This window comes from Pseudomonas sp. PS1(2021), assembly GCF_020405165.1.
GTDB lineage: Bacteria > Pseudomonadota > Gammaproteobacteria > Pseudomonadales > Pseudomonadaceae > Pseudomonas > Pseudomonas aeruginosa.
Genome location: NZ_CP084484.1, coordinates 6057006 through 6113397, shown reverse-complemented (window position 1 = coordinate 6113397; position 56392 = coordinate 6057006). Strand labels below are relative to the sequence as shown.

The following is a 56392-nucleotide window of genomic DNA, read 5'->3' as shown; positions in this document are numbered from 1 at the left end:
GCATCTGGTAGAGCTGGTACGCATCGTCGAAGGTCGGGCAGGCCACGGATGACGAGCGTTTGGGTGACACCTCCACCAGGCGATCCTGCGAAAGCCGGATCAGCGCCTGCCGGACCACCGTCCGGCTTACATCGAACAACTCCGCAATATCCCGCTCATTTAGCTTTGTGCCTGGCGGCAAGCGCCGGTGGTAGATCGCATCCGATATGGCAGAGACAATTTTCTGGGTGAGCATGGCACCAGCTATCAATAGACGTTCGCAGCCGCGAAGTCTACCACAGGCCTTTATCCGCCTTCACTGAGCACCATCTTGGGGATGGGTAGCGGTCTGGCGATCGTATGTGGGGCATATTCCCCGTGGTGGGTCACGCCTTTTCAGAAAATTCACCGCGAGTAACCTGACCAATAAGACAAATTGTCGATCTGGCATGGAGAATGCTTTTTGTCATCGCTCTGGTATACCAGTTGCTCAATATTGGTACTCCAGTAATGAAAACTGGTCATATTTCAGGATTCGACCAACGACCTTTGTGATGACGGATCAGGCCGCGAGGCGGGGGCACCCCGCCGACGTTCGCAGGAAGCGCGGACTGCTCCGTCCCAGCCACCAGTGCAGGGTTTTATGAAGACAATCTCGGCTCCAAACAAGGCGCAATACCTGCGCATGCTTCTGCTGGCGTGCCAGCATGTGATGGTGATGTATGCCGGGGCAGTGGCCATTCCCCTGGTGCTTGGCGCGGCGCTGGGTCTGTCCAAGACCGACATCGCCTTTCTGATCAATGCCGACCTTTTCGCCTGCGGGATCGTGACCATCATCCAGGCCATCGGTATCGGGCCGGTCGGTATCCGCATGCCGGTGATGATGGGCGTGACCTTCACGGCCATCGGCCCAATGATCGCCATCGGCTCCGATCCCAGCGCTGGTTTGTCGGCTATTTTTGGGGCCACCATCGCTGCCGGCTTGTTCGGCCTGGCCATGGCACCTCTAGTGGGCAAGCTGCTGCGATTCTTTCCGCCGGTGGTCACAGGTACCGAGATTGTCGCGGTGGGGCTGTCGCTGATGTCAGTTGCCGCGGCATGGTCCGCCGGTGGTTTTGGCAACGCCGAATTCGGCCGCCCGCTGTACCTGGCAATCGCCTGTGCGGTACTGCTGTGCATCTTGCTGATCGTTCGTTTCACCAAGGGTTTCCTCAACAACATCTCGGTGTTGCTGGGCCTGATATTCGGTTTTGCCCTGTCGGCTGGCGCAGGTTTGGTCAGCCTGGACGGCATCGAGGACGCCACGGTGTTCGGTGTGATCCTGCCGTTCCATTTCGGTATGCCGACGTTCCATTTGTGGCCCATGGCGGCCATGTGCATCGTGATGCTGGTGACCTTTATCGAGTCGACAGGCATGTTCATTGCCTTGGGCGAGATCGTCGACAAGCCCATGGATGAACGCACCCTGGTTCGTGGCTTTCGTGCCGATGCCCTCGGCACGGCGGTGGGTGGCATCTTCAATACCTTCCCGTACACCTCGTATGCGCAAAATATCGGTCTGGTCAGCATCACGGGCGTGCGCAGCCCCTGGGTGTGCGCGTTGGCCGGGGCGATTCTGATTGTGCTGGGTCTGTTTCCCAAGGTGGCCTACTTCGTGGCGTCGATTCCGCCCTATGTGCTGGGCGGTGCCGGCATCGTAATGTTCGGCATGGTTACGGCCAGTGGCATGAAGGTGCTCGGCCGGGTGGATTTCAAGAATGTCGGCAATCTTTATATCGTCGCCATAAGCCTGGCGGTGGGCATGTTGCCCGTGGTCTCGCCGCACTTTTTCAGCAAGTTGCCTTCCTCGTTGGGGCCGATCCTGGAAAGCCCGATTCTGCTCACGGCAATTGTCGCGATCACCTTGAATATCTTTTTCAACGGTATCGGTTTGAGAAAACCGCAGAACGACGCCGCGACTGGCGAGGGTATTGGTCAACACTCCAACTGATATCTCTGATTGTTTGGTGATAATTAAGTGAAACGCTACCTGTCTTGATAGCTACCAGGGGGCAGGTAATACACTAGAGCGACCTTATAGGTCGCTTTTTTTTGCGCTGATAGTTACCTTGGTAAGTGCATTTAATAATACAAAAAAACACGCACTAAATTACTTCACCACACCAAAAACCGCCCCCAATAGCAGCAAAAATGCATTTCAAGAGCTTGTAAACTCCTGCAAAGTCTGCGCAATTCGTGCATTTATTGGCCCATTACTTGCTATATGTAAATGCTGACTATTCGATCAGCTTTATATATGGGGGATAAGATGAAAGTTAACAATAAGTCCACTGTTTTTGCAGCAAGCTTTTTGGGGTTTTCGTGTTTGCCATCGGTATCGCATGCCGATATGAATTGGCACAGCGAAAGTCTCACTTATCAATACGGCAAAGAGTTCAAGGTGGATGCACGCACCGTACAAACCATTACCTTCGAACATGCCAGCGACTGGTCGTGGGGCGATGTGTATTTATTTATGGACAACAATTGGTACCCAGGCGGTGGTACTTACAATGATGGACACCATTCCATTTACAGTGAATTGGCGCCGCGACTTTCGTTGGGCAAAGTGTTTGATAGCAAACTGTCGTTCGGTCCCGTCAAGGACGTATTGATTGCGTCGAGTTTTGAATGGGATAAAAACGAAAAGCATGGAACGCACGATCAGGTTAACTATTTGCTCGGCCCGGGCTTTGATCTCGATCTACCGGGTTTCGATTATTTCCAGCTTAACTTCTACTACCGCAAACCAGACGGCGGTGTAGCACCTAGTGGGCAATGGCAAATCACGCCGGTCTGGTCGTATACCATTCCGATCGGCCGCTCCGACGTGGTGATCGATGGTTATATGGACTGGGTGGTCAATAATAAAGGCACGTATCACAGTAATCTGCTGTTCAACCCGCAGATCAAATATGACCTGGGCAAGCACTTTGGTTATGAGCCCAAGCGCTTCTACGCCGGGGTCGAGTACAACAACTGGACAAACAAATACGCGATCAAAGACACCCGCGCATTCGACACCGATCAGAATGTGACCAGTCTGATTGTGAAGGTGTATTTCTAAAACAACACCGGGCGGTTATCCGCCCGGTTCAGCCTTGCCAAAAGCGAGGCATGAAAAAGGCCACTCGCTAGTGGCCTTTTCCGCTGTCGGCGCGTTATGCCGTGGCTTTCTTGACCCCGAAGGTCTTGTCGAACATAGCCGCGATATGACCGCCGACAGTGATGGGCGCCGGATAGACCTCATCGGCCTTGCGCAGCGTGGGCACCACCGAGGCTTCGTAGTAGTAATCCAGGTCGAAAAAAGTTGGCACCGAGTAGCGCGGGGTGTCTTTTTTGGAGTTGAACACGCGGTGCATGGTCGAGTGATAGAGGCCATTGGTGAGCACCGGCACCATATCGCCGAGGTTCACCACAAAGGTGTTCTCGATAAACGGCGCTTTCAGCCACTCACCGTCGGCATTGCGCACCTCGAGACCGCCGACTTCATCCTGCAGCAGCAAGGTAATCAGGCCCCAGTCGGTATGGGCACCGGCGCCAATCTGGTTTTCACGGGCATCGGCCGGCTGGCTGGGGTAGTGCAGCATGCGGGTAATGATCATCGGCTCTTTGAGGCCCTGGTCGAAAAAGTCTTCGGGCAACTGCAGCGACAGGGCAAGCAAGCGGACGATCTTGCGACCGAGCAGTTCCATGTAGCGCATATAGTCTTCGGTCTGCTGGCGGAAACGGGGGTTGCCCGCTGGCCATTGGTTCGGGCCGTGATAGGGTGTTTTGCGAATAACGTGCGGATGTGCGTCGTCCAACTCGCGACCCAGCAGAAACCCTTCTTTCAGATCGGGCGGCGAACCTTCATCGAGAATTTGCGCCGCAATCGGTTCATACCCTCGCAGGCAACTGGAGTTTTTCGAGTTGACCAACATTTTTTCGTGCAGCGGCGTTTTGAAATATTCCTTGGCTACATCAAACTGCGCTTTCTGCAGTTCTACCGGTACGCCATGGTTTTTAATATAAAAGAAACCGGTCTGCCGTGCCGCCTTATGAATTTCCCAGGCTACTGCCTTGCGCTTCTCGATATCGTGGGAAAAGCTGTCCGCCAGATCGATAACCGGAATGTTTTTGGCCACTGAAGGCGGGGTATATATGACCATCTGCAAAACTCCTGTTGATTACTAAGTGGTGTAACAAGGCAGAGTGGTAGGGCAACGTGCTGTCAGAACCGCTGTTATGGTTATAGTGCGGGGCAAGTAGCCACGTCTTTTGATGTTCTGACGATAAGAGTAATCAGGGTTTGCCGGCCGGGAATATGCCGGCCATTACGGTAAAGCCTGGAATACGTCTGACTTCATCCAGCCAGAGACGCACCGAGGGATAATCCTGCAACGAAAGCCCGGCTTCATCGGCCATGGCCACATAGGGAAAGCAGGCAATATCGGCAATAGTCGCGTGCGCCAGTGGACAGAGAAACTTGAAATCCTGTTGGCGATTGATCCACAGATGTTTATCCATCACCTCCAATAATGTTTGAGCACGCGCGCGACAGGCGTCGGCGTCGAAGTCATACATGAACAACTCATGTAAACGTGCGGCAGAAAGTGATCCGGTCAGACTATCGGCAAATGCCAGCCACACCTGGATATCACCCAACACCTCCGGTTGATCCAGCGGATACCATTTGCGACTCGGATCAAATATTGATGCCAGATAAACCAGAATGGCCTGGGAGTCGCGAATGATCTTTTCGCCATTCTGCAAAACTGGTAATTGACCCATAGGATTGATGCGCAGAAATGCAGGGCGCTTATGTTCACGCCCCGGGTGGAACTCGACCACTTCGGTTTCGTATTGCACGCCCAGAATCGATAGCAGCAAACGCACCTTGAAGCAGTTTCCGGATAACTCGTAATCGTAAAGTTTCAACATCAGACACCCATTAGATATCCAGAATCAGCGTTTCAGAGCGGCAACCCGATACACACGGCATGATCAACGTGCCGCTGTCTTTTTCTTTGGCCGAAAGATAAACATCGCCGTGCTGCAGTTCGCCGCTGACCACCTTGGTCATGCAGGCGCCGCATACCCCTTGCTCGCAGGAGTAATCGATGGCTACCCCGTGATCGAGGCAGGCTTGCAGCAGGGTCTGCCCGGGGCTGACGGTGAAGGCTTTGCCGCTGGACTTGATGGTCACTTGGTAACTGCCCGACTCGGCAGCCGGCGGCTTGCTGCTGGGGGCCAGCGCAAAGTACTCGAAGTGAATCTGCTCGCTGGCAAAGCCAGCTTCGCGTGCCAGCTCGACGACCAGATCAATCATCGGCTGCGGCCCGCAGACATAGACGTCATGCCGTGCCGGTTCCCGGTCCTGGAGCAATTCACGCAATGTCTGCTGCGTGCCTTCGATATCGAGGCCCAGGTAGATCGTCGCTTGTTTACCGAGCGCGGCAAGCCGCTGGGTAAAGGCCACATGTTCCTCACTGCGCGCCAGGTAATGAAAACTGTACGGGCGCTTGGCGCGTTGCAGATGCAGGCCCATGGCCAGAATCGGGGTGACCCCGATGCCACCGGCGATCAGCAGGGCGTGACGGCCCGGCGGCTGCAGCTGGAACTGATTGCGTGGCAGCGTCAGCTGCACCTGGGTGCCTACCTGAACATCCACGTGCATGCTGCGCGAGCCACCGCGTGATTGCGGCTCGTGTTTGACGCCGATCACCAGTACATCCTGCTCGTCAGGCGTGTTGACGATCGAGTACTGGCGTAGGTGGCCAGAGGGCGTGGTCAGGCTCACGTGCATACCCGGTTCCAGCGCCAACAGCCGCCCGTCATCCGGTTTCAGCCAGAACGAAGCGATGTCCGGGGTTTCGTTTTGGCGCGCGATGACGGTGCACGAGAACGGCTCGCCCGGCTTATCGGCGGCGGGTGGGTTGGGAGTCTTCAGAGGCACCGCGTCCGAGGCGATAAGCCGCGCGGTCGGCGCTGGCGTGGGGCTTTGCAGTACGCGGGCAAACAGCTCGTCGAGCAGTTGGGTAAAGACGATTTTGCGTTGCAGGGGCAGGGCAGCAGCGGCGTAAAGGCGGGCATGCACCACGGCCTTGGAGTCCGATTCCGGCTGGACAAAAATCCGCACGCTGTCGAGCAGCCCGGCGCAGCTCAGGTCAATGCTCAGGCCGCTTACCAGCGTTTGCACGCGGTCGGCCTGTTCTCCCAGCAGCGGCGCGAACGAGGGGGCGGCCTGCTGGATGGCCTCGACGACGGCCTTGGCGTTCATTGCCACTGGATGGCTGCGCAAATTGGTGGACAGCGCGGCACCGAGCGGACGCTGTCTCCCGGGTTTGGCGTTGCCAACCGGGGCTTCGAGCTGGGCGAACACCAGGCCGTCCACCTCGGCGCAGGGGAAGGTGCGCACACAGGCGGCGCTGGGTTTTGCCGTGCGGTGAGCGGGCACAAAGGCACAATGGCCCGAGCCGCTTTCATATTTCCAGCCATGGTATTGGCACTTCAGCTGGTTGCCGATGTTCACCCCAAGGCTCAGGCGTACACCGCGGTGCGGGCAGCGGTTTTCCCACACATTTACAACACCGTTGTCGTCACGCCAGACCGCCAGCTCCTGACCGAGCAAGCGCGTTTGGTACACGTGGCGAAACGGAAGGTCTTCGGAGCTGGCGATCACATGCCATTCCTGATGTAACGAACCCATATCTGATTACCTGCTAATACGGCTCAGCGAGCGGTGCCGAACGTGACGTTGCGTGCTTTGATCCAGCGGCGGTAGGCACTGGACAGTGCATCCGCGCGCACGGGCGTTTCGTGCCGGGGATCCAGCGGCAGGCCCTTGGGCACCTGATTGAGCAAAATCATGATGTCCTGGCCAAAGATGCGTTGCTGGAAGTCGCGCAGCTGCTTGTCGGTGTTGATGTCGTCGAGGTAGCACATGATCGTGTGGGCGATGCAGCTCTCCTCATCCACGGGCTGCACGTACAGGCCGAGCACATCCAGGCGATTGGCGTCGATGACGCAAGTCTTGTAGAGGATGGCGATAAAGGGGCGGGCGATGCGGTACACGTACTGCATCTCCACCGGTTCGCTGGCCGCCGCCGAACCCTTGGGCTGCGGAAAGCGGCAATTGACTGCCAGCACCTCATCAGCCTGTTCGTCGATCTCGACGTCATAGGCGGCCACTTCGGTGAGCGGTTCGGCGCCGAGAATATCGGTGTGCACGAACGGGAAGTGAGCCATGTCGAGGAAGTTTTCCACCACCCGCAGCCCAGAGGTGGCAACGCGGATCGAGCCGGCGCTGACGACGCGGCGGTCCGTTTCTTCGAACTCGGGAATGGCCAGAATTCGGCGTGGTTGCGCGGACAACGACACCCAGAGCAAGCCGTAGACGATCAAGGTTTTCAGCGGCTGAGAACTGTCGGCAAGGTGCGCGATCAGCCCGTCGGGGGTGCGGGTGTAGCAGATGGCCTGACCCAGAATCCGGGTATGGCATGGCTTGCCAACGACGGCCTCGGCCAGCGCACCAACCGGATGCCAGTCGTCGTAGACAAAGCTGTTTTCTTTTAACATAACGGTGGCCCGTACAAGGCTTGGCGGCGCCGTGACGACGCCAAGCGCAGAGGAGGTATTACGCCCGGTACTGAGCAACGAATTCAGCCGCCGACTTGGCGCTGCGCGCCTCGTGCACAGCCGCGCGCTCGGCGTACAACTCGCGGACGAACTGCGCGTAGGCACAGCTGTCGGCAAACATGTTGTACATCCAGCCCAGGCCGTAGGCGTTTAGGGATGGTCTGAAGTAGCCACGTATTTCTGGCCGACTACAGACCTCGCTGTTTTTTGAAGCGATCCATCGATCAAAAAGCGCTCAGATCGTCGTCTTATGTAGGGTTTTTAGCCGCTACGCGTACCCCGTAGCGGCTATTCGCCGTGTTACAGGCGCACCTCTCCTGTGTTCGCGAGTAAATGCCGCCGCGCCATCCACAGATTCGACAGCGCAAACAGCGTAATCAGTTGTGCGGTGTTCTTGGCCAGGCCACGGAAGCGCACCTTGGTGTAACCAAACTGGCGCTTGATCACCCGGAATGGATGTTCGACCTTGGCACGTACCTGCGCCTTGGCCTTCTCGATTTTGCGCTTGGCCTTGTACAGCGGGCTGCGCTTGCTCAGTTGCTGGTAAGTGCTGCGCCGCGCCGCAATCTGCCAGATGACCGAGCGGCCTGCATGCTCGGCACGCTTCTCGACGCCGGTATAGCCGGCATCGCCGCTGACCAGGTTCTCTTCGCCGTGCAGCAGCTTGTCCACCTGGGTGACATCGGCCACGTTGGCCGCCGTGCCCACCACGCTGTGTACCAGGCCGGATTCGCTGTCGGCGCCGATGTGCGCCTTCATGCCGAAGTGGTGAGTCGGCCGCGGAACTGCCCCCGCAGCCGCTCGCAGAACCGTACGTGACACTCTCGCGTCATACGGCTCCCGTTATCCAACCTTGCTGCCCGGTCACTCGCCAGTGATGAAACAGCCGGGGTACCACAGTCCGCATCTTGTCCAGCCATTGGCTAACGCGCCGCTTGCGCCTATGAAGAGCCTTGTATTTTCGTCGGGCCCAGCGTTCAAGCGCGCGGTCAATGTGCTGGAAGATGCCAAGCATGGCTGTCCGATAGAACGAGCCATAGTATTGCCACCACCCCTGTATCACTGGATTGTAGAGCCGAGCCACGTCGACCAGCGTCACGTGGGTTTGGCGATTGAGTCGCCACCTGCGTACCGCTTGCCGCATCCGCTTTAAGGCATCCGCACTCGCTCCCGGAAGGAAGCTCGTGAAGAGCTGGTCTTGTTTGCTGAGCGCCTTCCTCGGCCTAAAGGTGAAGCCGAGGAAGGTAAAGCTCACATGCGGATAACCTGCGCGACGGTTACTGTCCTTGCAGTACACGACCTTCGATTTCTCGGGGTGCATCGTCAAGCCACAGGCAGCCAGCCGTGAAGCAATGGAGCGCATCACGTACTCCGCTTGCTTTCGACTGCGGCAGTGCACCACCGCATCATCGGCGTAGCGGGCAAACGGGCAGTTGGGGCTGGTACGTTGCATCCAGGTGTCGAAGGCATAGTGCATGAACAGATTCATCAGGAGGGGACTGATCACTCCACCTTGCGGGTGCCGCGTTCGCGTGGGACGCGCATGCCGTGATCCGTTTCGAACGGCGCAACCAGCCACCGCTCGATGTACAGAAGTATCCAGTCCTCCTTGATGTGCAGGCGCACCGCCTTCATCAGCAACCCATGATTGATCTGATCGAAGGCTGCCTTGATATCAAACTCCACCACCCAGTCGTATCGCCAGCAGCGCTCACGCGTGATCGCCACCGCCTGCTTCGCTGATCGTCCCGGCCGGTACCCATAGGAGTCCGAGTGGAAGATCGAGTCCAGCTCCGGCTCGATGAGAAGCTTGACCACGGTTTGCGCGACACGATCACCAACCGTGGGCACTCCCAGCTTGCGCGTGCCTCCCGATGCCTTGGGAATTTCTACTTGCTTGACCGGAGGCGGGAAGTACGACCCCGACGACATCCGATTCCACAGCTTGTAGAGATTCTTAGACAGATCCCGCTCGAAATCGGCGATGGTTTCATCGTCGATGCCGGCAGCACCGCGGTTGGCCCTGACCTGCTGGTAGGCGTCCCATACCGTGCGTTTCGCTATGTCATAAGGTTTCGCCGAGCTCACGCCACTCATCCCCGGAGGTTGGCAACGCTCGTCGGCCGGATAACGCCGCCCCTTCGCTCCACCTCCATTACAGAGACTTCATCGCTACTACGGGAGGCTCCGCCCCTCGTTCCAGCATCGGTATTCTTCCTCATGGTGTTGGCCATTTGTCATTTTCCTTCGCATCTGGAACAAGGTTCTCACGTTCCGTACCAAAGCCTGTATGAAGATCATGCCGCCTATACACCGGCTGCCATCGGGTCCGTAAGCAGGTAACGCCCCGACTTGTCCTGAAGCCAGTACTCCACCTCAGTTTCGGCAGCACCTTGGGCATAACGATGCGTCATCGGACGGTTTGCTTTCGCTCATCTTCTCCATACTCACCTGCCATCCTCAGGGATGACTTTTCCTCGGTCGCTCACCACCACACCTTTTGGATGCAGCAGCACCGGGTGGTTTGAAGTCCGCTCCTGCAAGCCGACTTCGGAAGGCCTACTTCCATCTTCGGCACAGCAGCACAGGTCATCCGACCTGTGTTCGTGACACACAGTACTGGTTGCCCTTCTTGGTCTGGTGCATCTCGGGATCGCGCTTGCCGTCCTTGTTCTTGGTCGAGCTCGGCGCATGGATCAGCGTGGCGTCGACGATGGTGCCCTGGCGCAGCGACAGGCCACGGTCGCCCAGGTAGCCATTGATCACCGCCAGAATCCCGGCCGCCAGCTCGTGGCGCTCCAGCAGGCGACGGAAGTTGAGGATGGTGGTTTCGTCGGGGATACGCTCCAGGCTCAGCCCGGCGAACTGGCGCAGGATGGTCGTCTCGTACAGCGCTTCCTCCATCGCCGGGTCGCTGTAGCCGAACCAGTTCTGCAACAGATGCACGCGCAGCATCGCCATCAGCGGATAGGCGGGACGACCGCCTTCACCCTTCGGGTAGTGCGGCTCGATCAGGGCGATCAGGCCCTGCCACGGCACCACCTGTTCCATTTCGATCAGGAACAGTTCCTTGCGGGTCTGCTTGCGCTTGCCGGCGTACTCGGCGTCGGCGAAGGTCATCTGCTTCATCGGAAAGCTCTGCGGGTGAAGTCGGCGGATTTTGCCAAATCAGGAAGTCTTTTTCAGAGTTTCCTTAGGTTGATGTTGTCGATGGTCATCAGCGACAGGTTGGTAGCGGGGTTTTGCAGGTAGGCATCGATGACTTTGCGGGTGACTTCCTTGGTGCACGCCAGCTTGTGCGCATGCCACATGTCGGTATGCCATTCGCCTTCGGCAGGACGCCGGAACGGGTACTGAATGGAGCGCCCTGGACGGTCGATACCTTTGGCATCCCAAGGGCCGGTTTCAAAGCCCCACCAGTTCAGCGGGCCGTTAGGCGCGGCCGGGCGCATCTGGGCCCAGTGCACCAGGTTGCGGTTCAGCCATTCGTCCGCGTAACTGTCGTCGTTGAACGGGTCAAGTTTGGCGATGGCATCGTTGTCGCCACGCATCTGCGAGACGGCGTGCTCCACTTCGTTTTCAATCTTGAAAATGCAGTGGCTGTAGTCAATGGCCACGTTGAACTTCGCGCCGCGGGCTTCCACCAGATCGGCTACTTGCGAGACCCGGCGATAGTCTTCGGACCACATGTCCACATGGTTTTCGAAGGTGATGATCACCCCGGCTTTTTCCGCGTACTCGTACGACTCCAGGTAACACTCGGCGACCTCTTCGTTGGTCACGTAGTGGCGGTCCTTGTGCTTAGCCCAGATCATGAAATTGTGGTACTTGCCGCCGACCTCGACGGTCAGGTCGATGTTCTCTTTGATCAGGTGATCATCCAGGCCCAGGGTGTACAGGCCGCTCCCCGACAGCACCGGCAGGTCGTAAAGTTGGCTGCCCTTGATGTACTCGTCCAGCTCCTGGCGGTTGTTGGGAATGCGATCGATGAAGTCCCAGACCTCGGCTTCCTTGACCAGTTTGAATTGCTCGAGAATCGGCAACTCGGTCAGTGACACCGGGTTCTCACGCGACGACGCCTGGATACCCAACCCGGCACAGCCCAACTTGAACATCTTTTTCATGTACTGCTCCTGCAAAAACGTAGCTTCGAAAGGGCGCTTGGCCCATGGGTGTAGGCCTTAACGCTCCTCGAGCACTTCGCTGAGGAGGGCCGCTTTGAATTCGTCCTTGCCGACCAGCGCCGCTTGCGACAGTTCGCGGTGCCATTTGCGGTACTGGATGGAGATCTTGTCGGTGACTACCGACAGTTCGGCGCTATCGAGCTCGATAGGCCATTGGGACTGGATCACCGGGCGGTCTTCTTCCAGCACGCGTTTCTGGAAAGCCAGGTGCACGTGGTCGGGCTGCTGGTCTTCGGTACGCACGATGACCATGAAGTTGCGGCAAGTTCTGTCGTCCACCGGGCTGGCGGTGGTCCAGAGGATGAATTTGGAATCGTCCTTCCACAGTTTGATTTCCAGGTTCACCGAGTACGGCATCGAGCAGCGGTAGGTGAAGTCGCCCATGGGCGCTTCTTCCGGCAGCGTTTCGTACATCTCTTTGGGCGGCGCCAGCTGAAAGCGCAGTTCACCGTGGCTGCGATCGACGTTTACCGTGGGGTGACTGGCGAAGAAGGGGTCGTACAGAGTGCCGGGGTGAACGAAGGCGAAATGGGAGAAGTCGGTGAAGTTTTCCCAGCGGCGCTCGGCCGAGGTTTCCCACACATACGACTCCGCCACCACGACTTTCATGCCTTCGCTGTCCCAATCGCCCAGGTAAGGGATTTCGGTGCAGTCGAACGAATTGTCCAGGCGCACCCAGACGATGCCGTAGCGAATGGCGCAGTCGTATTTGGCGATTTTTGCGCGCGGCGGAATAGGGCGGTCGGGGCAGGCCGGCACCAGCGTGCATTCGCCGGCGTCGTTATAGCGCCAGCCGTGGTAGGGGCACTGCAGGGTGTCTTTGCCCTGGTGCTTGCACACGCTCCCCAGCGACAGGCGCGCCGAGCGGTGCACGCAGCGGTCATCGGCGGCCATCATCTGCCCGTCCAGACGGGCCAACACCAGGTTCTCTCCCAGCAGCTTCACCGACATCGGGCCATGCCCGGATGCGTTGGCTTTCTCGAACTCGCTCAAGGTACACACCGGGTGCCAGAAATGGCGGAGGTAACCTTTGTGTTCTATCAGGGGCTTCCATTGAGCGGACATCGCCGATCCTCATTACGGTTGATCACATTGCTGGCTTTTCAGAAATACAATCTGGTATACCAGTCTCGGCATCGCTAAAGCACGTCTTGTGCCAACGCGAAGAGGCGATCAGAAAAATGCTCGCAATGCCTCGTAGTTGACTGCCTGGACAGTTTTTAGACGAATTTTTTCAGCAGTTGGCGGGCGTGTTTTTCGCTCTGGCATGGTGCGCAGCGGCAGCTCGATGCACTTTCCTGGCGCGAAAAGAATCCGCGTTGGGCAACATTTCGAAGTTAGGAAGTCAGGTAAAACCATGGTTCGGCGGTTACGGTTTCATTCGGTGTCGGTCAGCTACTTCGACATGGTTCAGCACTGCGGCTCGATCCGCGAAGCGGCCCGGCGCCTGAACGTGGCTTCGTCGGCGGTCAATCGGCAGATCCTCAAACTGGAGGACGACATCGGTGCGCCGCTATTCGACCGGCTGAGCTCCGGACTGAAACTCACCCCCGCCGGCGAGTTGTTCGCACGCCATATCGGTGTGGTGCTCCACGACGTAGAACGGCTGCGCTCGGAACTCGAAGCCATGGAAGGAATCCGGGCAGGGCATGTCGAATTGATCGTTGCCGAGACCCTGGCTGTGGACCTGTTACCCACCGTGCTCGAACACATGCACGCGCGTTATCCACGGGTGTCTGTCGGTGTCACCGTTTCCGGCTCGCAAGGCATTCCGCAGGCGATCATCTCCGGGGCGGCGGACCTGGGTCTGGCTTTCGCGTTGCCTAAACACGAGCAGCTCCAGCAATTGGCCCTGGGGCATTTCCGGCTGGCGGCGATCGTGCCGCCCAATCACCCGTTGGCCGATAAAAGCCAGGTCAGTTTTGGCGCCTGCGCCGACTACGACCTGATCCTCAGCAAGCCGGAAATCTCGACGCGGCAACGACTCGCGCCACTGCTCAAATCCGCCCATTTTTCCGGCAGGACCCGCCTGGAAACCGCATCGCTTGAACTGGCCAAGCAGATGGTAGTGCGCGGCAGGGGCGTGGCGTTTCAAACCGCGTTCGGCATCGAGGCGCAGGTGGCCGCCGGTGAACTGAAGATGCTTCCGCTCACCGACAGCGGCGGTATTTTCTGCGACCTGGGCTTGTACATGAGCAGCGGCCGCTACATTCCGGCTGCCGTGGATGCCTTCGCCAGAATTCTCACCGACGAGATTTTGCGTCGCGAGCGGCACGAGGCCAGTCAGTTCGGGGCTCTTGGCTAGCGCTGCCAAAAAGGCATCAGGCCTGGCGATATTCGATGCTTTCCGCGCTCTGCCTGAGCAGATAACACTCCGGCCCATTCAAGTAGGAGTCGCTCACATGGCACACGCCCAACTCGCACCGTCACCTCTGGAGGCCTCGCAGGCCACCACGCTTCCAGTTATCGACATCTCGGGCCTGCGCTCGGCATCACTGATCGAACGCACCCGGGTCAGTCAGCAAATCGGCCAGGCCTGTCGTGACAAAGGTTTTTTCTACGTCATCGGTCATGGTGTACCGGCAGCTTTGCAGCAGCAGGTGATCGACCAGGCGGCCACGCTGTTTGCTCTGCCGCCCGAAGAAAAGCGCAAGGTCGACAAGTCACTCTCCATGGCCAATCGGGGCTACGAACCGTTGCGTAATCAGGTGCTCGAAGCCGGCGCGCCACCGGACGTCAAAGAAGGCTTTTACATCGGCCAGGACAAGCCGCTGGATCATCCCGATGTGCTGGCTGGCAAATTCAATCAGGGGCCGAACCTGTGGCCGGCAGACCTCCCCGAGTTTCGCCAAACCATGGAGGCCTACCAGCGGGAACTGGAGTCAGTGGCTCGCCTGCTGATGCAGGGCGTGGCTCTGTCGCTGGGCCTGCCGGAGCAGCACTTTGCCGCGTTCTGCGAGGACGCCATGACCACGCTGCGCCTGCTGCATTACCCACCGCAGCCGACCACTGCGGCACCGGGCGAGAAGGGCTGTGGTGCGCATACCGACTGGGGTGGCCTGACTCTGCTGTTGCAGGATGAAAACGCCGGGTTGCAGGTGTGGGATCAGGAGCGCAATGGCTGGATCTGGGCCACACCGGTTCCCGAGGCCTACGTGGTCAACCTCGGCGATCTGATCGCGCGCTGGACCAACGATTTGTACAAATCGACCCTGCACCGCGTGGTCAATGTCTCGGGTAACGAGCGCTATTCGGTGCCTTATTTCTACTCCGGCAACATCGCCCACGAAATCGCCTGCATCCAGGCCTGCCTGGCACCCGGCGAGTCACCCAAGTACCCGGTCATCAGCGTCGAAGACCACTACAAAAACATGTTCCGCAAAACCTATTCGATGTGATCACAGCCGCGCAGACGGAGCCTGTTTCAATGCCTGCCTTTATCCCGGGCTAACCGCCTAACCAATAACGTATGGGGAGCAATACGCGCATGAACATGCCTGGATTCAGGAAAGTACTGGCAGGGTTATTGAGTGGTATCGGTCTGGCAGCAGCCATCACCGCATACGCCGACGAGCCGCTCAAGGTCGGCTTCGTCTACACCGGTCCGATTGGCGACCACGGTTGGACATATCAACACGAGCAGGGCCGTAAGGCGTTGGAGCAGGCGCTGGGCGAGAAAGTCCAGACCACCTACGTCGAAAACGTTGCCGATGGCGCGGACTCCGAACGGGTGATCCGCAACATGGCAAAAAGCGGCTACGACCTGATCTTCGGCACCTCGTTTGGCTACATGAACCCGATGGCCAACGTGGCCAAGCAATTCCCCAAGACCGCGTTCGAACACGCCACTGGCTACAAGCGCAGCACGAACCTCGGCACCTACCTGTCGACCTCGTACGAAGGGCGCTACGTGGCCGGCTACCTGGCCGCGAAAATGACCAAGAGCAAGACCGTCGGTTATGTCGCGTCCTTTCCGATTCCTGAGGTTATCCGCGACATCAATGCTATTCAGGTCGCGTTGAACAAGTACAACCCAGGGGCGGTGGTTAAAGTGGTGTGGCTGAACACCTGGTTCGATCCCGGCAAGGAATCCGACGCCACCAACACGCTTATCGACCAGGGCGCCGATGTGATCTTCCAGCACACCGCCAGCCCAGCACCGATTCAGGCAGCCGAGCGCCGCGGGGTGTACTCGGTGGGCTATGCCTCCAACATGGCCAGCTTCGGCCCCAAGTCGGTAATTACCTCCATCGAATACAACTGGGCGCCGTTCTACATCCGCACTACTGAGTCTGTACTGAACGGCACTTGGAAATCGGCTGACTACTGGGGTGGGCTGGCCGATGACGCCCTGACCATGCCGATCAGCGATATCGTTCCCGCTGAATTTAAGGCCGAGGCGCAGCAGATCATTGCCTCGATCAAGAGCGGCACGTTCCACCCCTTCGATGGCCCGGTTGCCGACCAATCCGGCAAGGTCAGAATTGCGCCAGGAGCCACGGCCAGCAATGCGGATCTGGCAGGTATGGACTACTACGTCCAGGGCATCGCTGCGGAGTTTCCGAAGCAGTAACGTTGCGGGTCCCGCTCGCTAACCGGGCGAGCGGGGTGGCTGAATACCTGAAACGGATCGACATCCTCGATCCGCCTGTGCCGCTCCTGTGCAACAACACCTAAGAAGCTCAGGCAAGCAACTGTCTTTTCAACACCTTGCCCACAGAGCTGCGGGGCAGGGCCTCAAGCATGTGCACAGACTTCACGCATTTGAAGCCCGCCAATCGCTGGCGGCATGCCTCGACAATCGAGGCCTCGTCGGTAGCGCCTGGTTGGGTCGCGACCACAAATGCGATCGGCACCTCGCCCCAGCGCTCGTCGGCCTTGCCCACCACGGCAACCTCGGCCACGCCGGGCAGCGACGCGATCACCGCCTCCAGTTCTGCGGGATAGATGTTTTCGCCACCGCTGATGATCATGTCCTTTAAGCGATCCACCACGTAGAGGAAGCCCTGTTCGTCCAGACGGCCAATGTCGCCGGTTCTGTACCACGTCAGTGTTTTCCACCGGTGTGCTCGTCATCCTCTTCGCCATCTGCACGAGTCTTCGTTTTCAGCTGCGAGAGCGCCTGCTCATTGATGATGGGTAGAACGCCTTGCTCGGTGTCGACTACCCACATCTGCTGCTGCTCGCAGTAATACCCAGGTAGTTGGTCTTCGCCTGTACGAAGTGTGCTGGCACTTGCCAGGAAGGGCGAAATGTTCGCATGACGATGGCGGGCGCGCGCGTCCCTATCGGTGGTGTTTTCCATGCATCAAGTCCATTTAGATCGGTTTGGTGTGCAGATTGATACTACTTTGCCATCAATGACCGAACAACATAGTTTCCGCATGCTGGTGGGCGGTCGTAGCATGCTTACATCAAAGATTCGCTACTAAAAAATAAGGTTCCGCTCGCGACGACGGCAAGCAGTCAGGTTGCTTGATCTGGTAGTCGCCTGATCCACTTGCGATTTGCGTTTGCGACCTTCCTGGTAAGGCTGACAGAGCCGGTATGAGCGCCGACGCAGAGAACATCGAATCGGTGCGTTGGCGAGGCAGTAACAAAGCCCTCATAGAGCCAGCCGAGCAGGTCATCAAATAGGCCGTCATTCACTAGGACTGAATCGGCCCTAACAGTCCGCTATTGGCCGGTTGTTGCCTACCACGACCGATAGCCGTGGTTCGACTTCAGTCTGTCGCGACCGGCAGCAGCTGACTTAATGGTAGTGGGTCTTTCACACCCTCCTTTATCTTTGGAACGCTTGGTAGGTCGCTGTCAGCAACGGCGGCTCCCTCACCTGTTCATGATCTAACGTACCCTTGGCAGCTCGTCCCAGCGGCAGGTGTACCCCGGAGAACGCAGCTCCTGCTTCATCGACCAGCCGCCCAGGGCCGGCACGCGCGCCAGGCGCACGGTGCCGCGGCCCATGCTGGTGTTGATCCTGTCCACGGTTGCCATCAGCGCCGCGCTGCGCGGCCGCGGCGCCGGGGCGAACAGGTCGGCCTGTACCTGCCCGGGGCTGGCCAGGTTCATCAGCATCACCCCGGCTTTCTGGTACCGGTAGCCGGGCCGGTAGATACCCTCCAGCCCGGCCAGCGCCGCCTGCACCAGGTCGCGCGAGTCGTTGCTCGGCGTGTGCAGCGGCACGCTGGCGGTGCGCGCGTAGCGCGGCTCGTCCGGGTTGAACACCCCGGTGCGGATATACACCTGCAGCAGCTGGCACACATCGCCTTGCGCGCGCAGCTTCTCAGCTGCGCGGCAGGCGTAGCTGGCCACCGCCTCGCGCAGCGGCGCCAGCTCCGTCACCCGGCGCGAGAAGCTGCGGCTGCAGGTGATCATCTGCTTCGGCTCCGACCCCTCGTCCAGGGCGAAGCACGGCTCGCCACGCAGCTCACGAATGGTCTTCTCCAGCACCACCGAGAACTGCTTGCGCATCGTCCAGGCGTCCTGCTGCGCCAGATCCCAGGCGGTTTTAACACCCAGCGCGCCCAGGTGCGCCTGCAGCTTGCGCCCCACGCCCCACACCTCGCCCAGCGGCGCGTCCTTGAGCAACGCCGCCTGCTGCTCGGGCCGGGTGGCCACCACCACCCCGCTCTGGCTACGCCGCTTGGCGGCCCAGTTGGCCAACTTGGCCAAGGTCTTCGTGGTGCTGATGCCCACCCCCACCGGCATGCCCGTCAGCAGTTGCACCTCCGCGCGAATGTGCCGGCCGTAACCGGCCAGCGGCCGGCCGAGGCCCGCCAGGTCGAGAAAGCTCTCGTCGATCGAATAAACCTCCAGACGCGGTGCCAGCCCGCGCAGCACCCGTACCACCCGTGCGGAAACGTCGCCGTACAGCGCATAATTGCTGCTGAACGCCAGCACGCCATGCGCCTGCACCAGGTCGCGGATCTTGAAGAACGGCTCGCCCATGCCAATGCCCAGCGCCTTGGCCTCGTTGCTGCGGCTCACCACACAGCCGTCGTTGTTGCTCAGTACCACCATCGGCACCGTGCGCAGGTCGGGGCGGAACAGCCGCTCGCAACTCACGTAGAAGTTGTTGCAGTCCACCAGGGCATAGGTCGGCATCAGCACCCCGGCAGCTTGTGAATGCAGCGCGTCGCCACGCCGAACACCTCCAGGTCCTCGCCGTCGCGCAGGCGAATGTCCGGGTAGGCCTTGTTCGCCGCGCGCAGCACCGGCGCGCCGTGCTCATAGGCCAACTGCTTGCAGGTGAACTCCCCGTTCACCACCGCCACCACCACCATGCCCGCGCGCGGCGTGATCGAGCGGTCTACCACCAGGATGTCGCCGTCGAAAATCCCCAGGCCGGTCATACTGTCCCCCACCACCCGCAGAAAGAAGGTGGCCGCCGGGTGCAGTACGCACAGCTCGTCCAGCGAGAGGCTGGCCTCGATATGGTCCTCAGCGGGGGAAGGAAAGCCGGCGGCAACGCGGCTCAGGAACAACGGTAGCCGCAGACCTGGCCGCAACGGGCGGCCGATCACTGTCAGGGCCATGGATAACCTCACTAATACTGTATATGAATACAGTATTATCAAACCCCAACCTTGGCAACGACAATAGACGGGAGGCACCTCATGTGCGGCGGCGTCGAAGTGGCTGGGCGCTACACCCAAACCGGCCAGCAACTGCGAATCTACTTCCCTAACCCACGCGCCGCCCTGCCCGTGCGTCAGGCCGATGGCGCCGTGGCCTGGGTCCCCTGGGGCCGCCGCAAAGAGCAACCCGGCCACCTGCCCGCCACCGGTTGGGCCCGAACCGACTCCATCACCGCCGGCAAATGGGCGCGCTACCACCCGCAGCCAGTGCAGGTGCTGGCCGAACGCTTTATGGAGAAGAATGCAGCCGGTGCCTCGCACTGGTTTGACCTGGAGCCAGGCCAAACCATTGAGGCGCTGCTCATTGAGCACGGGGAAGAACGGCGGGTCTACGTGGTCACCACCACACCGCCGCAGGGTGGGCCAACGGTGCACGACCGCTGGCCGAGCCTGGTAACGGCCTAGAGCGGGTCACCCTCCAGCATCGCAGCGCTGACCTCGAACTCGCAGTCATCGCCCTGCGGCACCAGCTCCAGCGAGGCGGAGCCGGCCGGCAGTGCGACCACCAGGCTGCGTGTCACGCACTCGGCCTCGGGCATGGTCGCCGTGGCATGCAGCATCTGCTCCGTCCACTCCACCACTTCGTAGTCGAACACCTGGGCTTCCAGGTCTTCGCCCTCGTCGTGATGGTGGATCGAGGCAAAAGCCTCCTGGCAGGTGCCGCGGCCGCGGTTGCAGCGAATCTCCACTGCATTCACCCCGGGCGGCTCGTAACCGGCCACCGTATTCCAGCCACCCCACAACAACAGATCGTCCCCCTGCTGCTGAATGATCAGCGGCGGGCGAACAACCGCATGGGGCTGTTCCAGGGGCGCGGGGTAGGCCAACCACAGGGCCGTATAAGCGGCCACCAGGGCGGAAGCAAGGGAGACGGAAAGGTAGCGGAGGATCGTAGGCATAGTCGAATTCCTTTCGAGGGGGGCTGCTGTCCTAGCCGGTTATATATCTTGAATGCGACATCTGACTTTAGGCTAGGCTCAGCATGATTTCACGCAGGTAATTCATATCGTGATCATGGCCGTCAGGGCCCGCCACGGAACGGGCAGCAGGAACCGGTAATAAACGTCCAGATACACTTTTGTGTAGTGAGTTCAGTCAGAACAGAGTGCTGGTTTGAGAAAGCTACGAGCGGCGACAGTCGCCCCAAACCAGCCAAACGTGACAGGCAACAAGCGGCCCAGGCTGTGTAAAAACTTCAGCTGAAATTCAACGTGCGCGTTACTAGGCGAAATCCCTGAAGCTTGGCCGGGCTGGAGTGCTCAGAATTCGTTAGGAAACGCCGATGTTGATCATCAAATGATCAGTGCTCGGTGCTCGGTGCTCGGTGCTCGGTGCTCAAAATATCTGTCGCCAGCCGCTTATGATCATTGGTTCTTACAGCCCCTACCCTGCAGTTCGCAATGCAGCGATTTCGCTATTGCGCTTCCAATGCCGTTCGCATCCATTTCGGCAGTTTGCAGGCCAGCAATTTGACTAAGTCTTCAGGTCGGAGCCCTTTCTTGATCGCCGCAATACATTCAGGAGTTGAGCCGCCTTTACCGAGATAAAACAATGCACTGATAGCGGCACCCATCTCAGTCCCTGCATGCTGCATGACCATAGGGGCCGCATGTATCAGCCTGATTTCAGCGTTCCCAATGAATACTGAACGGCTGGCTCCGTTGGTGTAATAGATTGGAATGAGTGGCATCTGGGTGCTGAGCCCAAACCTTCTGACGGCATTGGCGCCGTGGATCTGCAGAGACAAGCGTTTCTGCTTGGTAATCAGGCTAATCAATTTCCAGGGATTGGGGCGAGCCCTGGCAACGTAGCGTCCGGGTTTCGGGCGCATATAGATCCCGCGATACACCCGTTCGAGCTCGCCTCGGTTGACCAGTCGAGCTATTGCTTTGGATACGGCGTTTTTCGTTCCAAACCCTGTGAAACGGCTAATGCTGAACGGCTGCCCTTTAGGTAGGCGCTTGACTCGTTGCGCAATCCGGGCGGATACCGACTGGGCTTGATCAGTGCTGAGCATCGTGGCGTTCACGCCTATAGCGTGAAGTCTAACGACGAACTGAAAAGCGGCTGATGGAACGCAATCACCCTTCGCCGATATTCATCATCTTGAGCGTCGTTTACCAGGCACTCTTCGAGGCGCCCCAGCGAGAAAACTTGAACGGCGGACGGGTAGTGTCTGAGCAGGCTTTTCGCATAGCTGCGAATGTCATCAGGTAGTTCGGTGTTACGAGAGAGGTCGCGGAGAAAAGCTTCGGTCTTGACGACACTCCGGGTTCTTTCATGCGGAAGGGTCAAAGCGGCTACCTCCTTATTCAGTTATTCCAATCTACGAGACCAGAACGGGCAAGCCGCGCGCTTACCCCTAATTTGTCCGCGATTCGACGTGGTGCGGCTGATGGATTTTCAACCCTACAATCAGTTCTTTCCCCAGTAGTTGTCTTTGCTGACCAGACCAAAATGTTCGGAAGCAAATGGCTGATCATCATCGAACATTCCATTGACCATACGCTCACGACGCAATCCACTCAGTACCCTGAAGAAGCAGGACTCGCAGAGATGCACCCGGTAGTGCTCGCCGTCATGCTGCGAGCCATATCCCCATTGGGCTTCAAGCGTGCCGTGTTGGAGGCCATAGCCGGGAACTCGCGTTCCAGAACGGCACACGTCGCAGATCACATCCTCAACGACATCGACCAATGCCTGCGACTTAATTTCCATACGCACCTCTCGATTACGTTCCAGGCAGCACCGGCCGGTTGTGGATTCATGCACACCGATATCGTGTGATGAGCTTCGACTGGCCGAGCATCAAAAACAAGCCAGAAGCTGCTGCCGGTAATGCTGAGAAAAACTGACCTGGTAAGCGGGCTCAATTGCAAAGCCACCCAGCGAAATGATGTTCGTAGCCTGCGACCCAACATTAGGCTCTGCACCACCAAACCCTACATCGCCGATGCCTTCGGCATGCCCCAAAGTCCCCACCAGGTCTGGCCGGGAGCCTGGGGTTAAACTTGGCATATGAGCATCGCTCAAAACAGCCAGATCATCCGGTAAGTCATCCGCAATTCGCTCCGCAAAGCCCTGAAGCGTTGGCTCCGCCAACATGAATAGCCATGCCTGGTCGTCGGACTCACCTGTGCGCCGCAGCACTCGCCCCAGCACTTGCCGGTAATGCAGTTCGGTGCGGATACGGCTGAGATAGCAGCACACTTGCAGGCGGGGAATGTCGGTGCCTTCGCTGATCATTCCGACGGCCACAATCCAGCGGCAGGCGCTGCTCCGGAATGCATTGATCACCTGCTGCGCATCCGGGGTTTTGTTGGTCACGATGCGGCACTCTTCACCCATTGCTTCTAGAGCCAGTGCAACTTGCTGGGCGTGTTCGATGTCTGTGGCCACCACCAAACCAGCGGCATCAGGTTTGATCTGGCGTAGCTCGTTCAACTTGCTGCAGCCAAGATCGAGGATTGGATTGATCACCTCGTCATGACGCAGAAGTTCCTCATAGGTGACAGGTGACTCCCCTAAAAGCTTGGCGATGCTGGGAAACAGCCTCACGGAGCTATCCGCGCCAAGCTCTTCCGTAAGTTTCACCTTCTGATTGTCGAGCAACACGATGCGAGGTGATCGACACACGCCGTCGGCAATGGCATCTTTCAAGCCATAACAGTAATCACAGATCAAATGCCCCTCGGGCGAAGAGTAGCGAGCCAATGCGATGGCCTTGTCATCCGAACGCCAGGGCGTGCCAGAAAGGGCCAACGTGAAGGCAGCCCGATCCTGTATCCGATGCAGTATCTGCTGCCCCCAGGCATTGCTGAGCAGCGGATCGTGGCCGGCGCAATGGTGGATCTCATCGAAGACCACGAACACCCGGTAGTCATCAAGCAGCTGCCAGAATCCCTCATCACGGTATTCCATGGCCTGATAGGTATAGGCAGCGCCCACGGCACCTATCTGACCATCTAGGCGTCTGCCTAGGACTTCCGCAAAGGTCGAACGAAAACCCTCCACGACCTGGCAGGACGGCGCAAAGCACAGCACCAAATCGATTCTGTCCTGCTCAAGCAGTTGGCTGACCAGTTCTGCCGCCATGCGCGTCTTTCCGGCTCCCGGGGTTGCCTGGCAGAAGAAGTGCGGCGTGACGGTGAAGTGCTCCAGCGCCTTGGTGATGCAGCTGTTCTGCCAGCTCCGTAGCGATCTACTCATCGTGGTGCGGCGAGCGTTTTGAGGGTCTTCTCGATGGCGCGCAGATGCCCCAAAAGACGAGAACTACGATCCCTGGCCTCCAGGTACTCGCCTTCAACCTTGCCCCGCAAATGTGGCATCTCATCCAGAAGCAGCTTGAATCGTTCCGCCTCGCCCATAGAGGACAGGAAGTCCAAGCGGATTTCCTTGTGGAGCGCTTCGAGCTGCTGATTCGTATTTGCTGGAGATTGAAGCGGTAGCGCCTCCACTTCGAACGCAGCCGGTGCCTGCTGGGGTTCCCCGGCAATCTTGAGGCTGCTCTCAAAGCCGTTGTCGATCAATTCCAGTTGCAGATGTGCCGGAATCGGCTGCAGATGGTAGACCTGCCCTCGAACACGACGATCCTCATCCAGCACAACCCAGCCCGCGCGCAGCAACCGGCGAATCTGCTCATACACATAGCGGCGCACATCGGCGATACGGAAATGTGTGCCGTTTAGGCGAGCGGCATAAGCATCGCGCAGTTCACGGGTCGTAAAGGTTGCACGCCCTGGCTCCTGAAGCAGCTCATACAGACGCCTGTCGAAGATAAACGAGGCCGATTTCATTGAGGGCACCAGAAGAAATAGCGCGAAAATGCGGATTATAATCCGTGGCCTATACGTCCGCAAACGCACGATAGTGCCGCCTCAAGTTGAATTGAGACGGTCATGGATAAGTTGGCGAAGGCGTTAGGGGAACGCATCCGAATGCAGAGGAAGGCCTGCCGGATTTCCCAGGATGCACTGGCGCTGGCGTGCAGTCTCGACCGCAGCTATGTAGGCCGGATCGAGCGTGGTGAGGTCAACATCACCGTCGAGAAGCTCTACCGCATCGCAGGCGAGCTCGCCTGCGATCCTTCAAGCCTTCTGCCACAGCCGTCTGAAATCTAACCCGAGCACGTAATACGGTTAGACAGCCGCGCTGCTATTACCTTGCTCCAGCCCCGCCTGCTGCGTCAGCATCTTCAAAATCACCAACGCAAACGCCCGGCTCTTGGTCTCGTTATCCAGCACTTCCAACGACATCTTTTCGTTGTCAGTCATGGCGTCCAGCACGGTGTCGAGCACGCGCTTGGGGAACAGGCCATGCATCACCTGTTCGACCGAGTGGTTGTTGACCTGGGCCATCACATCCTCCTGACGACTGATGCGATTGGCGATGCCGGTGAGGAACTGCAGCTGATCCTCATCACTCACCTCGGCGCCGAAGATATCGTTCAGCGCCTCGATGATTTCCGACAGCCGCTTCTTCTCCGGGTCATGGGGCTTGCCACTGCCCAGCCCCGTGGCCGGATCGAGGCCGTAGTCGCCTTGTTCCTCGCTCAAGCGCAGCTGGTGCTCGGCGCGCTTGGTCAGGCGGTAGTGGGTCAGTTGCAGTTCGCCCACGTCCACGTCTTCCTGATCGAGGCGATCCACACGCAGCAGCGGGTGCAGGTGTTTGGCATACACACACAGCTGCTCCAGCTCGCGATCCTCATAGGGAATGATCTGCGAGAGGAACTCGTACAGGCGCACGAAGCTCTGCAGGTTCTTCTTGAACAGGTCGAGCTGATCCACCTGCTCGCCGGCTTCCTTGATTGCCGCCTCGGCCTTCTTCAGGCCTGCGCTGTCGCCGTTCTGCTCGGCGGTACGCTTGAAATCCAGCGCATGCTGGCGTGACTCCTGGGCCAGTTTGTAGCGCTTGGCAAAGCGCTCCTTCGCCGGTGCGCAGTAGTAGCTGAGCTTGCTGGCGGCCGCCTTGGGATCGAAGAAGGCCAGCGCGAACGCCGCCACTTCTTCCCAGTGGTAGATGCCCTCGGCATCCAGCTTCTTCTGCAGGTCGTAGATGAGCTGCGGGTCGGTCACGTCGGTCAGCTCGGCCTTGGTGTAGTACGGCAGGAAGGCGTCGAGAATGTCCTGGGCGTCGTTGAAGAAGTCGAGGATGAAGGTCGGCTTGCTGTCGCCAAAGGTACGGTTCAGGCGCGACAGGGTTTGCACGCAGTCTACGCCCTGCAGCTTCTTGTCCACGTACATGGCGCACAGCTTCGGCTGATCGAAGCCGGTCTGGTACTTGTTGGCCGCGATCATCACGTTGAAGTCCTGGGTGTCGAAGGCTTCCGCCAGATCGCGCCCGTTCAGGCCGGGGTTGAGCAGGCTGCTGCTTTCCGTCACCTCTTCGGGGATCACCCCGTCCGGCAACACGCTGCCGGAGAAGGCCACCAGCGGATGCACATCGCCGTAGCCCATCTGCTGCACATAGGCCTGCACCGCCAACTGGTAGCGCACGGCCTCCTGCCGGCTGCTGGTGACCACCATGGCCTTGGCCTGGCCGCCCAGCAGGTGGCGGATATTGGCGCGGAAGTGCTCGACGATCACCTCCACCTTCTGGCTGATGTTGTACGGATGCAGGCGCACCCAGCGCGCCAGCTTCATGCGCGCCTTCTTCGAGTCCACTTCCTCGTCGTCGCCGTCCGGGTGGGCGATCTTCCAGGCGGTGCTGTAGGTGGTGTAGTTCTGCAGCACATCGAGGATGAAACCTTCCTCGATGGCCTGGCGCATGGAGTACAGGTGGAACGCCTCGGGCTTGTTGTCGGCACTCGCCGGCAACGCCGGGTTGGCTGGGCGACCAAACAGCTCCAGGGTCTTGGCCTTGGGCGTGGCGGTAAAGGCGTAGTAGCTGATGCGTTCGTTGGGTGCGCGGGCGGCCACGGCGGCGTCCAGCAGCTCTTCGGCGCTGATCTCTTCCGCATCCGGGGCATCACTGCCGAGAATCTGCTTGAGCTTGCTGGCCGATGAGCCGGTCTGCGAGGAATGTGCCTCGTCAGCGATAACCGCATAGCGGCCGCTGGCCAGCTTGGGGTACTTGTCCAGCGCGTCGAACAGCGCCGGGAAAGTCTGGATGGTGACGATGATGATGCGCGTCTGCTCGGCCAGCGCCTCGGCCAGTTGTTCGGATTTGCTCTGGCTGCCGATATCACGGGTGATGCACTTGACCACGCCCTGGGCGTGCTCGAACTGGTAAATGGTGTCCTGCAGCTGCTTGTCCAGCACTGTGCGGTCGGTAATCACGATCACCGAGTTGAACAGGCGCTGGCCCTCGGCATCGTAGAGCGAGGCCAGCTGATGCGCCGTCCAGGCAATCGAGTTGGACTTGCCGGAACCGGCGCTGTGCTGGATCAGGTAACGCTTGCCCGGCCCTTCAGTGCGGGTGGTCTCGATCAGCCTGTTGACCACTTCCCACTGGTGGTAGCGCGGGAAGATCAGGGTTTCCTTGGTGACGCGATTGCCGTCGGCATCCTCCTTCACGCTCTTCTGCAGGTGAAGGAAGCGGCCCAGCACCTTGAGCCAGGCATCCGGCTGGAACAGGCGCTGCCACAGGTAGCCGGTGGCGTACTGGCTATCGTCTGGCGCGGGCGGGTTGCCGGCACCGCCGTCGAGGCTGCCCAGGTTGAACGGCAGAAAGAAGGTGTCCTTGCCGGCCAGCTTGGTGGTCATCGCCACTTCATCCTGGCTCACGGCAAAGTGCACCAGCGCACCGCGCTTAAAGGTCAGCAGCGGCTCGGGCTTGCGCGTCAGCGGGTCTTTCACCGGGCGGTCATAGCGGTACTGGCGCTTGGCGTTTTCCACGCTCTGCTTGAACTCGCTTTTCAGCTCCAGCGTGGCGACGGGGATGCCGTTGACGAACAGCACCAGATCCAGACGCGGGTTGTATTCGCCCTCACGGTGGTGGGGTGAATAAGACACCTCCTGCACCACGCGCAGGCGGTTGCACTGGTAGCGCTTGAGGGTGTCCGGGTTCATGCCGTGGTCGGGCTTGAAGCTGCACACCTCAATCTTCACCCCCGGCAGCTTGAAGCCGTGGCGCAGCACATCCAGGGTGCCGTCCTGCTCCAGCTCACGCACCAGCTTCTGCACCAGCACGCCTTCCGGGTTGTTCGGGTTGGCCTTGGCGAACTTGTCCCAGCGCTCCGGCCAGGCCTCCTTGAAGTAACCGAGAAAGTCCTCGGTATACAGCGCCGTACCCCGGTCATAGCCGCTGGCCGGGCCGGTGAGCCAGCCCTGGGCGACCATGGCGGCGATTATGTCCTGTTGGAGTTGGGCTTCCTTGCTGCCTGCCATTACACGACCTCTGCTACGGCTAATTCGGGGGCTTGAGTGCTGACCGGGGGCTGCCAGCCGCGCACATCAATCTTGCCGGTTACGGCGGCGGAGATTAGGGCGGAGCGGCGCTCTTGGAGTAGCTCGACAGTCGATACAGCCACAGCAGTTAGCTCCTCATGCCTACTGCGGTCTGCTTCGAGATAAGTCAGGATTTCCAGTTGCTCCTTCTCGGAAGGAATCGGTAACGCCAGACTCATGACATTACTTGCGGATATGGACGCAAGATTGGTGCTCTGCTTAGAGTTCAAATAAAAATAAGTCCGCGCCTGCTCTGCCTGCGTAAAGGCTGCCAACCATTCTGCTCTCAGCAAACCATTAGGCCGGATTGCGAACACATGATTTTGGTGGAGGCATGGATCTATTTGAGCCTGCCAAACCGTGCCGCGCCCTAACTTATCGTTGTCGCCGCCTTCGTTCATAAGCACGTCACCAGCTCGAAGCCTGTAACGCTCGACCTCAGATTCAAGTACGGCTATTTCTTTTACCTCAGCTAAATCCACGTAGCCATTCTGCACATTTGCCACGCGCAGGTAGGGCATAACCACGGTTTCGCGCCCCTCATAATCCTTACCCTTTGCCACACCTCCCTGGATGGTCGCGTACCAACGAAGAGTGCCAACATTCCAGTGCGCCGGCACCTCACCCAGCCACTCAACGCCGGATTCTTTCATCGACACCGTCGGGTCGAGGCCTTTGGTGACGGCGTGGGAGATCACGGCCTGACGCTTTTCCTTGAGCAGTTCGATCAGGCGCTGCTGCTCTTCGATCAGCGCGTCGATGCGGGCGGTTTCGTGGTCGAGGAAGCGGGCGATTTGGGTTTGTTCGAGCTTGGTCGGGATTGCTGCTGGATGGTTCAGCAAATCGGCCTGGGTCATGCTCGGTAGGGCTGTGCTGGTCGAGTAATAACCAAATGGGATAGTGAGCGAGTTGTAATAAAAAAACTTCGCGCAGGCTCCTTTGGAAATCTCGGTGTAAAACATGGTGTCCACCGTCCAGAACCTGCCATTGATATAGAGCGGTTTGTCAATGGTCCCCTTGCGACCAAGCAAAACCGACTCACCCTCATAAAGGTACTGAGTGGCATTCGAGAACTGCCCTCCAGAACCAATTACTGGGTACTCTCCATCTGAGCTTTCAACCTCCTTGTAGTCTCTCCCATTGCGTATCTGCGCCATATTTTTCAGGGAGCCCATGACCCAATGCTCGGGGACTTCCCCCAGCCATTCAACCCCGGAATCCTTGTACGTCGGATACGTCGGAAAGCTCATGCCGACAGCCCCTCGATCATCTGCTTGATGCGGTCGGTGCAGGCTTTCAGGTCGCGGTCGATCTCTGCCAGCGGGCGCGGCGGCTGGAATACATAGAAGTGGCGGTTGAAGGGAATCTCGAAGCCAACCACGCCGACTTCGCCGTCCTGCTCATCACGCTTGCTCTCGTCGATCCAGGCATCCGGCACATGGGGTTTCACTTCACGCTCGAAGTAGTCGTACACCGACTCACCCAGCGGCACGTTCTCGTTATCGCGCAGGCCGGCATCGGCTTCCGGCTGGCCTTTGACCATGCAGATATCGGCCTCGGGGTCGCGCTCGCTCAGGGCGTTGAGAATGGCTTTCAGCTCGGCACCACTCACGGCGACGTTGTGAGCGTTAAGGGTTTTATTCAGCAGTTTGCTGAACTGCTCGCGGTTGCGGTGCAGTTGGTTGGCGTCCAGGGTTTGCAGCGCTTCGATTAGCTGCTGGCGGGCGCTGGCATCGCGTTTCTGGATGGCCTTTTCTGCCAGCACTTTTTCGATGCGCTCCGGGCTTACCTGGAAATTCAGGCGCAGCGGGCGCTCGACGGTAATGCGCCGGTAGCCGAAGGCTTCGACAGGGAAGATTTTGCTCTGCGGGGTTTGCTCGAAGCGGCCATACAGACGCACCAGTTCGTCGATCTGCTCCTCGGTGAGGTACTCGCGCTTGCTGCCCAGCGATTTGCGCATCTTGGCAAAGTGCTGGCTGCCGTCGATCAACTGCACCTTGCCCTGGCGAACGGCGGCCTTGTGGTTGCTCAGCACCCACACATAGGTGGCGATGCCGGTGTTGTAGAACATATCGGTGGGCAGGGCGATGATGGCTTCGACCAGATCGTTCTGCAGCAGGTAGCGGCGAATCTCCGACTCGCCCGAACCGGCGCCGCCGGTAAACAGCGGCGAGCCGTTGAGGATGATGCCGATGCGCGAGCCGCCTTCACGCGGGTCACGCATCTTGCTGACCAGGTGCAGGAGGAACAGCAGCGAGCCATCGGACACACGCGGCAGGCCGGGGCCGAAGCGGCCGTTAAAGCCCTTTTCGCTGTGCTCGTCGGTGATCTGCTTCTGCACCTTCTTCCACTCCACGCCGAACGGCGGGTTGCTGAGCATGAAGTCGAAGCGGCTGTCGGCCAGTTGGTCGTCGGACAGGGTGTTGCCCAGCTTGATGCTGGTGACGTCCTGGCCCTTGATCAGCATGTCCGCCTTGCAGATGGCGTAGGACTCGGGGTTCAGCTCCTGGCCATGCAGCGACACGGTGACCTGCTGGCTGATGGACTGGAGTAAGCGTTCATTCCACGACGTACTGGACTTACTTTACGTCCCGAAGGGGCCTTAGCAATTCCGGTGAGACCTTGTACTGTTTCGTGCCGTTCTCGGCCAGGACGATCACGCTCTTGCGGTTGATCTTGGTGACGATCCCCATAGTCAAGCCAGTTCGGCTTTCGAAGGTCACCTTCAGCCCCACGTGCAGCCGACTCAGCGCCTGCAGGTTTTCTTGATCTTGCAGTTCATCAATGCGCCGGCAGATCATTCGGTTCAGCTCCAATAGCTGATCGATGCTCATGTCTTCAATGCGCATGGAGGGGTAAGCGTTCATTCCAAGACATCCTGCCATCCCGCTGACTTCCGCCCTAGAGTGACCTCGCATTCAACAACGCGAGGTTATTTCCATGAGAAAACACCGCACCGCAGAACAGTGGCAAGTCCTAATCGGTCAGCAGCGTGACAGCGGCCTGTCGGCCACGCAGTTCTGCAAGGAGCACAAACTCGGTTATGCCAGCTTCTGTAGTTGGCGCAAGCGCCTGTTGAGTCAGCCGGTCGGTGAGGCTGCGGATTCTGGTTATGCCAGCTTCCTGGATCTGTCATCGCTGATGGATGACTCGGCCTCTCCCGGAAGCGGCTGGAATATCGTGCTGAGCCTGGGTAATGGTGTTGAGCTAAGGCTGAGCCAGATCAGATGATCGGTCTGGATAGCCAGGCCCGGATCTGGCTGTGCACCGAGCCCACGGATATGCGTAAATCCTTCCGGGGCTGAGCGCTCTGGTCCGCAATCAACTCAAGCAAGATCCGCTCAGCGGGCAGTATTTTGTCTTCGTTAACCGTCGCAAGACCCAAATGAAGATGTTGTATTTCACGCCCACGGGCTACTGCCTGTGGGCCAAGCGACTGGAGCAGGGGCAGTTCCGGGTACGGCCGTCTTCTTCGGGACAGCGCCCCTTAAACCTGACTGATCTCCAGTTGCTGATTGACGGTATCGAGGTGCAAAAGTACCGTCAGTTCAAGCGTTTTCGGGGCACGTAGCGGGTTGTGTTCCGGTATAATATCGGCCATGAATTCAATGGCTTCCGCGTCCTATTCCAACGCCCCTTCCTACTCGGTACTGGCCGAGGAGAATGCCCTGTTGCGTGAGCAGCTACAGGTCATGCAGCGGCAGTTGGACTGGTTCAAGAAGCAGCTGTTCGGCCCCAAGTCCGAGAAGCAGGTGTATGACCTCCCGGAGCAGGGCGGCCTGTTCCAATCGAATGATGCGGCTAGCCCGGAGAAGCCTCTCGATGCGGAGAAACGCCCGGTTCGGGCTTATCAGCGAGGCACCGGAAAGAAACAGCGGGACGACGACTGCCTGAACGATACGGGTCTGCGTTTTACAGCGGACGTGCCAGTGGAAGTTGTTGAACACCTGCCGCCGGAGCTAAGCGGCCCCGACGCCGACCAGTACGACATCCTTGGCACCAAAACGACCTATCGGCTGGCCCAGCGGACGTCCAGTTACGTGGTGTTGCAAGTGGAACGCCCCGTATTTCGGCGCAAGGGCAGCGACAAGCCCGTGACCACGCCGGCCCCGTCCAACGTACTGGACAACAGCCTGGCCGACGTCAGCTTGTTGGCGGGTCTGATGGTCGACAAGTTCCAGTTTCACCTACCGCTGTATCGCCAACACCAACGCATCCAGCAAGCGGGTATTACCCTCAGCCGCAGCACCCTCACCAATCTGATCAAGCGATCTATTGATCTGCTGCGGCCGATCGTGGATGCCCAGACCGACAATGTTCTGCGCAGCCGGGTGTTGGCGATGGATGAGACGCCGATTAAAGCTGGCCACCAGGGTCGGGCAGGCCCACAAAAAGGCAAGATGAAATCCGGCTGGTTCTGGCCGTTATACGGCGATGCCGATGAAGTGGTGTTCACTTACTCGAACAGTCGAGGCCGAGCCCATATCGAGCAGGTACTGAACGAACAGTTCAGCGGAACTCTGATCAGTGACGGCTATGCTGCTTATGCCCGCTATGCCGCCGCACAGCAGAACATCATCCACGCGCAGTGCTGGGTGCACAGTCGTCGTTACTTCATTGAGGCGCAGAAGGACCACCCGATAACTGCCACCGAAGCCCTTCAGCAGATTGCCAAGCTATACACCAACGAAGAAGAGATCCGCGTCCAGCAACTGACCGGCGAAAAGAAACGCCAGTACCGGCTGCTCCACTCAAAGCCGGTGGTCAGCGACTTCTTCCAATGGTGCCGGGATCAACTGGCACAGGGCGGTCTGCTGCCCAGTGATTTATTGACCAAAGCACTGAACTACGTGCTCAGCCGTGAAGCCAGCCTGACCGTCTTCCTGGAAGACCCAGACGTCCAGCCAGACACCAACCACCTGGAACGGGCCCTGCGCCCCATTCCCATGGGACGCAAGAACTGGCTGTTCTGCTGGACTGAACTCGGCGCGGAACACGTGGGCATCATCCAGAGCCTGATCACTACGTGCAAACTGCACGACATCAACCCGTACACCTATCTGGTGGACGTGCTGCAGCGCATCAGTCAGCACCCGGCCAGCAAGGTCGCTGACCTGACGCCTCGGCTCTGGAAGACCCGGTTCGCCGATAATCCGTTACGCTCGCTGATCGATCCGCGCCATTCTGATCGACAGACCGCACAGCCAAAGGGCACCCTCCATGTAAGCGTTCATTCCACGACGTACTGGACTTACTTTACGTCCCGAAGGGGCCTTAGCAATTCCGGTGAGACCTTGTACTGTTTCGTGCCGTTCTCGGCCAGGACGATCACGCTCTTGCGGTTGATCTTGGTGACGATCCCCATAGTCAAGCCAGTTCGGCTTTCGAAGGTCACCTTCAGCCCCACGTGCAGCCGACTCAGCGCCTGCAGGTTTTCTTGATCTTGCAGTTCATCAATGCGCCGGCAGATCATTCGGTTCAGCTCCAATAGCTGATCGATGCTCATGTCTTCAATGCGCATGGAGGGTGCCCTTTGGCTGTGCGGTCTGTCGATCAGAATGGCGCGGATCGATCAGCGAGCGTAACGGATTATCGGCGAACCGGGTCTTCCAGAGCCGAGGCGTCAGGTCAGCGACCTTGCTGGCCGGGTGCTGACTGATGCGCTGCAGCACGTCCACCAGATAGGTGTACGGGTTGATGTCGTGCAGTTTGCACGTAGTGATCAGGCTCTGGATGATGCCCACGTGTTCCGCGCCGAGTTCAGTCCAGCAGAACAGCCAGTTCTTGCGTCCCATGGGAATGGGGCGCAGGGCCCGTTCCAGGTGGTTGGTGTCTGGCTGGACGTCTGGGTCTTCCAGGAAGACGGTCAGGCTGGCTTCACGGCTGAGTGCGGATTTCGGAGCATCGTGACCGGCCGTTTCGGTAGATCGTGACCGGTCATTTCGCTAACGCGTGACCGCTCATTTCGGTAGCAACGTGACCGATTTTCCGCCCGTTCCGAAACCGGCGGTCACGGCTTACCGAAATCGCCGGTCACGGCTTAGCGAAAGCCTTCCCTCTCGTTGCGCATGACCTGATGCGCCGTCACCCTCGCCCGATTTCGGGAGGGGAAGATGGCGGCGCCGCGAGTAGCCATGCGAAACATCAAAGAATGTCTGCGCCTCAAGTTCGAGGCCGGTTTGTCCCACGAGAAGATCGCCCGCGCCTTGCAGTTGTCCAAAGGCGTGGTCAGCAAATACGTCACGGCGGCGCGCGTGGCCGGACTGGACTGGCCGGCGCTGGCGGCCATGGACGAGGCCGCACTGGCGGCCGCCTTGTTTGCGTCGGCGCCGACAAACAAGCCGCGCGGTGAGCGGGTGCCACCCGACGTGCTGAGCATCCACCGCGAGCTGCGGCGCAAGGGCGTGACCTTGCAGCTGCTGTGGGAGGAATATCTCGCCGCGCATGCGGGCCAGCCGACCTACCGCTACACCCAGTTCGTCGAGCACTACCGGCGCTACGCCCAGACGCTCAAACGTTCGATGCGCCAGGTGCACCGCGCGGGCGAGAAGCTGTTCATCGACTATGCAGGGCCGACGCTGCCGGTGGTCGACCCGGCCACCGGCGAAGTCCGCCGGGCGCATATCTTCGTCGCCGCCCTGGGCGCCTCGAATTACACCTATGCCTGCGCGACGCCGGGCGAAACCCAGGTGGACTGGCTGACTTCGCTGGGCCAGGCACTGACCTACTTTGGCGGTGTGCCGGAGATGGTTGTGCCGGACAATCCGCGCGCCCTGGTCGCCCAGCCAGATCGCTACGAGCCGGGTCTGAACCGGGCAACGCTGGAGTGTGCGCGGCATTACCAGACGGTGATCCTGCCGGCCCGGCCACGCAAACCCCAGGACAAGGCCAAGGCCGAGGTGGCGGTGCAGGTGGTCGAGCGCTGGATCATGGCGCGACTGCGCCACCGGCAGTTCTTCAGCCTGCATGCGCTTAACCAGGCCATCGCCGAGCTGCTGGAGGAGCTGAATCGACGCCCGTTCAAGCGCCTCGATGGCTGCCGGCGCGACTGGTTCGAGCGCCTGGATCGCCCGGCCTTGCGAGCGCTGCCGGTACATCCCTACGAGGTCGCCAGCTTCAAGCGCTGCAAGGTCAACATCGACTACCACATCGAGGTCAATGGCAGCTTCTACAGCGTGCCCTCCGCCCTGGCCCGGCAGAGCGTCGAGGTGCGGCTGACAGCGCACACCCTGGAAGTGCTGCATGGCAACCGGCGCGTGGCCAGCCATGTGCTGCTGGGCCGTCGCGGCGCCTACAGCACCCAGCGCGAACACATGCCCGCCGCACACCAGGCCCATCGCGAATGGACGCCGCAACGCCTGCTCGACTGGGGCGCGCGGATCGGCCCCTACACGCGCCAACTGATCGATCACCAGCTGACCCACAAGCCGCATCCGGAGATGGGCTACCGCGCCTGTCTCGGCCTGCTCTCGCTGGCTCGTCGCTACGGCAATGCACGCTTGGAAGCCGCCGCCGAACGGGCCGTCCAGCTGCGCGCCTTCACCGGGCGCAGCGTGCGCAACCTGCTCCAGCAAGGCCTGGATCAGCAGCCGCTGCCCACGCGCACCGCCGAAACGAGCTTACCCAGCGACCACGAGAACGTCCGTGGCGCCGACTACTACCACCCCGCAACAGGAGCTGTTCGATGATGCTGCAACACACCCTGAATCAACTGCACCAGCTACGCCTGGACGGCATGGCCCGCGCCCTGGAAGAGCAATGGACGCTGCCGGCCAGCCACAGCCTGAGCTTCGATGAGCGCCTCGGCCTGCTGCTCGACCGCGAACTGGCCTGGCGTGACAACCAGCGCCTGGTACGGCTGCGCAAGAAGGCCAAGCTCAAATATGCCAACGCCTGCCTGGAAGACCTCGACCGCCGCCCTGGCCGCGGCCTGGATGAGCGCCTGATCGCCAGCCTGGCAGGCGGCGACTGGATCCGCCAGCAGCACAACCTGCTGCTGACCGGCGCGACCGGCGCCGGCAAGACCTGGCTGGCCTGCGCCCTGGGCAACCAGGCCTGCCGCCAGGGCTACAGCACTCTGTACCTGCGCACCCCGCGCCTGTTGGAGCAACTGCGCATCGCTCATGGCGACGGCAGCTTCGGCCGTACCCTGCAACAGCTGGCCAAGGTCGATGTCTTGGTGCTGGACGATTGGGCGCTGGCCCCGCTGGAAGAAGGTGCCCGGCACGACCTGCTGGAAGTGATCGACGACCGTGCCGGCAACCGCTCCACCATCCTGGCCAGCCAGTTACCAATCGAACACTGGCATGGCTGGATCAACGACCCGACCCTGGCCGACGCCATCCTTGACCGCCTGGTGCACAGCGCTTACCGACTGACGTTGAAGGGCGAGTCACTGCGCCGGAAAAAAGCTGAGGAGCAAACCGCATCGTGACCGATGCGATTACAATCCACAACCCGCGCAACCGGGGCGGAAGCACCGGTCACGTATTAGCGAAACGCTCGGTCACGTTCACCGAAATCCGCAGCTGAGCACGTAGTTCAGTGCTTTGGTCAATAAATCACTGGGCAGCAGACCGCCCTGTGCCAGTTGATCCCGGCACCATTGGAAGAAGTCGCTGACCACCGGCTTTGAGTGGAGCAGCCGGTACTGGCGTTTCTTTTCGCCGGTCAGTTGCTGGACGCGGATCTCTTCTTCGTTGGTGTATAGCTTGGCAATCTGCTGAAGGGCTTCGGTGGCAGTTATCGGGTGGTCCTTCTGCGCCTCAATGAAGTAACGACGACTGTGCACCCAGCACTGCGCGTGGATGATGTTCTGCTGTGCGGCGGCATAGCGGGCATAAGCAGCATAGCCGTCACTGATCAGAGTTCCGCTGAACTGTTCGTTCAGTACCTGCTCGATATGGGCTCGGCCTCGACTGTTCGAGTAAGTGAACACCACTTCATCGGCATCGCCGTATAACGGCCAGAACCAGCCGGATTTCATCTTGCCTTTTTGTGGGCCTGCCCGACCCTGGTGGCCAGCTTTAATCGGCGTCTCATCCATCGCCAACACCCGGCTGCGCAGAACATTGTCGGTCTGGGCATCCACGATCGGCCGCAGCAGATCAATAGATCGCTTGATCAGATTGGTGAGGGTGCTGCGGCTGAGGGTAATACCCGCTTGCTGGATGCGTTGGTGTTGGCGATACAGCGGTAGGTGAAACTGGAACTTGTCGACCATCAGACCCGCCAACAAGCTGACGTCGGCCAGGCTGTTGTCCAGTACGTTGGACGGGGCCGGCGTGGTCACGGGCTTGTCGCTGCCCTTGCGCCGAAATACGGGGCGTTCCACTTGCAACACCACGTAACTGGACGTCCGCTGGGCCAGCCGATAGGTCGTTTTGGTGCCAAGGATGTCGTACTGGTCGGCGTCGGGGCCGCTTAGCTCCGGCGGCAGGTGTTCAACAACTTCCACTGGCACGTCCGCTGTAAAACGCAGACCCGTATCGTTCAGGCAGTCGTCGTCCCGCTGTTTCTTTCCGGTGCCTCGCTGATAAGCCCGAACCGGGCGTTTCTCCGCATCGAGAGGCTTCTCCGGGCTAGCCGCATCATTCGATTGGAACAGGCCGCCCTGCTCCGGGAGGTCATACACCTGCTTCTCGGACTTGGGGCCGAACAGCTGCTTCTTGAACCAGTCCAACTGCCGCTGCATGACCTGTAGCTGCTCACGCAACAGGGCATTCTCCTCGGCCAGTACCGAGTAGGAAGGGGCGTTGGAATAGGACGCGGAAGCCATTGAATTCATGGCCGATATTATACCGGAACACAACCCGCTACGTGCCCCGAAAACGCTTGAACTGACGGTACTTTTGCACCTCGATACCGTCAATCAGCAACTGGAGATCAGTCAGGTTTAAGGGGCGCTGTCCCGAAGAAGACGGCCGTACCCGGAACTGCCCCTGCTCCAGTCGCTTGGCCCACAGGCAGTAGCCCGTGGGCGTGAAATACAACATCTTCATTTGGGTCTTGCGACGGTTAACGAAGACAAAATACTGCCCGCTGAGCGGATCTTGCTTGAGTTGATTGCGGACCAGAGCGCTCAGCCCCGGAAGGATTTACGCATATCCGTGGGCTCGGTGCACAGCCAGATCCGGGCCTGGCTATCCAGACCGATCATCTGATCTGGCTCAGCCTTAGCTCAACACCATTACCCAGGCTCAGCACGATATTCCAGCCGCTTCCGGGAGAGGCCGAGTCATCCATCAGCGATGACAGATCCAGGAAGCTGGCATAACCAGAATCCGCAGCCTCACCGACCGGCTGACTCAACAGGCGCTTGCGCCAACTACAGAAGCTGGCATAACCGAGTTTGTGCTCCTTGCAGAACTGCGTGGCCGACAGGCCGCTGTCACGCTGCTGACCGATTAGGACTTGCCACTGTTCTGCGGTGCGGTGTTTTCTCATGGAAATAACCTCGCGTTGTTGAATGCGAGGTCACTCTAGGGCGGAAGTCAGCGGGATGGCAGGATGTCTTGGAATGAACGCTTACGGACTGGATGTACTCGTCGCCCTCGGAGAGGAAGCCGCCGGTGCCGGCAGTCGGGTCATAGATGGTGACGATGCTGTTGGGCTTGAGCTTGTCGTCCTGCCCGGTGATCACCAGCGAGGTGGTCAGGTGCACGATATCGCGCGGGGTGAAGTGCTCCCCGGCGGTTTCGTTGGAGCTTTCCGCGAACTTGCGGATCAGCTCTTCGAAGATGATGCCCATGCCGAAGTTGCTGATGCGCTCGGGGCTCAGGTCGGTGGCGGCAAAGCGCTGCACCACCTGATACAGCAGGTTGGCTGACGAGAGCTGCTGTACGAAGTCTTCAAAGTGGAAGTGCTCGAAGATCTCGCGGGCGTCCTTGCTGAAGGACTGCACATAGCTCATCAGGTCAGCGGCGGTCTGGGTGTCGGACAGCGTGCCCAGGGTCAGCTTTGAGGCATTGAAGAACTGCTGCCCGGCCGCGCGCAGCAACAGCCGCTCACGCACCAGATCAGGCCGGCCTTCCTGGGCGTAAGACTCACGGATTACCGCTTCCTTGGTCGGATCCAGAACACATTCCATCCGCCGCAGCAGGGTGAACGGCAGGATGATGCGACCGTACTGCGACTGCTTGAAGTCACCGCGCAGGAGGTCGGCAATCGACCAGAGAAAGGCGGCCGTCTGAGAATGGTTTTCCGTGTTCACGCAACTGCTCCTTGAAAGGCGTGCAAAGCGCCGAGTGTAACTGAAGAGGGGCAGGCGAAATCACTTCGAACCCAAAGCCGTTGGCGTTTAAAGCGCTGAGGCGTCCAGACCTATCTACAGAGGCAAGTCAGCCGGCGGCACCTTCCCGATTTGTCCTGATCGTATGCACTCCCATATCGACGTGTCCAGAGCTGCTCACCAAGAAGGCAGCATGTCTAGTGCCTGTTCTATACCACAATCTCAGAGTAATTATGTCGGTCTAAAATAGCGGACAAACCAGCATCAACGCGCGAACGATGAAGATCAGTCAGAAGATTGTCGTGCACATATCGGTTGACTAGATGAACATAGTATTCAAGTGTAGTTCTAACATCAGTGTGGCCCAGCATTTTCCTGAGATCTTCGTCGAGCGCTGCATCGTAAACAAAACTCCTTCCAAGTCTATTCTGGGCTTTCAACGCCTCATAAACAAAATATGTCGCACAGGTGTGCCTGAGCATTCGTGCATTGAATCGTATGGCTTTAAAATCAGTAGCGCTCTCGGAGTTCTTCGCTGCAGAAACCACCTTGCTAAAGTTATAACCAAGCATTCCATGAGTAACAACATCACCACGAGCGGAAAGAAACAAGTCGCTATTCCTTGGTGGAATGCCATGCTTAGCCTCATATAGCTTCGCTCGTTGCCGCCTTAAGGGTAAATAATACTCGCAAATAACTCTCCACAGCTTCCCTGGAAAGTCTATGGAGCGCCATTTTCCCTTGGACCTAAAATAATAATAGATCGCGCCATTATCTAACCCTTCTGGGTACTCACCCTCATCATAAGGAATGAATCCATAATTTTCATTTCTCCCTCGGTAAGGCAATTGAAAAAGATCAATCGGTCTAAGCCCGGTAATTCGTATGATCGCTGCGATAATTTGATAAACAGGATCATTCAACACGCTGAGAGCTATTTCATAATCAGTTTGCCTTACAAATTTCTGCATTTCTCGTTGATGCATTGCTGGTCTACCACTGGGCAGATTAAATCCCAAGGTAGTAACTTTAACCACTGGGTTGATATGGGCCAGGAGTTTCTGGTCTTTCAGCATGTATCGGATATCAGTCCTACTGATATCCAAATAGTGTTTATAGCCCTGCTTTTCGGCCCACTGATAGAAGCTCCAGACCCTTGCCGCAATGTGATACATGGTTTTGTGAGACGGACCATCAGGAAGCGCATCCGTTGGAGATGCTATGTGAACAAGGAAGGCATCAAATACATCCTCATCCACCAACTGCCAGTTCTGCGCGCCAAATACAACTTCAGCCCCTTCGATTGGGCTATCGTCCAACCACTGCAAAAACCTTCTCAGGATATTCGCATAGTTTCTTGTCGTTTCATCACTCCTTGAACGTATCTTCGAGACAGCCATCGCCCACATGGTCGGTGCTTCAAGGACGTTATGATTATCATCAAAATAAATCCCTACGCGCTCTCGCATATAGCCAGAGTGGCTGGCCAAACCGTTTCCAAAATGAAGGATACACATAACTATTTTGGCCTCGACAAGGGGTACACCACAAGCGAATTAGAAACTTCATTTAAATAGTCATTAAACTTACAAAGCGAAGCAGACAAATCTCCTAACCGCTGCTCTAATTCTTCATCATGAGTTAAACCATTTTGGTGAGCACAATTGGCATCCGCACTGCGCCCATAAAGAACACCATGCGCTCTTAATTCGGACTCAAGATCACGAAGCAGAGTTACTACCTGTGAGTTTTGATAAATTATGCTTCGCTGAATCCCACACGCTTCAACCAGCTTTACTCTTGAAAGCCTAGTCATATCTGCTGAAACGAAATCAGCCCAGTCTCCCATGCGACGTCGCTCTTCAACAAACGATTGGAAACGCTTAAGACCATTCACTGATTTCAAGCCAAGATGATTGAGTCGAAATTTTCGCTGAATTGTATTTCTTCGAACCGCGCAGCCACAACTTTGATGGATGAAATATTCAATTCAAGAGCCGCACCATTGAACTGTTTTTCGGCCCTAGCGATACAGGCATCAAGGCCTAGGCTAAATCGAACACAGTGCACAGGCGCGTTAAATTCTTTCCTAACCCTAGAAACTAACAAATTCCGAGTTGAAACTGTATCACTTGCCCCACTGACATATAAGGATACGCCTGGAGTAGGTGGCTTGTGATTATCAATCCAAGATGACTTGCCGCACATTGGAAGACCACACATTATGTAGACTGCGGTAACAAGTGAAGATCGATTCTGACTAGATAACGAATCCAGTTTCTCCAAAAAACTCAGAATGGCCTCAGAATCTGAGCCTGCATTAGGCACTTCCAAAATAATCTTTGAAGTGATAAATCCTGATACCGAAGGAGTTAATGATTCAGCAAGAGCCGCCTTGAGATCTGCACGTAGGATTGCGTTCTGATTCTTCTGATGAGTTAGCTCTTGAAGGAGCTTAGCCTTCTCAACTTGCTTAGCAGGCTTTTCACTAGCCAACGCAAAGTAATATTGTACCCTGTCGATCAACTGATTATATGTGGTGCTAGCGCGCTCCCTTAGTAGGGCTAACTGCTCCTCCAACTCTTTCAGTCGATGATGTATTTCTTGAGTGTTTTTGAGTGGCTTTTTGACATCCTCACTTGAATCCTTTGTATAAACCCCAGAATGAGTTGTTCCTTTTATGACTTCTCTGACCTTCACCCAGTCAGGATCATGCTTTTGATTGATTGTTGCACGACCGACACCAGATAATTTAGAAACTTCCATCACTGATAACTTTTTTCGGCCGTCGCTTTGGAGCGCTGAAATAGTCGCATACACCCGATTGAGGAGATCCTGCTTAGCCATGCGCTACCTGCTTTAGGAAATTATGTGCTTCATCCCCTACAACCTCGTGAAGTCGCTTAAAGGCTTCAGCGATACGCCTCTGCGAATATTCCTTCTGAGTCGCTCCACAGTACCTATGCTTAATCATATTATCGTGGAAAATTATCTCATTTTTTAATGATGGAACATTGGCCTCGACAAATGCAGCATATCTACAATTATATGGGTCACACGCAAACAAGTTTGGATGAAGCCTCGACCCAGGGCTATCACTCTTAGCATCACAAGGTGACTCGCTGGTAAGACCCGGCGTTCGCATACAGATTGCAAGATTCGTTCTATGCAGAAGCTTCACACCTTCATCAAGCAAAGAGGCGACATACTGACTTAAACTCTCTTTTCCCGCGTTTTGCAATTTAGCCCTGAGTATTGGAGACGAATTAGCAGTCTTGGCCAATCTTTTGCCGCCAATGCCCCCAATTTGACCAGAAATTACACCTTGCAAAACCTCGACGAGAATTTCCGTATTTTCTTCAATCAACGTAGCTTTGACTTCATCGTTCATGCCTGGTAAAGAAAGGATGTACCTTAACGTCATTTTTAAGCTGCGGTGAGAAAAGAGGCGTTTAATAATTTCAAGATTCCGCGAATCTTGATGAATTATATAAAGGGCAAGTGACTTCCGAAAACGATGTGGGTGTACTCTATAATCAATACCCAGGTTGTTTGCCACTCGATTGCAAGCTCGCCCTACCACAGTGGACTGCGGAGTGTTTCCAAAACTTAACTTTGGTATCTTGACAAACAGATAGTCGTGATTACCGTAAGCACGAGCATCCCGCCCTATTTCAATTATTACTTCAATTGCGTCAGCAGCAATTTTTGGGATAGGTATTGTTTTAATGTCGCCCTGTGACGAAATAGAGGTTTTGAAAACAGTATAAGTAAGCCAATAACCCTCAGACTTAAACGAAAGACAATCCACCTTAAGTCCAATGACCTCTGATCGGCGCATCCCAGTAAGACATAGAAGAAGCACGATACAAGCATCGATCAGAGAGACAACAACGCTAATCACAGCAGTTTGATTTATATACTCCCCCTCATCATTCTCATGCGTTCTTTCCTTGATTTCTATTCCCCACCAGGGAATACCGCTATCTAGTAACTTAGGTTTATAAGCCCTAAATCTTTTAACTCCCTCAACGGACGCCGTTGACACACCAAAATTCATCGCGGCAAGCTTTTCGGGGTTCTCAAAAGCACCTACTATGGTTGGCGCAAAATTTTTATACAGCCAAAGGACGTCATCACTATAGTTTTCAACAAACCCCACACAGTATCTAAATATTTCTGCATAGTCATCGAGCGGAATGGGTTCGAAAGGTCGAGAGGACTCGTCGTATTCTCTTCTATATTTGGCGACAAGCTCTTTAGTTACGTATGAATCGTATAGTGAGTACTCTGACGGAAGCATACCCATCGATGACACGCCCTGCCAGAAGGACATTAAGTAACAGAATTCCCACTTAATCCCAGATGTGGGCAGCGACTCTATATAGTGCTCCACACTCGACTTGGCCAAATCATTCACCGTCCTAAAATCTGGTGAATTTTCCGAACCTAAATATAGACCTTCGGCATGAAACAACCCGATAAGTCTTATTACTTTTGTTTTATCTGACTCAAGAGATGTATAAGCATTAATACGACCATGAATTCCGAAGTGCGGTACACGGTAAAATAGTAGCGCCCTAGCAATATTCACCCAATGTTCGTGACCTACTCCACAAACATTCACGCCATACATATTCACATAATCAAAATTGATGCGTATGGGAAATCCATTAGGGGAGGGGTAATCCCCAAAATCCCAAACCGGATCGCCGAAAGAGCTTCTAGGACTTACCCTAATATAACTCCACTCGTTCTTATCAATTCTGGAAAGATTGAGTAAATTTATACTATCGCAAATGATCCCAAGTGAAGAGTCGCCACTCAGAATCTCATCATCTTCTTCAGTAGCGATAGGCTCTGACTCTTCCTCGTGACAACCCAGTCCATTCCTTATTTCTTCTAAAACGGCTTTTATTTGGTCACGTGTTGGAGTTGTCATGAGAGTCCTATCATTGTCAATGGCAGTGCAAAACCGTTATGTACTGATCGATCTATTGCCTCAGCAACCTCAATCGGATCCCCCCAGCCCTCTAGAACCCCCTTCCACGCTAAATACTCAGCGCGATAGCTTTTCTCCCATTCTAAGGGATTTAACCGCTCCCTCAGACCGTCAAGGTCGGAAATTCTTCTTGCAATAAAAGGTAATGCTTCTTTGAAGATCACACACTGTGAGCATAACGGGCAACGATTGAAGTAGTTGCAAGGCGTATCCGTCCTAAGAAAACTTTCAGCGCCTGGCCAATCTGGTCGTCTTGAATTTAGACAACTTGCAATGAATGTCTGACCTTCCGGAGAAAGCAACTGTATTACCGAATCTTCAGAAGAATTCAGCCTGCCGACTAATGGTGCAACAACTGACCGTAGTTCTTCTTTGCTACCGCAGCGTAGAGTGGCTTCACGCAGCTCAACCAAAGACACATCTGTAAGAAGATTTGCTGAGTAACGCCTAAAATCTTCTTCATGCTTTCTCTGAATCTTTCTTAGACGCCCATTTAATATTTCTGCCGACCCCCAGTCACTATCATAATGATTCACTGTGGTATCGATATCCGAATGCCCCATCATTGTCGAAACTTCGTCTATATCTAAACCCTGTTCTCTCCGTCGAGTTTCGTAAGTAGTTCGAAGACGTTTCGTTTCAATTCTGGGGGATTTGGTATCCGTATCCAATTTTATGCGGTGGCGATGTAGAAACTCCGTTGATGCGTGCCCAAAATTCGTAGTGGTCACCGGCGTGCATAAGCGGCCAAACTTATTCCACAGATTCTTCGAAATGACACACTGAAATAATTTACCCTTTAAATAATGAGGCGACGAGAAATGCTTGGTTACTTCAGCGGCAACAAAGCGCAAGATCTGATACGTGCCAAACTTATCTCGCTTGTTTGATCTATGCATTTGGCTTTTGTTGGACCGTCCCTTGTACCCATAAATAATCACATAGTCATCATCCAGAAGGTCCTCCTCAATGTGGTCGTCTAGGTTATCGCTTATCGATACCACGACCTCAAAGTTCCAGCCCGTCTGCAACATCACGAAGAGAAAGAATGGGAATATAGTTCCCATTGTGAAGGCTACTCTGCTGAAGTATGCCATTTGACCTACTTCATAGGGTAGGTGCTCTGGCCCAACCTTCATATATATCAAGGCCGACCGTAATCTTTTTTCCAGCGTAGAATATTTTTTGTTTGTTCCGTGAGCGGTGTTTTTACTCCACTCAGCGGAAAAGAGATGTCCAGCTTCCTCGAAGCTCACTTGCATAGGCCAATCAGGATAAAGTCTTCCTACATTTGCAGTTGCAATTCGCCCAGATTCTTCTCGATCACAGCCATACACCATCCCCCGTTCACTGACCTCAGTACCAACTACAGGGCGACCTTTAGCCGCCAGTTCATGGGCGCGGGCTCGGTAAATGCCCAGAAACCTCTCTATACTTATTCCATTTGCCCGTATGTATTCTTTAACATCTCCAGTGGAGCGTATAACCCACTCAAACCCTTTAATGTGTGTCGCCTTGATTGACCCGTTGGATCTTTTAGTTTGCTCTTTTACAACCAGATCAAACATCAAGTTTTCTAATGAAAGATCGTATGCCAGAATTGGCTTCTCGCCTTCCACTACACTGTTGTAACTCTCCATCCACTTCATAATAAACTTAATATCGATCAGGCATCCCTCCACAAGCTTATTATGAATCTCCCTGCTGTATCCTTCTGTTATTTGCTCGTTCATCCCCGGTCCAGTCGGCCATTCAAACCCTTTGCCGACCCAGCCCTGCCCTTTATATTTATTTTTCAACGAAAGAAAGATATTTTTTAATGCGCCGTATCTTTTTCTATTTACGGTGCGACCTGGATACGAACGAATTAGAAATGACCTAAAATTCACGCATACCTGCCCATCGACATCAGCAACACCTTTGACTGATTTATTGATCGGCTCAGCGCTGTTAAGAAACAGCACAAACTCTTGAATTGAGTAATAGATGTCTTGATGGGATTGATATGTGATCAATCTCTTTGCGGAATGGAGCTGCGCACCTATAAGTAACTGCTGGACAATTAATTTATGGTGCGGATACTCAGTGACAAGATCTGTGAAGTCACGGACGTATTCCCTTGTGCCAGTAGTCTTGTTTCGGACAAGCAACCCTTGAGCTGAAACATCGACTTGTCCCCTAGCAGTGCTTCTTTCTTGAATCGCTTGGGGGGTGTTTTCTGGGAGCTTTCGCTGGAGGGTCGGTCGTTCTCGCGACTCAAGTGCAGACTTGGAGAAAGGCTTTCGAGGCATCTGACGTCCATTTGGATGGGTCTCTAGCCAGCAGTATCAAGGATAGCTAGACACTCTGGCCATACATTTCTTTGTCAACGATAACATGCTCGCAACCACGGTAGGGATTGATCGAACGATCGAAAGGGAGGTCCGGCGACTGGTTGCGGGAGATCACCGTGCGGGCGATCTCCTCGCGCACCTCGGTGAGCTGGATCGGCGGCACGTCCTGCTCCCAGCCATCGTCGAAGGCCTCGCTGTGGGTCGGGGCGAAGCGGTTGAGGGGGTTGCTGGCGGTACCGCGACCGCGCGGGGGCAGGGGAGCGCTCATGAGGGGAACCCGGCGAAATACTGTATATGGATACAGTATCGCACCGGGCCCCGGCCCACAGCCATCGCCGCCGGTCGGCGGCGAGCGGTCAGGCGTCGGGCTTCTTCTTCAGCTTGGGATTGGGGAAGAACTGCACCGACTGCACCTTCGGGTTGGCCGGCTTCGGCGCGTTCTGGTTGACCCGCGTACCCAGCTCCTTCGGGATCGACTGGCCCTGGGCGTTGAGCGTGTCGGCGTAGCCGCAGGCCACGCATTCGCGGTGCGGCACGCCGTCCTCTTCCCACATCTGGATCTTGTCCTGTTCGCTGCACGCCGGGCAGACCGCCCCGGCGATGAAGCGCTTCCTGGTGATCGCCGGGCTCATGCGGCCTCCCCGACCAGCCCGGAGTGACGCAGCAGGGCGTCGATGGACGGCTCGCGACCGCGGAAATCGACGAACAACAGCATCGGCTCGCGGGAGCCGCCGCGGGCCAGGATCGCCTCGCGGAAGGCACGCCCGGTATCGGGGTTGAACACGCCTTCTTCCTCGAAACGCGAGAAGGCATCGGCGGACAGCACCTCGGCCCACTTGTAGCTGTAGTAACCGGCCGCGTAGCCGCCGGCGAAGATGTGCGCGAAGCTGTTGGCGAAGCGGTTGTACGCCGGCGGACGCATCACCGCCACTTCGTCGCGGATGCCCTCGAGCACCTGCAGCACGCTGCGGCCGTCGCCGTGGGTGGCGTGCAGCTCGAAGTCGAAGAGGGAGAACTCCAGCTGGCGGACCATCATCATCCCGGACTGGAAGTTCTTCGCCGCCAGCATCTTCTCCAGCAGGTCCTGCGGCAGCGCCACGCCGGTCTCGTAGTGGGCGGAGATCAGCGCCAGGCCTTCCGGTTCCCAGCACCAGTTCTCCATGAACTGGCTGGGCAGCTCGACGGCGTCCCAGGCCACCCCGTTGATCCCGGAGGCGGCGGCATGCTCGACGCGGGTCAGCAGGTGGTGCAGGCCATGGCCGAACTCGTGGAACAGGGTAGTGACCTCGTCGTGGGTCAGCAGCGCCGGCTTGCCGTTCACCGCCGGGGTGAAGTTGCACACTAGGTAGGCCACCGGGTCGATCAGCCGGCCCTGGGCGTCGCGCCGGCGGTCGCGGGCGCCGTCCATCCAGGCACCGCCGCGCTTGTTGGCGCGGGCATAGAGGTCGAAGTAGAAGCGGCCGACGTGCTCGCCGTTCTCGAGGATCTCGAACAGGCGTACGTCGGCGTGCCAGCGTTCGAAATCGTGCAGTTCGCGGATCTGGATGCCGTAGAGGCGCTCGACGATGGCGAACAGGCCGGAAAGCACCTTGTCCACCGGGAAGTAGGCACGCAGCGCCTCCTGGGACACGCTGTAGCGCGCCTCGCGGAGTTTCTCGGCGTAGTAGCCGGCGTCCCAGCTCTGCAATTCGGTGCAGCCCTGCTCGGCGGCGTAGGCGCGCAGCTGCTCCAGGTCGCGGGCGGCGAACGGCTTGCTGCGCACCGCCAGGTCGCGGAGGAAGCTGAGCACCTGGTCGCTGGACTCGGCCATCTTGGTCGCCAGCGACAGCTCGGCGTAGTTGGCGAAGCCGAGCAGGCCGGCCAGCTCCTGGCGCAAGTCGAGGATCTCTTCCATCACCGGACCGTTGTCGTTCTGCCCGGCGTTCGGGCCCTGGTCGGAGGCGCGGGTGCAGTAGGCGGCGTATACCTCTTCGCGCAGGGCGCGGTCATCGGCATAGGTCATCACTGCGTAGTAGCTGGGGAACTCCAGGCTGATCAGCCAGCCGTCCAGGCCCTTGGCCTCGGCGGCCTGCTTCATCTGGGCCTTGGCCGAATCGGTCAGGCCGGCCAGCGCGGCTTCGTCGGTGACATGCTTGGTCCAGGCCTGGGTGGCGTCGAGCAGCTGGTTGGAGAAACGGCTACCCAGCTCGGACAGGCGCGACTGCACCTCGGCATAGCGCTTCTGCTTGTCCGCCGGCAAGTCGATGCCGGACAGGCGGAAGTCGCGCAGGGCGTGTTCGAGGATGGTTTTCTGGGCCACGTCGAAGCCGGCCGCCTCGGGGCTCTTCGCCAGCGCCTCGTAGGCCTCGAACAGGGCGCGGTTCTGCCCCAGCTCGGTGGAGTAGGCCGACAGCTCCGGCAGGCAGGCCTCGTAGGCCTCGCGCAGCTCGGCGCTGTTGCACACCGCGTTGAGGTGGCTGACCGGACTCCAGGCGGCGCCCAGACGGTCGTTGAGTTCGTCCATCGCCAGCACCAGGCCCTTCCAGGTCGGCTGCTCGCGCTGGGTTTCCAGCAGGCGGGCGATGGCGGCGCGGTTATCGGCGAGGATCCGCTCGATGGCCGGCTTCACGTGTTCCGGGCGAATGGAGGAGAAAGGCGGCAGGTCGTAGGCCTGCAGAAGGGGATTCGCGCTCACGTTGGCAACCTTGGCTAAGGAAATACCCGACCATCTTAAATACAATCGGCGGCATCCGCAGCCTGAGGAAAACTATCGTGACCATTCGTTCCTACCAGGGCAAAACGCCACTGCTCGGCGAGCGGGTCTTCGTCGATCCCTCGGCCGTGCTCGTCGGCGACATCGAGATCGGCGCCGACAGCTCGGTCTGGCCGCTGGTGGTGATCCGCGGCGACATGCACCGCATCCGCATCGGCCAGCGCAGCAGCATCCAGGACGGCAGCGTGCTGCACATCACCCACGCCGGCCCCTTCAACCCGGACGGTTTTCCGCTGAGCATCGGCGACGAAGTGACCGTCGGGCACAAGGTCCTGCTGCACGGTTGCAGCATCGGCAACCGGGTGCTGGTGGGGATGGGCTCGATCGTCATGGACGGCGCGGTGATCGAGGACGAAGTGATCCTCGGCGCCGGCAGCCTGGTGCCGCCGGGCAAGGTGCTGGAGAGCGGCTTCCTCTACGTCGGCAGCCCGGCGAAGAAGGCCCGTCCGCTGAGCGACAAGGAGCGCGGCTTCTTCGCCTACACCGCCGGCAACTACGTGAAGCTCAAGGACCTGCACATCGCCGAGGACTACCATGCGTGACGCCGCGCTGCGCTACCCGAACATCCTCTTCGATCTCGACGGCACCCTCACCGACCCACGCGAGGGCATCACCCGCTCGGTGCAGTTCGCCCTCGCCCGCCTGGGCATCGACGAGCCGGACCTGGCGCGCCTGGAACACTTCATCGGCCCCCCGCTGTTGCAGTGCTTCATGCAGACCTACGGCTTCGACGAAGCGCGCGCCTGGGAGGCGGTGAACCACTACCGCGAGCGCTTCAGGGTCACCGGTCTCTACGAGAACCGCGTGTTCGACGGCATTCCCGAGCTGCTCGAAGCCCTGGTCGGACGCGGCCACACGCTCTACGTCGCGACCAGCAAGCCCGGCGTGTTCGCCCGCGAGATCGCCCGCCACTTCGCCTTCGACCGTCACTTCAAGGCGATCTACGGCAGCGAGCTGGACGGCACGCGCACGCACAAGGACGAACTGATCCGCCATCTGCTCGACAGCGAAGGCCTGGCAGCGGAGCATTGCCTGATGATCGGCGACCGCATGCACGACCTGCTCGGCGCCAGCCGCAACGGTGTCGCCTGCATCGGCGTCGGCTACGGCTTCGGCAGCGAAGACGAACTGCGCGCGCACCAGCCGACCCATTACTGCGCCGACCTCGCCGCCCTGCGGCAGGTATTGGAATCCCACTGACCCATGCTCCGTTTCAGACAAGGACGCCTGACATGACCGACAACCCCTTCGCCACCCCCACCGCCCCGGTGCAGCCGCCGGCCAGAGAGGTGCCCGCCACCACCCAGCCCTATGCGTTCATCGCGGTGCTGGCGCTGGTCACCTGCCTGTCCTTCGCCGTAAGCCTGGGCATCCAGTGGTACAACGACATTGGCGAGATCCGCCAGCGTTTCTCCGAGCACCTGCAACTGATGGCGCCGCACTGGTTCACCGGCCTGGTGTTCTACGCGGCGGCCAACCTGCTGGTGCTGCATGCCTACCGCGAGAAGCGGCAGCTCGTCGAGTTCCGCCCGCTGGCGCTGCTGCTGATCGGCTACGGTCTGCTCAACCTGGTCTGCGGCATGCTCGCCGGGATCGGCCTGGCACCGCTGACGCTGCCGTTCTACCAGTGGGTGACGGCGCAATCCAGCTACGGCGTCTGGCTGATGGCGTTCAACGAAGCGATGAGCTGGGTCTACCTGCTCCTGGGCAGCCTGCTGCCGTTGGGGCTGGTGCTGCTCGGCAGCCGGGTGAACTCGCCGCGCCTGGCCGAAGGGGAAGAAGCCCGCGTCGCTGCCTGGCAGGTCGCCCTGGGCGCCGCGCTGTGTTTCGCCACGCTGTGTTTCAAGCTGATGCAGTTCCTTCCCTACGCCCTGCTGCGCTACGACGAGCCTTGGCTATACGGCCTGTACCTGAGCGGCGTGGCGTTGCCCGCGGCGCTGCTCTTCGGCGCCGTCTGCACGCGCCTGCCGGCGCGCCTGCAACGCTTCGCCGCCGGCCGCGCGCTGCTGCTCGCGGTGGTCGCCATGCTGCTCTGGAGCGTCGCGCTGCTGGCGGTCGGCGGGGGGCTGGCGCTGCTGATGATCCTCGGCCTGGCGCCCGCTGGCATCGGCTATACGCTGCTGGTGGCGCTGCTCGGCGTCGGCCTGTTGGCGCTGCTCTGGCCGATCGGCCGGCTGGCCACGCGCTGGTGCTACGCCGACCAACTCGCCGCCTGAGCAGGCGTCAGGGCGCTGCGGCGGCCAGCCGCTGCAACGCCGCCTGGCGCTCCGCCAGGGGGAGCTGGCCAAGGGCACGGACCCGCGCATAGAACGCCGGCCAGTTGCCGCCGACCTGGCGGAACAGCACGGCGAACGCCGCCACCCATTGGTCGTAGAGGCCGAAGGGAAGCAGCTTGGCATTGTTGAACGGCGCGTCGATCCAGGCCTTGAACGGCGACTCGCCACCCCATTCGCGCTGGCTCAGCGCCGCGTACTCGCGGCGCAGGCGCTGGAATTCGGCAGCCTTGCCGGCACGCTTGGCGGCATCGTCCAACGGCCCGGCATAAAGTGCTTCGAGGCGCGCACGACTGGCCAGGACCAGCGCGGTGAACTGCTCGCGGCGCTTCTCCTCGCGGCCGTCCGCCGGCGGCAGTCCACGATACTCGCGCCACTGGCGGGTACCTTCCTGTTCGACGAAGGTGGCGAAGGATTCGTTGAAGGCGGTGTCGTCGCGCAGGTAGAACTTCTGGTGCGCCAGTTCGTGGAAGATCAAGGTCGCCAGCCGTTCGTCGTCCCAGCGCAGCATGCTGCTGAGGATCGGATCGTCGAACCAGCCGAGGGTCGAGTAGGCCTGCACCCCGCCGACGTAGACGTCGTCGCCGAGCGCCCGCTGGCGCGCCGCCTCGGCGCGCGCGGCGGCCTCGCTGTAGTAGCCGCGGTAGGCCACGCAGCCGGCGATGGGGAAGCAATGGGTGACCGGCTGCAGCGACAGCTCCGGGGTGGCGAACACGTTCCATACCACGTAGGGCCGGCCGATATCGGCGTACAGGCGATAGCTGCGGTTGTCCGGCAGGCCGAGGCGTTCGCTGGCGAATTGCCGGGCCTTTTCCGCCTTCGCCAGGCGTTCGCGCAAGCGCGCGTCGCGCTGCGGGTCGGCGATCACCGCGGCGGCCGGCTCGCGGGCGCGCAGCAGGGCGAACTGGCCGCTGGCCAGTTGCCCGTAGTAGGAGACGGTCGAGCAACCGCTCAGCGCCAACAGCGCCAGGCAGGGAACCCAACGGGGCAGTCGAAGGTCAGCAAGCGGATGGCGAAGGCGGCGTGGCATGGGCGGAACATAGCACAGCACGCGGACCGCCCGCCGCCCTACCAGCACCGGTCCGCGATCCGGCGAGGCGGAGGAACGCAAGGCGTTTTTCCAAGGCGCGACGGATGGCGGCCGGGTTAAAGGAGCTTCGGAGTCTTCTATGCGTACGCTGCTGCTTGCCGGTGGCCTGCTCGTCCTGAGCGGCTGCTCACTGCTGATGCCCACCCCCGACCCGAACCGCGCCTGGGTCGACCTCGATACCCAGCCCGACGCCGATCTCGCCGCCGTGGAAGTCGACGACAAGAGCTGGGACCGCACGCGCTACTTCGAGGTCGATCCCGGCACCCGCGAACTCACGGTGCGCTACCAGTTCACCGTCGACCCGACCAACATCGGCCCCGTGGACAGCCCGCTCTGGCGCGATTGCCAGCTCAACCTCAAGTTCAAGGACTTCAGCGCCGGCCAGCGCTACCGCCTGGAGGCCGGGCACATCGGCTTCCGTCCCTGGGCGAAGCTCTACGACCAGGACAACAGGGAACTGGCGCGCGGCCGCGAGGGACGCTGCGCGAAGGTCTGAACGGCGCAAGGCGAGGGCGCTATGCTAGGAGCTGAACGCCCTCCGGAGCCCGCCCCATGCGTCCACTCACCCGTCTCGTCCCGCTCGCGCTGCTGCTCCTCGCCGGCTGCGCCGGACCGCTGCCGCAGCCGGACCCGCAGATGGCCTGGGTCGAGCTGCGCAGCGCGCCGGCCAACACCCTGCTGGCCGAGCGCCTGGACGGCGAGCGGTTGAGCGACGGGCGCTACTTCCAGGTCACTCCGGGACGCCATGTGCTGGAGGTGCGCTTCCAGTACGAACTCTATGGCGGTTCCGGCGGCGGGGGCGGCGGCTTCGGCGAGCCGGTGCAGATCAACTGCTACCAGCAGGTGGTCTATGACGGCTTCGAGGCGGGCCGGCGCTATCGCCTGGAGGTGCGCCCGCAATTGCGCAGGGCGCTGGCGCTACTGAGCGACGAGCGCGGCGAGGTGGTCGCCCGTTCGAACTTCCAGACCAGCCGCTGCCCGCCGTACTGAAACGCAGCGGCTCAGTCGTCGTTCTTCTGGTAGATGATCTTCTTGGTGCCGTTCTCGCAACTGCCGACCACCATGTTCGGGTCGCTGACTTCGTCGTTGCGCACGATCTCCAGGGTGTAGGAGGTCACCCCGGCCGACTGGATCTTGGTCTCGATCTCCGCCTTGAGTTCCTCGCACGGCTTCGGCGCGGCCAGCGCCGTGGCGCTGAACAGCAAGGCGGCAATCCCCAGCCCGATGGTTTTCATGACCCGTCACTCCTCGTCGATGCCTGGCAGCCGAGTGCTGCGCAGCGCATCCTGCCGCATTCGACTGCGGCAGGCCAGGGCCAGTTCGCCGGGCTGGGGAAGCGTTCCGCTCAGCCGTCGAGGCTGGCGTCCAGGCTGATCTTCGCGTTGAGCACCTTGGATACCGGGCAACCGGCCTTGGCCTTGTTGGCGATCTGCTCGAAGGTCTGCGCGTCCGCCCCCGGCACGCGCGCCCTGAGCACCAGGTGCACGGCAGTGATGGCGAAACCGTCGGACTGCTTGTCGAGGGTGACCTCGGCGCGGGTCTCGATACGTTCGGCGGTCAGGCCGGCCTCGCCGAGCATCATCGACAGGGCCATGCTGAAGCAGCCGGCGTGGGCCGCGCCGATCAGCTCTTCCGGGTTGGTTCCCGGTGCGCCCTCGAAGCGGGTATTGAAGCCATAGGGGTTGTCCTTGAGCGCGCCGCTTTCAGTGGAAAGGGTGCCCTTGCCGTCTTTCAGGCCGCCTTGCCAGACCGCCGATGCCGTCTTCTTCATGTCGACTCCTCCGGAGCTGTGGATGGACATCCGCTCGCGTCGGCGAGCGGGCATGTCTACATGGGAGGACGACGCAGCCGGACAAGTTCAGTCCGCCTGCGCGGCGGCGGGATTCAGGCGCAACCGTCGATGCGGCAGAGCGGCGCCGCGGCCCCGCCCACGGCACCGCTGCCGCCGGCAAGGCGCAGCTGCGTTTCGAGGAAAGCCCGCCAGTCGTCCGGCTGGCCGAGGTAGCGCCCGGTGTCGAGCACCTGCAGGCGGCCGTCGCGCTCCAGGGCGAAGGTCGGGAAGCCAGCGGCGCCGAGACGGTTCATCAGCCGCCGACTGTCGGCGAAGTGCGCGCGCAGCGGCTCGCCGGCGCAGGCGTCGAACGCCTCGGCGAAGCCCTCGCCAAGCCCCAGTTCGGCACCCAGCTCGAGCAGCACCGGACGCTCGGCGATACGCCGGCCCTCGACGTAGTGGGCACGCTGGATCCGCGCCAGCATCGCCGCGCCGAGGCCGTCGAGCGCTTCGGCGGCAAGCACGGCGGCGGTCGGCGGGGCCGAGTCGAATACCGCGCTGGTGTCGCGCAGCAGGCCGTCGAAGTAGTCCTTACCGAACGGCTGGCCGGTCAGTTGGGCGATCCGCAGGTCATGGGGCATCACGTAGTGGCGCAGACCGGCGCCGACCGGCTGGCGGTTGGCATCGGTCATCATGCCGCCGCCATGCAGGCGTACGTCCAGACCTGTCACCTCGCGGGCGGCGGCGAGCAGCGGTGAGGCGCCGTAGCACCAGCCGCAGAGCGGATCGTAGAGGTAATGCAGGGTGAGGTCGTTCATCTCGGTCTCCACGAGACGCCCCGCAGGGGACGCCTCGATCAGCGGCTATCGGCGGGCGCGGCTCAGGGCCACTGCATCTCGCCCTTGAGCACCTTGGCGCTCAGCTCCAGGCCTTCCTCGCCCGGCAGGTTCGGGTAGCGGCGCTTCATCGCCTCGACCAGCGCGGCGGAATCCCTGGCCTTGGGCAGTTCGGCTTCCAGGGCCTTCAGGTAGTCACGGGTGAAGCGCACGCCGTCCAGGCCCTTCGGCTCCTCGCCGGTGAAATGGCCGGGCACCACGCGCCGCGGTTGCAGCGCCTCGATCCGGTCGAGCATCGCCACCCAGGCCTGGCGCGAGGCCTGGGTCTGGGTATCGGCGGTCCAGACGTGCGAACCGGATTCCACCAGCACGCCACCAACCACCGTCTTCAGCGACGGAATCCACAGCACCGTGCGGTCCGGGCTCGGCCCCTTCAGGTCGACCACCTTCAGGGCATGGCCTTCCAGCTTCAACTGGTCGCCCTTCAGCGGCTCCGGCACCACCAGCGACGTCGGCGCGTTGTCCTTGAGGATCGGCCCCCAGTAGGCCAGCTTGGCGTCCTTGGTCGCCTGGATGTGTGCGACGGTCTGCGCCGTCGCGAGGATCTTCGCCTCGGGGAAGGCGGCCTTCAGCACGTCGAGGCCGAAGTAGAAGTCCGGGTCGCCGTGGCTGATGTAGATAGTGCTGAGGGTCTTGCCGCTGGCCTGGATACGCTTGACCAGTTGCTCGGCGTCGGCGCGGGAGAACTGCGCGTCGATCAGCATCGCCTCGCGCTGGCCCACCAGCAGTTCCGAGGACACGGCGAAGATCGCCTTCTCGCCGGGGTTGTAGACCTCCAGCCGCAGCGGTTCGGCGCTGGCGGCGAAGACGCCGGCGGCACCCAGCAGGGCGGCGGCGGCGAACAGGGAACGAAGCAATCCATGGCGCGACATGAGCGGTTCTCCAGGCAGTGGGATCAGAGGCTTGCCATGTTAGTTGCTTGAAAGCGCGCAAAAATCCCCGCAATAATCACAGCTTTGTTGCATGGATCGAGCGAATCATGGACCGCCTGACCGCCACTCGCGTCTTCGTCGAAGTCATCGACAGCGGCAGCCAGACCGCCGCCGCCGAGCGTCTGGACATGTCCCGGGCGATGGTCTCGCGCTACCTCGCCGAGTTGGAGGAGTGGGTCGGCGCACGCCTGCTGCACCGCAGCACCCGCCGCCTGAGCCTGACCGACGCCGGCGCGGAGCTGTTGCCACAGTGCCGCGAGATGCTCG

At 59.0% G+C, this 56392-nt stretch carries 53 protein-coding genes and 8 pseudogenes (2 of these 61 only partly in view); 18 read left to right on the top strand and 43 right to left on the bottom strand.

The features are described from left to right. Positions 1-235, bottom strand: the 5' end (the start) of a protein-coding gene (locus LE197_RS29095) for a GntR family transcriptional regulator (RefSeq protein ID WP_121380339.1). The gene continues 428 nt to the left of window position 1, outside the view; the window shows 235 of its 663 coding nt (coding positions 1-235); its start codon is at positions 233-235; its stop codon lies beyond the left edge, outside the window. Positions 236-622: 387 nt separating this feature from the next. Here LE197_RS29095 and LE197_RS29090 point away from each other — a divergent pair, with 387 nt between their 5' ends. Both LE197_RS29090 and LE197_RS29085 read left to right on the top strand, forming a co-directional pair. Next, complete coding sequence (locus LE197_RS29090; protein ID WP_049310856.1) at positions 623-1969, top strand: nucleobase:cation symporter-2 family protein; 1347 nt, start codon at positions 623-625, stop codon at positions 1967-1969. A 318-nt stretch (positions 1970-2287) separates the two neighbouring features. Next, the gene (locus LE197_RS29085) at positions 2288-3085 is read left to right on the top strand and encodes an outer membrane protein OmpK (RefSeq protein WP_048330399.1); all 798 of its coding nucleotides are present in this window, start codon (positions 2288-2290) and stop codon (positions 3083-3085) included. A gap of 94 nt (positions 3086-3179) precedes the next feature. Here the strand turns inward: LE197_RS29085 and LE197_RS29080 are convergent, their stop codons facing one another. The 10 genes and pseudogenes from LE197_RS29080 to LE197_RS29035 form a co-directional block, all read right to left on the bottom strand. Continuing rightward, positions 3180-4169, bottom strand: a complete 990-nt coding sequence (locus tag LE197_RS29080; protein WP_048328548.1) for an isopenicillin N synthase family dioxygenase — start codon at positions 4167-4169, stop codon at positions 3180-3182. A 133-nt stretch (positions 4170-4302) separates the two neighbouring features. Then, on the bottom strand, positions 4303-4941 hold the full coding sequence (locus LE197_RS29075; protein ID WP_017678249.1) for a glutathione S-transferase family protein: 639 nt from the start codon (positions 4939-4941) through the stop codon (positions 4303-4305). 10 nt (positions 4942-4951) lie between these two features. Beyond that, positions 4952-6709, bottom strand: a complete 1758-nt coding sequence (locus tag LE197_RS29070; RefSeq protein WP_048328549.1) for a Rieske 2Fe-2S domain-containing protein — start codon at positions 6707-6709, stop codon at positions 4952-4954. A gap of 23 nt (positions 6710-6732) precedes the next feature. Then, positions 6733-7578: an aromatic ring-hydroxylating oxygenase subunit alpha gene (locus LE197_RS29065; RefSeq protein WP_049310852.1), complete on the bottom strand. Its 846-nt coding sequence runs from the start codon at positions 7576-7578 to the stop codon at positions 6733-6735. 58 nt (positions 7579-7636) lie between these two features. Then, on the bottom strand, positions 7637-7759 hold the full coding sequence (locus LE197_RS36975; protein WP_264086456.1) for a hypothetical protein: 123 nt from the start codon (positions 7757-7759) through the stop codon (positions 7637-7639). A gap of 179 nt (positions 7760-7938) precedes the next feature. Next, a pseudogene (locus LE197_RS29060) lies at positions 7939-8409 on the bottom strand (IS5-like element ISPpu21 family transposase); the annotation flags it as partial. A 58-nt stretch (positions 8410-8467) separates the two neighbouring features. Beyond that, a pseudogene (gene ltrA, locus LE197_RS37190) lies at positions 8468-9735 on the bottom strand (group II intron reverse transcriptase/maturase). Positions 9736-10254: 519 nt separating this feature from the next. Then, positions 10255-10767: pseudogene (locus LE197_RS29045) on the bottom strand (IS5-like element ISPpu21 family transposase); the annotation flags it as partial. 53 nt (positions 10768-10820) lie between these two features. Further along, a complete protein-coding gene (locus tag LE197_RS29040; protein ID WP_226033781.1) occupies positions 10821-11762 on the bottom strand; it encodes a TIM barrel protein in 942 nt (313 codons plus the stop codon). 57 nt (positions 11763-11819) lie between these two features. Then, on the bottom strand, positions 11820-12824 hold the full coding sequence (locus LE197_RS29035; protein ID WP_230678833.1) for an aromatic ring-hydroxylating oxygenase subunit alpha: 1005 nt from the start codon (positions 12822-12824) through the stop codon (positions 11820-11822). Between the two features lie 355 nt (positions 12825-13179). Between LE197_RS29035 and LE197_RS29030 the strand changes: the two genes are divergently transcribed. The 3 genes from LE197_RS29030 (at position 13180) to LE197_RS29020 (ending at position 16395) form a co-directional block, all read left to right on the top strand. Continuing rightward, on the top strand, positions 13180-14127 hold the full coding sequence (locus tag LE197_RS29030; protein WP_026088706.1) for a LysR family transcriptional regulator: 948 nt from the start codon (positions 13180-13182) through the stop codon (positions 14125-14127). A 97-nt stretch (positions 14128-14224) separates the two neighbouring features. Beyond that, entirely contained in the window at positions 14225-15220 is a 996-nt protein-coding gene (locus LE197_RS29025; protein ID WP_017678255.1) for an isopenicillin N synthase family dioxygenase, read from the top strand. Between the two features lie 89 nt (positions 15221-15309). Next, positions 15310-16395 carry a BMP family ABC transporter substrate-binding protein gene (locus LE197_RS29020; RefSeq protein ID WP_079456520.1) on the top strand — a complete coding sequence of 362 codons (1086 nt, stop codon included), beginning with the start codon at positions 15310-15312 and terminating at the stop codon, positions 16393-16395. Between the two features lie 109 nt (positions 16396-16504). Here the strand turns inward: LE197_RS29020 and LE197_RS29015 are convergent, their stop codons facing one another. The 4 genes from LE197_RS29015 to LE197_RS29000 form a co-directional block, all read right to left on the bottom strand. Continuing rightward, a complete protein-coding gene (locus LE197_RS29015; RefSeq protein ID WP_017678257.1) occupies positions 16505-16795 on the bottom strand; it encodes an AMP-binding enzyme in 291 nt (96 codons plus the stop codon). A 74-nt stretch (positions 16796-16869) separates the two neighbouring features. Further along, the gene (locus tag LE197_RS29010) at positions 16870-17127 is read right to left on the bottom strand and encodes a hypothetical protein (RefSeq protein ID WP_017678258.1); all 258 of its coding nucleotides are present in this window, start codon (positions 17125-17127) and stop codon (positions 16870-16872) included. A 539-nt stretch (positions 17128-17666) separates the two neighbouring features. Beyond that, positions 17667-18926: a translesion error-prone DNA polymerase V subunit UmuC gene (umuC, locus tag LE197_RS29005; RefSeq protein WP_181072979.1), complete on the bottom strand. Its 1260-nt coding sequence runs from the start codon at positions 18924-18926 to the stop codon at positions 17667-17669. Further along, positions 18926-19357 carry a LexA family protein gene (locus LE197_RS29000; protein WP_181072978.1) on the bottom strand — a complete coding sequence of 144 codons (432 nt, stop codon included), beginning with the start codon at positions 19355-19357 and terminating at the stop codon, positions 18926-18928. Before LE197_RS29000 ends, umuC begins: the two co-directional genes overlap by 1 nt. Positions 19358-19438: 81 nt before the next feature. Between LE197_RS29000 and LE197_RS28995 the strand changes: the two genes are divergently transcribed. Next, complete coding sequence (locus LE197_RS28995) at positions 19439-19864, top strand: hypothetical protein (protein WP_021441675.1); 426 nt, start codon at positions 19439-19441, stop codon at positions 19862-19864. On the opposite strand, the gene LE197_RS28990 is transcribed toward LE197_RS28995, so the two are convergent. From LE197_RS28990 to LE197_RS28970, 6 genes are all read right to left on the bottom strand, one after another. After that, positions 19861-20358, bottom strand: a complete 498-nt coding sequence (locus LE197_RS28990) for a hypothetical protein (protein ID WP_021441674.1) — start codon at positions 20356-20358, stop codon at positions 19861-19863. The two genes, LE197_RS28995 and LE197_RS28990, sit on opposite strands and share 4 nt — an antisense overlap. A gap of 515 nt (positions 20359-20873) precedes the next feature. After that, positions 20874-21476 (bottom strand): DUF6088 family protein, encoded by a 603-nt coding sequence (locus LE197_RS28985; RefSeq protein ID WP_181072988.1) that lies wholly within the window; start codon positions 21474-21476, stop codon positions 20874-20876. A gap of 14 nt (positions 21477-21490) precedes the next feature. Then, positions 21491-21754, bottom strand: a complete 264-nt coding sequence (locus LE197_RS37185) for a BPSL0761 family protein (protein ID WP_143498806.1) — start codon at positions 21752-21754, stop codon at positions 21491-21493. A gap of 120 nt (positions 21755-21874) precedes the next feature. Then, positions 21875-22177: a hypothetical protein gene (locus LE197_RS28980; protein WP_181072977.1), complete on the bottom strand. Its 303-nt coding sequence runs from the start codon at positions 22175-22177 to the stop codon at positions 21875-21877. A gap of 90 nt (positions 22178-22267) precedes the next feature. Beyond that, entirely contained in the window at positions 22268-23668 is a 1401-nt protein-coding gene (locus LE197_RS28975) for a DEAD/DEAH box helicase (RefSeq protein WP_181072976.1), read from the bottom strand. Further along, entirely contained in the window at positions 23665-24255 is a 591-nt protein-coding gene (locus LE197_RS28970; RefSeq protein WP_181072975.1) for a hypothetical protein, read from the bottom strand. Before LE197_RS28970 ends, LE197_RS28975 begins: the two co-directional genes overlap by 4 nt. A gap of 102 nt (positions 24256-24357) precedes the next feature. Here LE197_RS28970 and LE197_RS28965 point away from each other — a divergent pair, with 102 nt between their 5' ends. Next, a complete protein-coding gene (locus tag LE197_RS28965; protein ID WP_003105872.1) occupies positions 24358-24579 on the top strand; it encodes a helix-turn-helix domain-containing protein in 222 nt (73 codons plus the stop codon). A gap of 18 nt (positions 24580-24597) precedes the next feature. Here LE197_RS28965 and LE197_RS28960 read toward each other — a convergent pair whose 3' ends face one another. The 4 genes and pseudogenes from LE197_RS28960 to LE197_RS28945 all read right to left on the bottom strand — a co-directional run bounded on the left by LE197_RS28960 (position 24598) and on the right by LE197_RS28945 (position 30713). Beyond that, entirely contained in the window at positions 24598-27786 is a 3189-nt protein-coding gene (locus LE197_RS28960; RefSeq protein ID WP_181072974.1) for a type I restriction endonuclease subunit R, read from the bottom strand. Next, on the bottom strand, positions 27786-29096 hold the full coding sequence (locus tag LE197_RS28955) for a restriction endonuclease subunit S (RefSeq protein WP_181072973.1): 1311 nt from the start codon (positions 29094-29096) through the stop codon (positions 27786-27788). Before LE197_RS28955 ends, LE197_RS28960 begins: the two co-directional genes overlap by 1 nt. Continuing rightward, positions 29093-30397 (bottom strand): annotated as a pseudogene (locus LE197_RS28950) (class I SAM-dependent DNA methyltransferase); the annotation flags it as partial. The gene LE197_RS28955 and the pseudogene LE197_RS28950, both read right to left, overlap by 4 nt. 28 nt (positions 30398-30425) lie before the next feature. Beyond that, positions 30426-30713, bottom strand: coding sequence for a hypothetical protein (locus LE197_RS28945; RefSeq protein WP_226033780.1), 288 nt, complete (start codon positions 30711-30713; stop codon positions 30426-30428). Between the two features lie 73 nt (positions 30714-30786). Here LE197_RS28945 and tnpA (LE197_RS28940) point away from each other — a divergent pair, with 73 nt between their 5' ends. The 3 genes and pseudogenes from tnpA (LE197_RS28940) to tnpC (LE197_RS28930) all read left to right on the top strand — a co-directional run. Continuing rightward, positions 30787-31077, top strand: coding sequence for an IS66 family insertion sequence element accessory protein TnpA (tnpA, locus tag LE197_RS28940; RefSeq protein ID WP_004423344.1), 291 nt, complete (start codon positions 30787-30789; stop codon positions 31075-31077). A gap of 58 nt (positions 31078-31135) precedes the next feature. Next, a complete protein-coding gene (gene tnpB, locus LE197_RS37375; RefSeq protein ID WP_226034108.1) occupies positions 31136-31417 on the top strand; it encodes an IS66 family insertion sequence element accessory protein TnpB in 282 nt (93 codons plus the stop codon). A gap of 28 nt (positions 31418-31445) precedes the next feature. Then, a pseudogene (gene tnpC, locus LE197_RS28930) lies at positions 31446-33011 on the top strand (IS66 family transposase); the annotation flags it as partial. Between the two features lie 345 nt (positions 33012-33356). On the opposite strand, the pseudogene LE197_RS28925 reads toward tnpC (LE197_RS28930), so the two are convergent. Continuing rightward, positions 33357-33731 (bottom strand): annotated as a pseudogene (locus tag LE197_RS28925) (transposase domain-containing protein); the annotation flags it as partial. A gap of 228 nt (positions 33732-33959) precedes the next feature. Between LE197_RS28925 and istA the strand changes: the two are divergent. Next, positions 33960-35534 carry an IS21 family transposase gene (gene istA / locus LE197_RS28920; protein ID WP_226033779.1) on the top strand — a complete coding sequence of 525 codons (1575 nt, stop codon included), beginning with the start codon at positions 33960-33962 and terminating at the stop codon, positions 35532-35534. After that, positions 35531-36280: an IS21-like element IS1474 family helper ATPase IstB gene (gene istB / locus LE197_RS28915; RefSeq protein WP_126621874.1), complete on the top strand. Its 750-nt coding sequence runs from the start codon at positions 35531-35533 to the stop codon at positions 36278-36280. The genes istA and istB overlap by 4 nt, the downstream gene beginning before the upstream one ends. A 78-nt stretch (positions 36281-36358) precedes the next feature. On the opposite strand, the gene tnpC (LE197_RS28910) is transcribed toward istB, so the two are convergent. From tnpC (LE197_RS28910) to prlC, 12 genes and pseudogenes are all read right to left on the bottom strand, one after another. Continuing rightward, positions 36359-37624 (bottom strand): IS66 family transposase, encoded by a 1266-nt coding sequence (tnpC, locus tag LE197_RS28910; protein ID WP_226033778.1) that lies wholly within the window; start codon positions 37622-37624, stop codon positions 36359-36361. Between the two features lie 37 nt (positions 37625-37661). Continuing rightward, on the bottom strand, positions 37662-37922 hold the full coding sequence (gene tnpB, locus LE197_RS37370) for an IS66 family insertion sequence element accessory protein TnpB (protein ID WP_226034097.1): 261 nt from the start codon (positions 37920-37922) through the stop codon (positions 37662-37664). Between the two features lie 79 nt (positions 37923-38001). Beyond that, a complete protein-coding gene (gene tnpA / locus LE197_RS28900) occupies positions 38002-38292 on the bottom strand; it encodes an IS66 family insertion sequence element accessory protein TnpA (RefSeq protein WP_004423344.1) in 291 nt (96 codons plus the stop codon). A 37-nt stretch (positions 38293-38329) separates the two neighbouring features. Further along, a pseudogene (locus LE197_RS28895) lies at positions 38330-39058 on the bottom strand (type I restriction-modification system subunit M N-terminal domain-containing protein); the annotation flags it as partial. 227 nt (positions 39059-39285) lie between these two features. Continuing rightward, on the bottom strand, positions 39286-40566 hold the full coding sequence (locus tag LE197_RS28890) for a tyrosine-type recombinase/integrase (RefSeq protein ID WP_169311241.1): 1281 nt from the start codon (positions 40564-40566) through the stop codon (positions 39286-39288). 29 nt (positions 40567-40595) lie between these two features. Continuing rightward, on the bottom strand, positions 40596-40925 hold the full coding sequence (locus LE197_RS28885) for a hypothetical protein (protein ID WP_123789211.1): 330 nt from the start codon (positions 40923-40925) through the stop codon (positions 40596-40598). 53 nt (positions 40926-40978) lie between these two features. After that, positions 40979-41923, bottom strand: a complete 945-nt coding sequence (locus tag LE197_RS28880; RefSeq protein WP_181072971.1) for a hypothetical protein — start codon at positions 41921-41923, stop codon at positions 40979-40981. Further along, a complete protein-coding gene (locus tag LE197_RS28875; protein ID WP_181072970.1) occupies positions 41916-44018 on the bottom strand; it encodes a tyrosine-type recombinase/integrase in 2103 nt (700 codons plus the stop codon). Before LE197_RS28875 ends, LE197_RS28880 begins: the two co-directional genes overlap by 8 nt. Continuing rightward, positions 44015-46369, bottom strand: coding sequence for a site-specific integrase (locus LE197_RS28870; RefSeq protein WP_181072969.1), 2355 nt, complete (start codon positions 46367-46369; stop codon positions 44015-44017). Before LE197_RS28870 ends, LE197_RS28875 begins: the two co-directional genes overlap by 4 nt. 85 nt (positions 46370-46454) lie before the next feature. Beyond that, positions 46455-46679: pseudogene (locus LE197_RS28865) on the bottom strand (radical SAM protein); the annotation flags it as partial. A gap of 88 nt (positions 46680-46767) precedes the next feature. Beyond that, positions 46768-47043, bottom strand: a complete 276-nt coding sequence (locus LE197_RS28860) for a YheV family putative zinc ribbon protein (RefSeq protein WP_003083624.1) — start codon at positions 47041-47043, stop codon at positions 46768-46770. Continuing rightward, positions 47040-49085, bottom strand: a complete 2046-nt coding sequence (prlC, locus tag LE197_RS28855; protein ID WP_003114658.1) for an oligopeptidase A — start codon at positions 49083-49085, stop codon at positions 47040-47042. Before prlC ends, LE197_RS28860 begins: the two co-directional genes overlap by 4 nt. Positions 49086-49162: 77 nt before the next feature. On the opposite strand from prlC, the gene LE197_RS28850 reads away from it, so the two are divergent. From LE197_RS28850 to LE197_RS28840, 3 genes are read left to right on the top strand one after another with little or no spacing between them, the layout of a single operon-like run. Beyond that, the gene (locus tag LE197_RS28850) at positions 49163-49705 is read left to right on the top strand and encodes a gamma carbonic anhydrase family protein (RefSeq protein WP_003083618.1); all 543 of its coding nucleotides are present in this window, start codon (positions 49163-49165) and stop codon (positions 49703-49705) included. Next, on the top strand, positions 49698-50363 hold the full coding sequence (locus LE197_RS28845) for an HAD family hydrolase (RefSeq protein ID WP_003118497.1): 666 nt from the start codon (positions 49698-49700) through the stop codon (positions 50361-50363). The genes LE197_RS28850 and LE197_RS28845 overlap by 8 nt, the downstream gene beginning before the upstream one ends. Positions 50364-50395: 32 nt before the next feature. After that, on the top strand, positions 50396-51379 hold the full coding sequence (locus LE197_RS28840) for a hypothetical protein (protein ID WP_003114660.1): 984 nt from the start codon (positions 50396-50398) through the stop codon (positions 51377-51379). A 7-nt stretch (positions 51380-51386) separates the two neighbouring features. On the opposite strand, the gene LE197_RS28835 is transcribed toward LE197_RS28840, so the two are convergent. After that, the gene (locus LE197_RS28835; protein ID WP_003118564.1) at positions 51387-52514 is read right to left on the bottom strand and encodes an aminopeptidase; all 1128 of its coding nucleotides are present in this window, start codon (positions 52512-52514) and stop codon (positions 51387-51389) included. 91 nt (positions 52515-52605) lie between these two features. Between LE197_RS28835 and LE197_RS28830 the strand changes: the two genes are divergently transcribed. Together LE197_RS28830 and LE197_RS28825 are read left to right on the top strand one after the other, a co-directional pair. Then, positions 52606-53022 (top strand): hypothetical protein, encoded by a 417-nt coding sequence (locus LE197_RS28830; protein ID WP_003083614.1) that lies wholly within the window; start codon positions 52606-52608, stop codon positions 53020-53022. Positions 53023-53078: 56 nt separating this feature from the next. Beyond that, the gene (locus LE197_RS28825; RefSeq protein ID WP_003083612.1) at positions 53079-53516 is read left to right on the top strand and encodes a hypothetical protein; all 438 of its coding nucleotides are present in this window, start codon (positions 53079-53081) and stop codon (positions 53514-53516) included. Positions 53517-53527: 11 nt separating this feature from the next. Here LE197_RS28825 and LE197_RS28820 read toward each other — a convergent pair whose 3' ends face one another. The 4 genes from LE197_RS28820 to LE197_RS28805 all read right to left on the bottom strand — a co-directional run bounded on the left by LE197_RS28820 (position 53528) and on the right by LE197_RS28805 (position 56065). Beyond that, positions 53528-53761: a DUF1161 domain-containing protein gene (locus tag LE197_RS28820; RefSeq protein ID WP_003083610.1), complete on the bottom strand. Its 234-nt coding sequence runs from the start codon at positions 53759-53761 to the stop codon at positions 53528-53530. 110 nt (positions 53762-53871) lie between these two features. Next, on the bottom strand, positions 53872-54327 hold the full coding sequence (locus LE197_RS28815) for an OsmC family protein (protein WP_003118563.1): 456 nt from the start codon (positions 54325-54327) through the stop codon (positions 53872-53874). Between the two features lie 83 nt (positions 54328-54410). After that, positions 54411-55115 carry a disulfide reductase DsbM gene (gene dsbM, locus LE197_RS28810; protein ID WP_057386730.1) on the bottom strand — a complete coding sequence of 235 codons (705 nt, stop codon included), beginning with the start codon at positions 55113-55115 and terminating at the stop codon, positions 54411-54413. Between the two features lie 62 nt (positions 55116-55177). Then, complete coding sequence (locus LE197_RS28805; protein ID WP_003083599.1) at positions 55178-56065, bottom strand: MBL fold metallo-hydrolase; 888 nt, start codon at positions 56063-56065, stop codon at positions 55178-55180. 107 nt (positions 56066-56172) lie between these two features. Between LE197_RS28805 and osaR the strand changes: the two genes are divergently transcribed. Further along, positions 56173-56392 carry the 5' end (the start) of an oxidative stress response transcriptional regulator OsaR gene (gene osaR / locus LE197_RS28800; protein WP_003128174.1) on the top strand. 701 nt of this gene lie beyond the right edge of the window, so only the first 220 of its 921 coding nucleotides appear in the window; its start codon is at positions 56173-56175; the stop codon falls past the right edge of the window.

Bases quoted from the DNA above. Each gene is read 5' to 3' on its own strand.
- LE197_RS29090 (WP_049310856.1), top strand. From the start codon at position 623: ATGAAGACAATCTCGGCTCCAAACAAGGCGCAATACCTGCGCATGCTT.
- LE197_RS29085 (WP_048330399.1), top strand. From the start codon at position 2,288: ATGAAAGTTAACAATAAGTCCACTGTTTTTGCAGCAAGCTTTTTGGGG.
- LE197_RS29080 (WP_048328548.1), bottom strand. From the start codon at position 4,169: ATGGTCATATATACCCCGCCTTCAGTGGCCAAAAACATTCCGGTTATC.
- LE197_RS29075 (WP_017678249.1), bottom strand. From the start codon at position 4,941: ATGTTGAAACTTTACGATTACGAGTTATCCGGAAACTGCTTCAAGGTG.
- LE197_RS29070 (WP_048328549.1), bottom strand. From the start codon at position 6,709: ATGGGTTCGTTACATCAGGAATGGCATGTGATCGCCAGCTCCGAAGAC.
- LE197_RS29065 (WP_049310852.1), bottom strand. From the start codon at position 7,578: ATGTTAAAAGAAAACAGCTTTGTCTACGACGACTGGCATCCGGTTGGT.
- LE197_RS36975 (WP_264086456.1), bottom strand. From the start codon at position 7,759: ATGTTTGCCGACAGCTGTGCCTACGCGCAGTTCGTCCGCGAGTTGTAC.
- LE197_RS29040 (WP_226033781.1), bottom strand. From the start codon at position 11,762: ATGAAAAAGATGTTCAAGTTGGGCTGTGCCGGGTTGGGTATCCAGGCG.
- LE197_RS29030 (WP_026088706.1), top strand. From the start codon at position 13,180: ATGGTTCGGCGGTTACGGTTTCATTCGGTGTCGGTCAGCTACTTCGAC.
- LE197_RS29025 (WP_017678255.1), top strand. From the start codon at position 14,225: ATGGCACACGCCCAACTCGCACCGTCACCTCTGGAGGCCTCGCAGGCC.
- LE197_RS29020 (WP_079456520.1), top strand. From the start codon at position 15,310: ATGAACATGCCTGGATTCAGGAAAGTACTGGCAGGGTTATTGAGTGGT.
- LE197_RS29015 (WP_017678257.1), bottom strand. From the start codon at position 16,795: ATGATCATCAGCGGTGGCGAAAACATCTATCCCGCAGAACTGGAGGCG.
- LE197_RS29010 (WP_017678258.1), bottom strand. From the start codon at position 17,127: ATGGAAAACACCACCGATAGGGACGCGCGCGCCCGCCATCGTCATGCG.
- umuC (WP_181072979.1), bottom strand. From the start codon at position 18,926: ATGCCGACCTATGCCCTGGTGGACTGCAACAACTTCTACGTGAGTTGC.
- LE197_RS29000 (WP_181072978.1), bottom strand. From the start codon at position 19,357: ATGGCCCTGACAGTGATCGGCCGCCCGTTGCGGCCAGGTCTGCGGCTA.
- LE197_RS28995 (WP_021441675.1), top strand. From the start codon at position 19,439: ATGTGCGGCGGCGTCGAAGTGGCTGGGCGCTACACCCAAACCGGCCAG.
- LE197_RS28990 (WP_021441674.1), bottom strand. From the start codon at position 20,358: ATGCCTACGATCCTCCGCTACCTTTCCGTCTCCCTTGCTTCCGCCCTG.
- LE197_RS28985 (WP_181072988.1), bottom strand. From the start codon at position 21,476: ATGCTCAGCACTGATCAAGCCCAGTCGGTATCCGCCCGGATTGCGCAA.
- LE197_RS28980 (WP_181072977.1), bottom strand. From the start codon at position 22,177: ATGGAAATTAAGTCGCAGGCATTGGTCGATGTCGTTGAGGATGTGATC.
- LE197_RS28975 (WP_181072976.1), bottom strand. From the start codon at position 23,668: ATGAGTAGATCGCTACGGAGCTGGCAGAACAGCTGCATCACCAAGGCG.
- LE197_RS28970 (WP_181072975.1), bottom strand. From the start codon at position 24,255: ATGAAATCGGCCTCGTTTATCTTCGACAGGCGTCTGTATGAGCTGCTT.
- LE197_RS28965 (WP_003105872.1), top strand. From the start codon at position 24,358: ATGGATAAGTTGGCGAAGGCGTTAGGGGAACGCATCCGAATGCAGAGG.
- LE197_RS28960 (WP_181072974.1), bottom strand. From the start codon at position 27,786: ATGGCAGGCAGCAAGGAAGCCCAACTCCAACAGGACATAATCGCCGCC.
- LE197_RS28955 (WP_181072973.1), bottom strand. From the start codon at position 29,096: ATGAGCTTTCCGACGTATCCGACGTACAAGGATTCCGGGGTTGAATGG.
- LE197_RS28945 (WP_226033780.1), bottom strand. From the start codon at position 30,713: ATGAACGCTTACCCCTCCATGCGCATTGAAGACATGAGCATCGATCAG.
- tnpA (WP_004423344.1), top strand. From the start codon at position 30,787: ATGAGAAAACACCGCACCGCAGAACAGTGGCAAGTCCTAATCGGTCAG.
- istA (WP_226033779.1), top strand. From the start codon at position 33,960: ATGGCGGCGCCGCGAGTAGCCATGCGAAACATCAAAGAATGTCTGCGC.
- istB (WP_126621874.1), top strand. From the start codon at position 35,531: ATGATGCTGCAACACACCCTGAATCAACTGCACCAGCTACGCCTGGAC.
- tnpC (WP_226033778.1), bottom strand. From the start codon at position 37,624: ATGGCTTCCGCGTCCTATTCCAACGCCCCTTCCTACTCGGTACTGGCC.
- tnpA (WP_004423344.1), bottom strand. From the start codon at position 38,292: ATGAGAAAACACCGCACCGCAGAACAGTGGCAAGTCCTAATCGGTCAG.
- LE197_RS28885 (WP_123789211.1), bottom strand. From the start codon at position 40,925: ATGGGAGACTGGGCTGATTTCGTTTCAGCAGATATGACTAGGCTTTCA.
- LE197_RS28880 (WP_181072971.1), bottom strand. From the start codon at position 41,923: ATGGCTAAGCAGGATCTCCTCAATCGGGTGTATGCGACTATTTCAGCG.
- LE197_RS28875 (WP_181072970.1), bottom strand. From the start codon at position 44,018: ATGACAACTCCAACACGTGACCAAATAAAAGCCGTTTTAGAAGAAATA.
- LE197_RS28870 (WP_181072969.1), bottom strand. From the start codon at position 46,369: ATGCCTCGAAAGCCTTTCTCCAAGTCTGCACTTGAGTCGCGAGAACGA.
- LE197_RS28860 (WP_003083624.1), bottom strand. From the start codon at position 47,043: ATGAGCCCGGCGATCACCAGGAAGCGCTTCATCGCCGGGGCGGTCTGC.
- LE197_RS28845 (WP_003118497.1), top strand. From the start codon at position 49,698: ATGCGTGACGCCGCGCTGCGCTACCCGAACATCCTCTTCGATCTCGAC.
- LE197_RS28840 (WP_003114660.1), top strand. From the start codon at position 50,396: ATGACCGACAACCCCTTCGCCACCCCCACCGCCCCGGTGCAGCCGCCG.
- LE197_RS28830 (WP_003083614.1), top strand. From the start codon at position 52,606: ATGCGTACGCTGCTGCTTGCCGGTGGCCTGCTCGTCCTGAGCGGCTGC.
- LE197_RS28825 (WP_003083612.1), top strand. From the start codon at position 53,079: ATGCGTCCACTCACCCGTCTCGTCCCGCTCGCGCTGCTGCTCCTCGCC.
- LE197_RS28820 (WP_003083610.1), bottom strand. From the start codon at position 53,761: ATGAAAACCATCGGGCTGGGGATTGCCGCCTTGCTGTTCAGCGCCACG.
- LE197_RS28815 (WP_003118563.1), bottom strand. From the start codon at position 54,327: ATGTCCATCCACAGCTCCGGAGGAGTCGACATGAAGAAGACGGCATCG.
- dsbM (WP_057386730.1), bottom strand. From the start codon at position 55,115: ATGAACGACCTCACCCTGCATTACCTCTACGATCCGCTCTGCGGCTGG.
- LE197_RS28805 (WP_003083599.1), bottom strand. From the start codon at position 56,065: ATGTCGCGCCATGGATTGCTTCGTTCCCTGTTCGCCGCCGCCGCCCTG.